68 protein-coding genes and 1 pseudogene (1 of these 69 cut by a window edge) are annotated in these 56,638 nt (G+C 27.3%); 34 read left to right on the top strand and 35 right to left on the bottom strand.

Features of this window, described 5'->3' with window-relative positions:
* The 5 genes in view from D9T19_RS12305 to D9T19_RS12285 are tightly spaced (at most 36 nt apart) and all read left to right on the top strand, a layout consistent with a single transcriptional unit that may run on beyond the window.
* Positions 1-84 carry the final stretch of an alpha/beta fold hydrolase gene (locus D9T19_RS12305; protein ID WP_121628541.1) on the top strand. The gene continues 741 nt to the left of window position 1, outside the view, so only the last 84 of its 825 coding nucleotides appear in the window; the start codon falls outside the window, past its left edge; it ends in the stop codon at positions 82-84.
* Positions 85-120: 36 nt separating this feature from the next.
* Positions 121-1,062, top strand: coding sequence for a ketopantoate reductase family protein (locus D9T19_RS12300; protein ID WP_121628540.1), 942 nt, complete (start codon positions 121-123; stop codon positions 1,060-1,062).
* Between the two features lie 5 nt (positions 1,063-1,067).
* Positions 1,068-1,511: an AEC family transporter gene (locus D9T19_RS12295; RefSeq protein ID WP_121628539.1), complete on the top strand. Its 444-nt coding sequence runs from the start codon at positions 1,068-1,070 to the stop codon at positions 1,509-1,511.
* Positions 1,486-1,941: an AEC family transporter gene (locus tag D9T19_RS12290; RefSeq protein WP_121628538.1), complete on the top strand. Its 456-nt coding sequence runs from the start codon at positions 1,486-1,488 to the stop codon at positions 1,939-1,941. The genes D9T19_RS12295 and D9T19_RS12290 overlap by 26 nt, the downstream gene beginning before the upstream one ends.
* Before the next feature lie 24 nt (positions 1,942-1,965).
* Positions 1,966-2,973: an NADH:flavin oxidoreductase/NADH oxidase gene (locus tag D9T19_RS12285; RefSeq protein WP_121628537.1), complete on the top strand. Its 1,008-nt coding sequence runs from the start codon at positions 1,966-1,968 to the stop codon at positions 2,971-2,973.
* A gap of 158 nt (positions 2,974-3,131) precedes the next feature.
* On the opposite strand, the gene D9T19_RS12280 is transcribed toward D9T19_RS12285, so the two are convergent.
* From D9T19_RS12280 to D9T19_RS12270, 3 genes are all read right to left on the bottom strand, one after another.
* Positions 3,132-4,313: a hypothetical protein gene (locus D9T19_RS12280; RefSeq protein WP_121628536.1), complete on the bottom strand. Its 1,182-nt coding sequence runs from the start codon at positions 4,311-4,313 to the stop codon at positions 3,132-3,134.
* Positions 4,314-4,403: 90 nt separating this feature from the next.
* Positions 4,404-5,468 (bottom strand): 3-isopropylmalate dehydrogenase, encoded by a 1,065-nt coding sequence (gene leuB / locus D9T19_RS12275; RefSeq protein WP_121628535.1) that lies wholly within the window; start codon positions 5,466-5,468, stop codon positions 4,404-4,406.
* Between the two features lie 12 nt (positions 5,469-5,480).
* Complete coding sequence (locus tag D9T19_RS12270; RefSeq protein WP_121628534.1) at positions 5,481-6,278, bottom strand: SDR family NAD(P)-dependent oxidoreductase; 798 nt, start codon at positions 6,276-6,278, stop codon at positions 5,481-5,483.
* Positions 6,279-6,391: 113 nt separating this feature from the next.
* Here D9T19_RS12270 and D9T19_RS14560 point away from each other — a divergent pair, with 113 nt between their 5' ends.
* Complete coding sequence (locus D9T19_RS14560; RefSeq protein ID WP_162984586.1) at positions 6,392-6,556, top strand: hypothetical protein; 165 nt, start codon at positions 6,392-6,394, stop codon at positions 6,554-6,556.
* Here the strand turns inward: D9T19_RS14560 and D9T19_RS12265 are convergent.
* The gene (locus D9T19_RS12265) at positions 6,549-7,307 is read right to left on the bottom strand and encodes a response regulator transcription factor (RefSeq protein WP_121628533.1); all 759 of its coding nucleotides are present in this window, start codon (positions 7,305-7,307) and stop codon (positions 6,549-6,551) included. The genes D9T19_RS14560 and D9T19_RS12265 overlap by 8 nt on opposite strands.
* Positions 7,304-8,608: a sensor histidine kinase gene (locus D9T19_RS12260; RefSeq protein WP_121628532.1), complete on the bottom strand. Its 1,305-nt coding sequence runs from the start codon at positions 8,606-8,608 to the stop codon at positions 7,304-7,306. The genes D9T19_RS12265 and D9T19_RS12260 overlap by 4 nt, the downstream gene beginning before the upstream one ends.
* A 119-nt stretch (positions 8,609-8,727) precedes the next feature.
* Between D9T19_RS12260 and D9T19_RS12255 the strand changes: the two genes are divergently transcribed.
* The 8 genes from D9T19_RS12255 (at position 8,728) to D9T19_RS12220 (ending at position 16,201) form a co-directional block, all read left to right on the top strand.
* Positions 8,728-8,961 (top strand): phenol hydroxylase subunit, encoded by a 234-nt coding sequence (locus D9T19_RS12255; protein WP_121628531.1) that lies wholly within the window; start codon positions 8,728-8,730, stop codon positions 8,959-8,961.
* Between the two features lie 15 nt (positions 8,962-8,976).
* Positions 8,977-9,969 carry a ferritin family protein gene (locus tag D9T19_RS12250; protein ID WP_121628530.1) on the top strand — a complete coding sequence of 331 codons (993 nt, stop codon included), beginning with the start codon at positions 8,977-8,979 and terminating at the stop codon, positions 9,967-9,969.
* 29 nt (positions 9,970-9,998) lie between these two features.
* On the top strand, positions 9,999-10,274 hold the full coding sequence (locus D9T19_RS12245; RefSeq protein ID WP_121628529.1) for an MmoB/DmpM family protein: 276 nt from the start codon (positions 9,999-10,001) through the stop codon (positions 10,272-10,274).
* A gap of 17 nt (positions 10,275-10,291) precedes the next feature.
* Positions 10,292-11,806, top strand: coding sequence for a YHS domain-containing protein (locus D9T19_RS12240; RefSeq protein ID WP_121628528.1), 1,515 nt, complete (start codon positions 10,292-10,294; stop codon positions 11,804-11,806).
* Between the two features lie 15 nt (positions 11,807-11,821).
* Positions 11,822-12,181 carry a phenol hydroxylase subunit P4 gene (locus tag D9T19_RS12235; RefSeq protein ID WP_121628527.1) on the top strand — a complete coding sequence of 120 codons (360 nt, stop codon included), beginning with the start codon at positions 11,822-11,824 and terminating at the stop codon, positions 12,179-12,181.
* Between the two features lies 1 nt (position 12,182).
* Positions 12,183-13,241 carry an NADH:ubiquinone reductase (Na(+)-transporting) subunit F gene (locus tag D9T19_RS12230; RefSeq protein ID WP_121628526.1) on the top strand — a complete coding sequence of 353 codons (1,059 nt, stop codon included), beginning with the start codon at positions 12,183-12,185 and terminating at the stop codon, positions 13,239-13,241.
* 56 nt (positions 13,242-13,297) lie between these two features.
* A complete protein-coding gene (locus D9T19_RS12225; protein WP_121628525.1) occupies positions 13,298-14,071 on the top strand; it encodes a DODA-type extradiol aromatic ring-opening family dioxygenase in 774 nt (257 codons plus the stop codon).
* Between the two features lie 405 nt (positions 14,072-14,476).
* Positions 14,477-16,201: a thiamine pyrophosphate-binding protein gene (locus D9T19_RS12220; RefSeq protein WP_121628524.1), complete on the top strand. Its 1,725-nt coding sequence runs from the start codon at positions 14,477-14,479 to the stop codon at positions 16,199-16,201.
* A 142-nt stretch (positions 16,202-16,343) separates the two neighbouring features.
* Here the strand turns inward: D9T19_RS12220 and D9T19_RS14855 are convergent, their stop codons facing one another.
* A complete protein-coding gene (locus D9T19_RS14855) occupies positions 16,344-16,631 on the bottom strand; it encodes a transposase (RefSeq protein ID WP_121628559.1) in 288 nt (95 codons plus the stop codon).
* 374 nt (positions 16,632-17,005) lie between these two features.
* Positions 17,006-17,944 (bottom strand): hypothetical protein, encoded by a 939-nt coding sequence (locus D9T19_RS12210; protein WP_121628523.1) that lies wholly within the window; start codon positions 17,942-17,944, stop codon positions 17,006-17,008.
* A 236-nt stretch (positions 17,945-18,180) separates the two neighbouring features.
* Between D9T19_RS12210 and D9T19_RS12205 the strand changes: the two genes are divergently transcribed.
* Complete coding sequence (locus tag D9T19_RS12205) at positions 18,181-18,477, top strand: DUF6272 family protein (protein WP_121628522.1); 297 nt, start codon at positions 18,181-18,183, stop codon at positions 18,475-18,477.
* Here the strand turns inward: D9T19_RS12205 and D9T19_RS12200 are convergent.
* Positions 18,434-19,042 (bottom strand): TetR/AcrR family transcriptional regulator, encoded by a 609-nt coding sequence (locus D9T19_RS12200; RefSeq protein ID WP_121628521.1) that lies wholly within the window; start codon positions 19,040-19,042, stop codon positions 18,434-18,436. The genes D9T19_RS12205 and D9T19_RS12200 overlap by 44 nt on opposite strands.
* Before the next feature lie 124 nt (positions 19,043-19,166).
* Between D9T19_RS12200 and D9T19_RS12195 the strand changes: the two genes are divergently transcribed.
* The 8 genes from D9T19_RS12195 to D9T19_RS12160 all read left to right on the top strand — a co-directional run bounded on the left by D9T19_RS12195 (position 19,167) and on the right by D9T19_RS12160 (position 25,933).
* Positions 19,167-19,622 (top strand): (2Fe-2S)-binding protein, encoded by a 456-nt coding sequence (locus D9T19_RS12195; RefSeq protein WP_121628520.1) that lies wholly within the window; start codon positions 19,167-19,169, stop codon positions 19,620-19,622.
* A 1-nt stretch (position 19,623) separates the two neighbouring features.
* The gene (locus D9T19_RS12190; protein ID WP_121628519.1) at positions 19,624-21,756 is read left to right on the top strand and encodes a xanthine dehydrogenase family protein molybdopterin-binding subunit; all 2,133 of its coding nucleotides are present in this window, start codon (positions 19,624-19,626) and stop codon (positions 21,754-21,756) included.
* A gap of 4 nt (positions 21,757-21,760) precedes the next feature.
* Entirely contained in the window at positions 21,761-22,651 is an 891-nt protein-coding gene (locus D9T19_RS12185) for an XdhC family protein (protein WP_121628518.1), read from the top strand.
* On the top strand, positions 22,638-23,219 hold the full coding sequence (locus D9T19_RS12180) for a nucleotidyltransferase family protein (RefSeq protein WP_121628517.1): 582 nt from the start codon (positions 22,638-22,640) through the stop codon (positions 23,217-23,219). Before D9T19_RS12185 ends, D9T19_RS12180 begins: the two co-directional genes overlap by 14 nt.
* Before the next feature lie 128 nt (positions 23,220-23,347).
* A complete protein-coding gene (locus D9T19_RS12175; protein WP_121628516.1) occupies positions 23,348-23,947 on the top strand; it encodes a TetR/AcrR family transcriptional regulator in 600 nt (199 codons plus the stop codon).
* A gap of 192 nt (positions 23,948-24,139) precedes the next feature.
* A complete protein-coding gene (locus D9T19_RS14905) occupies positions 24,140-24,304 on the top strand; it encodes a hypothetical protein (RefSeq protein ID WP_228198006.1) in 165 nt (54 codons plus the stop codon).
* A 7-nt stretch (positions 24,305-24,311) separates the two neighbouring features.
* On the top strand, positions 24,312-25,025 hold the full coding sequence (locus tag D9T19_RS12165) for a DNA alkylation repair protein (protein WP_121628515.1): 714 nt from the start codon (positions 24,312-24,314) through the stop codon (positions 25,023-25,025).
* Between the two features lie 5 nt (positions 25,026-25,030).
* The gene (locus tag D9T19_RS12160; protein ID WP_121628514.1) at positions 25,031-25,933 is read left to right on the top strand and encodes a haloalkane dehalogenase; all 903 of its coding nucleotides are present in this window, start codon (positions 25,031-25,033) and stop codon (positions 25,931-25,933) included.
* Positions 25,934-26,354: 421 nt separating this feature from the next.
* Here D9T19_RS12160 and D9T19_RS12155 read toward each other — a convergent pair whose 3' ends face one another.
* Together D9T19_RS12155 and D9T19_RS12150 are read right to left on the bottom strand one after the other, a co-directional pair.
* The gene (locus D9T19_RS12155; RefSeq protein WP_121628513.1) at positions 26,355-27,635 is read right to left on the bottom strand and encodes a restriction endonuclease; all 1,281 of its coding nucleotides are present in this window, start codon (positions 27,633-27,635) and stop codon (positions 26,355-26,357) included.
* Positions 27,636-27,878: 243 nt separating this feature from the next.
* The gene (locus D9T19_RS12150) at positions 27,879-28,571 is read right to left on the bottom strand and encodes a hypothetical protein (RefSeq protein ID WP_121628512.1); all 693 of its coding nucleotides are present in this window, start codon (positions 28,569-28,571) and stop codon (positions 27,879-27,881) included.
* A 754-nt stretch (positions 28,572-29,325) separates the two neighbouring features.
* On the opposite strand from D9T19_RS12150, the gene D9T19_RS12145 reads away from it, so the two are divergent.
* Positions 29,326-29,952, top strand: coding sequence for a hypothetical protein (locus tag D9T19_RS12145; RefSeq protein WP_121628511.1), 627 nt, complete (start codon positions 29,326-29,328; stop codon positions 29,950-29,952).
* Positions 29,953-30,101: 149 nt separating this feature from the next.
* Here the strand turns inward: D9T19_RS12145 and D9T19_RS12140 are convergent, their stop codons facing one another.
* The 12 genes from D9T19_RS12140 to D9T19_RS12085 all read right to left on the bottom strand — a co-directional run bounded on the left by D9T19_RS12140 (position 30,102) and on the right by D9T19_RS12085 (position 39,860).
* Positions 30,102-30,524 (bottom strand): hypothetical protein, encoded by a 423-nt coding sequence (locus D9T19_RS12140; protein WP_121628510.1) that lies wholly within the window; start codon positions 30,522-30,524, stop codon positions 30,102-30,104.
* Between the two features lie 24 nt (positions 30,525-30,548).
* Positions 30,549-31,313, bottom strand: a complete 765-nt coding sequence (locus D9T19_RS12135) for a hypothetical protein (RefSeq protein WP_121628509.1) — start codon at positions 31,311-31,313, stop codon at positions 30,549-30,551.
* 408 nt (positions 31,314-31,721) lie between these two features.
* Complete coding sequence (locus D9T19_RS12130) at positions 31,722-32,477, bottom strand: nucleotidyl transferase AbiEii/AbiGii toxin family protein (RefSeq protein ID WP_121628508.1); 756 nt, start codon at positions 32,475-32,477, stop codon at positions 31,722-31,724.
* Entirely contained in the window at positions 32,470-32,991 is a 522-nt protein-coding gene (locus tag D9T19_RS12125) for a hypothetical protein (RefSeq protein WP_121628507.1), read from the bottom strand. Before D9T19_RS12125 ends, D9T19_RS12130 begins: the two co-directional genes overlap by 8 nt.
* A 418-nt stretch (positions 32,992-33,409) precedes the next feature.
* A complete protein-coding gene (locus D9T19_RS12120; protein WP_121628506.1) occupies positions 33,410-35,587 on the bottom strand; it encodes a heavy metal translocating P-type ATPase in 2,178 nt (725 codons plus the stop codon).
* A 2-nt stretch (positions 35,588-35,589) separates the two neighbouring features.
* A complete protein-coding gene (locus D9T19_RS12115; RefSeq protein ID WP_121628505.1) occupies positions 35,590-35,946 on the bottom strand; it encodes an ArsR/SmtB family transcription factor in 357 nt (118 codons plus the stop codon).
* Position 35,947: 1 nt separating this feature from the next.
* Positions 35,948-36,154 (bottom strand): heavy-metal-associated domain-containing protein, encoded by a 207-nt coding sequence (locus tag D9T19_RS12110; RefSeq protein ID WP_121628504.1) that lies wholly within the window; start codon positions 36,152-36,154, stop codon positions 35,948-35,950.
* An 80-nt stretch (positions 36,155-36,234) separates the two neighbouring features.
* Complete coding sequence (gene cysE, locus D9T19_RS12105; RefSeq protein WP_121628503.1) at positions 36,235-37,002, bottom strand: serine O-acetyltransferase; 768 nt, start codon at positions 37,000-37,002, stop codon at positions 36,235-36,237.
* Positions 36,993-38,183 (bottom strand): MalY/PatB family protein, encoded by a 1,191-nt coding sequence (locus D9T19_RS12100; RefSeq protein WP_121628502.1) that lies wholly within the window; start codon positions 38,181-38,183, stop codon positions 36,993-36,995. The genes cysE and D9T19_RS12100 overlap by 10 nt, the downstream gene beginning before the upstream one ends.
* 11 nt (positions 38,184-38,194) lie before the next feature.
* A complete protein-coding gene (locus D9T19_RS12095; RefSeq protein ID WP_121628501.1) occupies positions 38,195-38,830 on the bottom strand; it encodes an MFS transporter in 636 nt (211 codons plus the stop codon).
* 69 nt (positions 38,831-38,899) lie between these two features.
* Positions 38,900-39,397, bottom strand: a complete 498-nt coding sequence (locus D9T19_RS12090; RefSeq protein WP_121628500.1) for an MFS transporter — start codon at positions 39,395-39,397, stop codon at positions 38,900-38,902.
* Between the two features lie 115 nt (positions 39,398-39,512).
* Complete coding sequence (locus D9T19_RS12085) at positions 39,513-39,860, bottom strand: ArsR/SmtB family transcription factor (protein ID WP_121628499.1); 348 nt, start codon at positions 39,858-39,860, stop codon at positions 39,513-39,515.
* A 41-nt stretch (positions 39,861-39,901) separates the two neighbouring features.
* Between D9T19_RS12085 and D9T19_RS12080 the strand changes: the two genes are divergently transcribed.
* A complete protein-coding gene (locus D9T19_RS12080; protein WP_121628498.1) occupies positions 39,902-40,174 on the top strand; it encodes an ATP-binding protein in 273 nt (90 codons plus the stop codon).
* 156 nt (positions 40,175-40,330) lie between these two features.
* On the opposite strand, the gene D9T19_RS14735 is transcribed toward D9T19_RS12080, so the two are convergent.
* From D9T19_RS14735 to D9T19_RS12065, 3 genes are all read right to left on the bottom strand, one after another.
* The gene (locus D9T19_RS14735) at positions 40,331-40,762 is read right to left on the bottom strand and encodes a cache domain-containing protein (protein ID WP_121628497.1); all 432 of its coding nucleotides are present in this window, start codon (positions 40,760-40,762) and stop codon (positions 40,331-40,333) included.
* Between the two features lie 8 nt (positions 40,763-40,770).
* On the bottom strand, positions 40,771-41,460 hold the full coding sequence (locus D9T19_RS14730; RefSeq protein WP_121628496.1) for a cache domain-containing protein: 690 nt from the start codon (positions 41,458-41,460) through the stop codon (positions 40,771-40,773).
* Positions 41,461-41,988: 528 nt separating this feature from the next.
* Positions 41,989-43,650 (bottom strand): GGDEF domain-containing protein, encoded by a 1,662-nt coding sequence (locus D9T19_RS12065; RefSeq protein WP_121628495.1) that lies wholly within the window; start codon positions 43,648-43,650, stop codon positions 41,989-41,991.
* A gap of 392 nt (positions 43,651-44,042) precedes the next feature.
* Here D9T19_RS12065 and D9T19_RS12060 point away from each other — a divergent pair, with 392 nt between their 5' ends.
* Positions 44,043-44,603 carry a recombinase family protein gene (locus D9T19_RS12060; RefSeq protein ID WP_121628494.1) on the top strand — a complete coding sequence of 187 codons (561 nt, stop codon included), beginning with the start codon at positions 44,043-44,045 and terminating at the stop codon, positions 44,601-44,603.
* A 133-nt stretch (positions 44,604-44,736) separates the two neighbouring features.
* On the opposite strand, the gene D9T19_RS12055 is transcribed toward D9T19_RS12060, so the two are convergent.
* The gene (locus D9T19_RS12055) at positions 44,737-46,707 is read right to left on the bottom strand and encodes an ATP-binding protein (RefSeq protein WP_162984585.1); all 1,971 of its coding nucleotides are present in this window, start codon (positions 46,705-46,707) and stop codon (positions 44,737-44,739) included.
* A 400-nt stretch (positions 46,708-47,107) separates the two neighbouring features.
* On the opposite strand from D9T19_RS12055, the gene D9T19_RS12050 reads away from it, so the two are divergent.
* Together D9T19_RS12050 and D9T19_RS12045 are read left to right on the top strand one after the other, a co-directional pair.
* Positions 47,108-47,440: an FtsZ/tubulin family protein gene (locus tag D9T19_RS12050; RefSeq protein ID WP_121628492.1), complete on the top strand. Its 333-nt coding sequence runs from the start codon at positions 47,108-47,110 to the stop codon at positions 47,438-47,440.
* Positions 47,441-47,543: 103 nt separating this feature from the next.
* On the top strand, positions 47,544-48,470 hold the full coding sequence (locus D9T19_RS12045; RefSeq protein ID WP_121628491.1) for a helix-turn-helix transcriptional regulator: 927 nt from the start codon (positions 47,544-47,546) through the stop codon (positions 48,468-48,470).
* A gap of 126 nt (positions 48,471-48,596) precedes the next feature.
* On the opposite strand, the gene D9T19_RS12040 is transcribed toward D9T19_RS12045, so the two are convergent.
* On the bottom strand, positions 48,597-49,190 hold the full coding sequence (locus tag D9T19_RS12040; protein ID WP_121628490.1) for a hypothetical protein: 594 nt from the start codon (positions 49,188-49,190) through the stop codon (positions 48,597-48,599).
* A gap of 82 nt (positions 49,191-49,272) precedes the next feature.
* Between D9T19_RS12040 and D9T19_RS12035 the strand changes: the two genes are divergently transcribed.
* From D9T19_RS12035 to D9T19_RS12025, 3 genes are all read left to right on the top strand, one after another.
* The gene (locus D9T19_RS12035) at positions 49,273-49,533 is read left to right on the top strand and encodes a helix-turn-helix domain-containing protein (RefSeq protein ID WP_121628489.1); all 261 of its coding nucleotides are present in this window, start codon (positions 49,273-49,275) and stop codon (positions 49,531-49,533) included.
* Between the two features lie 557 nt (positions 49,534-50,090).
* Positions 50,091-50,540, top strand: coding sequence for a hypothetical protein (locus D9T19_RS12030; RefSeq protein ID WP_121628488.1), 450 nt, complete (start codon positions 50,091-50,093; stop codon positions 50,538-50,540).
* 23 nt (positions 50,541-50,563) lie between these two features.
* Complete coding sequence (locus D9T19_RS12025) at positions 50,564-51,181, top strand: nucleotidyl transferase AbiEii/AbiGii toxin family protein (protein ID WP_121628487.1); 618 nt, start codon at positions 50,564-50,566, stop codon at positions 51,179-51,181.
* A gap of 243 nt (positions 51,182-51,424) precedes the next feature.
* On the opposite strand, the gene D9T19_RS12020 is transcribed toward D9T19_RS12025, so the two are convergent.
* The 3 genes from D9T19_RS12020 to D9T19_RS14550 all read right to left on the bottom strand — a co-directional run bounded on the left by D9T19_RS12020 (position 51,425) and on the right by D9T19_RS14550 (position 52,423).
* Entirely contained in the window at positions 51,425-51,751 is a 327-nt protein-coding gene (locus D9T19_RS12020) for a helix-turn-helix domain-containing protein (protein WP_121628486.1), read from the bottom strand.
* A gap of 16 nt (positions 51,752-51,767) precedes the next feature.
* Complete coding sequence (locus D9T19_RS14555) at positions 51,768-51,932, bottom strand: hypothetical protein (protein WP_162984583.1); 165 nt, start codon at positions 51,930-51,932, stop codon at positions 51,768-51,770.
* Positions 51,933-52,270: 338 nt separating this feature from the next.
* Positions 52,271-52,423, bottom strand: coding sequence for a hypothetical protein (locus D9T19_RS14550; RefSeq protein WP_162984582.1), 153 nt, complete (start codon positions 52,421-52,423; stop codon positions 52,271-52,273).
* Between the two features lie 627 nt (positions 52,424-53,050).
* On the opposite strand from D9T19_RS14550, the gene D9T19_RS12015 reads away from it, so the two are divergent.
* From D9T19_RS12015 to D9T19_RS14685, 3 genes and pseudogenes are all read left to right on the top strand, one after another.
* Positions 53,051-53,440 (top strand): helix-turn-helix domain-containing protein, encoded by a 390-nt coding sequence (locus D9T19_RS12015; RefSeq protein ID WP_121628485.1) that lies wholly within the window; start codon positions 53,051-53,053, stop codon positions 53,438-53,440.
* Positions 53,441-53,443: 3 nt separating this feature from the next.
* On the top strand, positions 53,444-54,679 hold the full coding sequence (locus D9T19_RS12010) for a type II toxin-antitoxin system HipA family toxin (protein WP_121628484.1): 1,236 nt from the start codon (positions 53,444-53,446) through the stop codon (positions 54,677-54,679).
* Positions 54,680-54,829: 150 nt separating this feature from the next.
* Positions 54,830-54,989: pseudogene (locus tag D9T19_RS14685) on the top strand (IS256 family transposase); the annotation flags it as partial.
* 163 nt (positions 54,990-55,152) lie between these two features.
* On the opposite strand, the gene D9T19_RS12005 reads toward D9T19_RS14685, so the two are convergent.
* From D9T19_RS12005 to D9T19_RS14850, 5 genes are all read right to left on the bottom strand, one after another.
* The gene (locus tag D9T19_RS12005; RefSeq protein ID WP_162984581.1) at positions 55,153-55,377 is read right to left on the bottom strand and encodes a hemerythrin domain-containing protein; all 225 of its coding nucleotides are present in this window, start codon (positions 55,375-55,377) and stop codon (positions 55,153-55,155) included.
* A gap of 27 nt (positions 55,378-55,404) precedes the next feature.
* Complete coding sequence (locus D9T19_RS12000) at positions 55,405-55,506, bottom strand: hypothetical protein (RefSeq protein ID WP_121628558.1); 102 nt, start codon at positions 55,504-55,506, stop codon at positions 55,405-55,407.
* A gap of 103 nt (positions 55,507-55,609) precedes the next feature.
* Complete coding sequence (locus tag D9T19_RS11995; RefSeq protein WP_121628482.1) at positions 55,610-55,822, bottom strand: hypothetical protein; 213 nt, start codon at positions 55,820-55,822, stop codon at positions 55,610-55,612.
* Complete coding sequence (locus tag D9T19_RS11990; RefSeq protein ID WP_121628481.1) at positions 55,812-56,468, bottom strand: zeta toxin family protein; 657 nt, start codon at positions 56,466-56,468, stop codon at positions 55,812-55,814. Before D9T19_RS11990 ends, D9T19_RS11995 begins: the two co-directional genes overlap by 11 nt.
* A 65-nt stretch (positions 56,469-56,533) precedes the next feature.
* The coding region (locus D9T19_RS14850; RefSeq protein WP_162984580.1) for a helix-turn-helix domain-containing protein at positions 56,534-56,638 on the bottom strand (105 nt) is incomplete at its 5' end.

The raw sequence follows: 56,638 nt of genomic DNA, 5'->3' as shown, positions 1-56,638 counted from the left end.
GGTGAATGTGGACATTGGACACAAATTGAACATAATAAAAGATTTAATACTCTGTTAATGAATTTTTTTAGTGAAGAAAGTTAATATTATAATCGTTAATTAATTATGTGAAGGATAGGTATGAATTTTTTAATTTTGGGTGCTGGCGGTATAGGTTCTTATTTTGGAACAAGGTTAATTAAAGCAGGACATAATGTAACTTTTGTTGCAAGAGGAAAGCACTTAGAAGCTTTGCAACAAAACAAGTTGAAGTTACAGCATCCAGAATTTGAATTTTTTGATAATGTTTCTTCTCATTCAATTGAAGAAATAAAAAAAATGAAGACTTCTTTATTTGATGCTATTTTAATAACTACAAAATCAACTTCAACTAAAATATTATCTGATGATTTATTTAATTGGCTTGGAAACACAAAAAAACATCCTTATATCATATCACTACAAAATGGTGTAGATAATGAGGAAATTTTGGCCAAAAAATTAAACGATGAATATATAATTGCAGGACTTACTAGAAAAATAGGTGCACACATTGTTCGTCCTGCTGTTGTAACTGCAACGGGGAATGCTGAAACAATTCTAGGGCCAATTTCTAAGACAAAATATAATGAACTTTTTCTAGAAGAAATAAAGAATATTTTTAATAATGCTCAAATTCCAACTATATTATCAGAAAATATAAATTTAGAATTATGGAAGAAATTAATTATAAATAATGGAGTTAATGCTATTTGCGCATTGTTAAGAGAAGAAACTGGAGTAATTATGCATAATCCAAAATTATCTAAAATAGTTTATGGATTAATGAATGAAACTGCAAAAGCAGCGATGAATAAAAATATTAAAATATCACAAAAAGATGTTGAGGAAATGTATGCATTAATCTCAAAATTCGATTCTATAAAACCTTCTATGTTAGTTGATGTGGAACATAATAGAGAGTTGGAATTAGATGAAATTTGTGGAGTTGTTATACAAAATTTAGAAGAACAAAGTTTAGATGCTCCCTATACGAAAACTATTTCTACACTACTTGAGTATACATATTCAAAAGTAAGATAAAATAAATGATATTAAAAATAGTAGAAATCATATTTCCCGTATTAATAATTGCACTTCTAGGATATTTCTACGCTAAAAAAACAAAGATAAATATGGATGTAACAAATAAAATTAATATGGATTTTTTTATTCCAATATTAGTTTTTTATGCAATAAGTGAGAAGTTACCTTCAATAACAGTTTTAGGAACTTTTTCTATAGGCGCCTTGATTGTGATACTTGGTTCGGGACTTATACTTTATCCAGTTAGTAAATTATTGGATATAAATCCTCGTACTTTTTTACCTTCAATGATGTTTTCTAATTCCATAAATTTAGGACTTCCCTTAGCATTATTTGCATTTGGAGAAGAGGCTATGGCAATGATGGTTGCTTTATCTTTAGTGCAAGTAATAGGACAATTCACAATTGCTGTTATGATGTATGGGGGGAGAAGCAAAGCTTCTTAATTTATTTAAAAGTCCTGTTATAATTGCAACAATTTTTGGCTTACTTTTTAATTATTTTAATCTACATTTACCTGCAATACTTTTGACACCTACTCAAATGTTATCCCAAGTATCTATTCCTCTTGTTTTATTTGCTTTGGGTGTAAGACTAACTTTTGTAGATTTTACTCATTGGAAAATAGGACTAATTGGAGCTATACTTTGCCCTCTATCTGGAATTTTAATAGCCTTAGGTGTAATATCAATTTTTGATTATACGCCAATGCAAATTAGTTTACTTATTCTTTTTGGTAGCTTACCTCCTGCTGTTGTTAATGCAATTATGGCAGAACAATATGGTCATGATTCTAGTGTCGTAGCTTCTATTGTTGCAGTGGGAACATTATTTAGTATTGTATCAATTCCTGCTGTGTTATATTTTTTATTATAAAATAAAATTAAAAAAAGGAATAGCATGTTATTTAAGAAAAATAAAATTAGAGATTTAGAACTTAAAAATAGAGTTATTATGGCACCTATGTGTATGTATAGCGCTAAAGAAGATGGTATAGTTGCACCTTTTCATATTGAACATTATATTACAAGAGCTGTAGGTGGAGTAGGACTTATTATTACTGAAGCTACAGCAATTTCACCAGAGGGAAGAATAAGTAATAAGGATTTAGGTATTTGGAATGATAAACAGGTAAAAGAGTTTAAAAATTTAATTACTAGAGTTCACTCATATGATGCAAAAATTGGTATTCAAATTGCACATGCTGGGAGAAAAGCAGAAGATTGCGATGAACCTTTAGCTCCTAGCCAACTTAAGTTTAGTGAAAAATATAAAACACCTAAAAAACTTAGCACCCAAGATATTATTGATATTAGAAATGAGTTTTTAGAGGCTATTAAAAGATCAATAGAAGCAGGCTTTGATATGATAGAAATTCATGCTGCACACGGTTATTTTATTAACCAGATGTTATCACCTTTTTCAAATAAAAGAGATGATATTTATGGTGGTAGTTTTGAAAATAGAAATAGATTTTTACTTGAAGTAGTAAAGGAAGCTAGAAAGTTTTACAAAGGTGTTGTCTTTGTAAGGTTATCAGCTGTTGATTATGAAGAGACAGGATTCACTCTTGATGATTGTATTAAATTGTGTAAAGAATTAAAAAAACTTGATGTGGATGTAATTGATGTTAGTACTGGTGGAAATTCTACAAATTATACTAATGCAATTTATCCTGGATACCAAATAGAATATGCAAAAGCAATAAAAGAAAAAGCAGAAATTAGTACATCAGCTGTAGGTATGATAAATACTTATGAAATGGCTAAACATACATTAATTAGAGGTGATACGGATTATGTCCTTTTAGGAAGAGAATTATTAAGAAATCCATATTGGGTTGTTAATAATGCTAAGAAATATGAGAATATTGATTTTATAAATAAAAATTATGTTAGAGCTTATTGATTTAAAAAATCTAATTTTATAATGGTAAATATAAATTGTGATTTTCATTCTGAGGTCTTTTATAATAAAAAGTAAAATGATTATATTTAAATTTTCCAGAAAAAATGAAAAAAGTGCTCTTTTCTTTAAAAATTAGTAAGAGCACAAGTTTCGATTTTTTAGAATTTATAAGATAAATATATTCTAGATACATCAGTATCTTTATTAAATATATTTTCAGTTTCTACGTGTTCATATTTTGCTTTTAATAAAAAGTCTTTATTAATTGGATAAATTGCTATTGCACCCATTGCTGTTACATCCCCAAGTCCTGCATCTCTAGCTGAATGTCCTGCATAAGCAATCCCTGTTACAGTTGAAATTGGAATAATAATTCCACCCACTAAAGTATCTGTATTAGCACGCGTTGGAACACCACCTCCATTAACTGGAATTGAAGTAAATGCTGTATCAGTAGTACCTGCTCCTGCACCACTATAAACTGCTCCATCTTTTGTATTTGTGTTATATGAAACAATATATCCTAATTTTCCAATACCTATAGGTCCAGTTGCTTTTAATCCAAAAATTTCTCCATCTTCTAGTCCTTCACCTGCTGTTTTATCTGTTGTATTTATATATTGAACAGATAGATTATGCCCTGAAAGATTATAATCTGCTTGAAAATATAAAGCATCCTTATCTGAAGCTGATGTTTGTCCCTTTTCATTTAAATATTGTGCTTGTAATGTTAAATTTTCAATTGATGTATTTTTTGCATATATAGTATATGCACCATCTTGAAATTTATTAAAATCACTTGTATCTCCAAATCCATCTGTTTTAGCTTGATACTTACTTATATATCCAGCAACTATAGTAGTATTAGGAATATCAGTATTTGTTAAAATATATGCTTCGAAAGAATCTTTTAAAACAGATTCAGAAGATTTACCATCTAATGCTGTACTTACTAATGGAGTATAAATATATTGTCTACCTATTTTAAAGTTGGTATTAGAGATTGTATAATCTATGTATGCTTCAGATAATACTGCTCCTGATGCATCAACATCATTCTTGAATACTGAATTATTATTATCTTCAGTAAAGATTGATGATGTTTGAAATGTGACACCTGTTTTAAATCCATAATAATCACCTGTAACAAAATTTAAATTACCACCAATTGCTCCTATATCATCTGACTGAGCATTTCCTAAAAAATTGGAATTTGAATATAGTGCTTTAATTTCACCTTTTATTTTTCCATTTGTAAATGCTTCAGAAATAGTATCTGCAGATAATGGTGTTATAATTATTGCAGATGTAAGTAAACCTAGATTTATGATTTTTCTCATATTTTTTTCCTTGTGTTTAATTTAATGATATCTCTATGATTTCAAATAAAAATATAGTTAAATGGAATCGCAGTTTTATCGCTTTTTCATTTATTTCGTATTATTAGAAATAATATCGCCCATTTCTGAAGTAGAAACAACTTTTTTAGCATCAAATGCTGCTAAATCTTTTGTTCTGTATCCGTCTTTTAGGGCTTTTTTTATTGCATAATTTATTTTATTGGCAGCTTCAATTTCTCCAAGAGAATATCTCAACATCATTCCAGCAGATTCAATAGTTGCAATTGGGTTGGCAATTCCCATCCCTGCAATATCAGGAGCTGATCCATGAATTGGTTCATATACAGCTATTTTATTACCTATTGAAGCAGAGGGAAGAAGTCCAATAGAACCCACAACCATAGATGCAGTATCAGATAGAATATCTCCAAATATATTTCCTGTAACTATTACATCAAACTGTTTTGGATTTCTTACAAGTTGCATTGCAGCATTATCAACGTACATATGTGAGAGTTTAACTTCTGGATAGTCTAACGATAATTCTTCCATAGTACTTCTCCATAATTGAGAAACCTCAAGTACATTTGCCTTATCAACAGAGCAAAGTCTTTTATCTCTTTCCATAGCTAATTCAAATGCTTTTTTACCAATTCTTATAATCTCTGGTTTAGTGTAAGCCATTGTATTAAATGCTTTTGTTCCATCATTTTCTCTTGGTTGTCCAAAATAAATACATCCAAGAAGTTCACGTACAATCATAATGTCAACACCTTCAATTACTTCAGGCTTTAATGTTGAAGCATTTACTAATTCATCATAAATAAGTACAGGTCGTAAGTTAGCATAAACATCCATCTCTTCTCTAAATTTAAGAAGACCACGTTCAGGCTTTAATTCATTTGGTAAATTATCCCATTTCTCTCCACCAATTGCGCCTAATAAACAAGCATCTGAATTTAATACTCCTTTTACTGTTTTATTAGGTAAAGGAATACCTGTTTTATCAATTGCAATTCCTCCCATTAAATACTCTTTATATTCTAAAGAAAAACCACAAGTTTTAGAAACAGTATTTAGAACTTTTATAGCTTCATTCACAATTTCTGGACCAATTCCATCACCTTTAATAATAGAGATAATATATTTTTTCATTAATTTACCTTTTTAATTAAATGCAGAATTAATAATTCCACCGTCAGCTCTTAACATGGCACCATTTGTAGTAGAAGATAAACTGCTAGCTGCATAGACGATCATATTTGCTGTCTCTTCAACTTCTGCGAATCTTTTTGTAAGTGAAGTTGGTCTATGTATTTCAAAAAATTCTTTTTCAAGCTCTTTAAATGTTTTATTTTCTTCTTTTCCTATTTCATCCAAAAATTTCATTACTCCTTCAGATTTTGAAGGTCCAACTATAATAGAATTTGAAGTTACATTTGTTCCTTGAGTAAGTTGAGCTATCCCATGAGCTATAGACACTTGAGCAGTCTTAGTCATACCATAATGAATCATTTCTTTTGGAATATTAAGTGCAGATTCACTTGAAACAAAAATGATTCTTCCCCAGTTTTGTTCAAGCATTTTTGATAAATAATGTTGAGAAAGTCTAACTCCACTCATTACATTTACGTTAAACATTTGAAGCCATTCTTCTTCTGTGATCTCTTCAAAACTTTTTGCTTCGAACATTCCTAAATTATTAATTAAAATATCAATATGTGGAATTTTAGATATTAAATAATTACAACCTTCATTATCTTTTAAATCAGCTACAATACTAGCGATTTTTGCATTGGGGACATCTTTTTTAATTTTATTTATCGCATTATCTAACTTTTCTTTATTTCTTCCATTGATTATTACATTCGCTTTTTCTTCACAAAGTTTTTTAGCAGTTGCAAATCCTATACCTTGTGTTGCTCCTGTAACTAATGCTATTTTATTTTCTATTTTCAAGTCCATTATTACTCCTTTAATAAAATAATAGTGAAAAAAAATCGTGAAATTATCGCATTTTTTTACGATAAAAAAGCGAAGAGTTTTTGTTAAGATATCAAAATTAAAAAGGAGTTAAAATGTTTATAGAGTATATTTTTATTAGTATTTTTTTATGTATATTATTATGTATGATGATTGGATTTATTTTTATTTCTTTTAGAAGAGGAGGTGCAGAATTCCTTAAAGAACTCGAAGAGATAGAAAGAAATTCTGCAAAAAATAAAAATAATCTTTTTAAATAATCTCTATTTTATAACCTGTATTACTTTGAGTTGTAATTAGATCTTTATGTAACTTATTTCTTAGTCTAAAAAGAATTGATCTAAATGCTGCATATCCAGCTGGTTCATCTTGCCAGATTGCATATTCTAATTGTTCTTGAGATACATAAAACCCAGCACTATTACAAAGTATTTTTATAATTTGTGATTCTTTTTTTGTTAGTTTTATAGGTAAATCTCCATAATACAAAATTTCTTTTTCTTTATCAAATAGATAACCATACTTTAATTTGACTGTTCTTGATTTTTGTTCTCTAGTGATTTCTAATTGATGAGTAAGAGTTTTATTAATATTTTCAATTGCATTTAATTCATTACTTTTTTTATTGTCATTTTTTGATTTTTCTAGGGCAACTTCTATTGTTGCATGTAAATGACTTTTTTTATAAGGTTTTAGTATATAACCATAAGCTAATGTTTCTGAAGCTTTTTTTATTGTAGCCACCTCTGAATTTGCAGTAAGAAATACTACAGGGACATGAGGGAGTATAACTTTTAATTCTTTTGCTATCTCAATTCCTGTTGTGGGACCTTTTAAATAAATATCCATTAATATTAAATCTGGTAAAACACCTCTTTCAAGAATCTTTATTGTCTTACATCTATTAGGAGCTATTCCACAAGATTCATATCCCAATTCTAATAATGTCTCTTTTAAGTTCATTGCAATTATAGATTCATCTTCAACTATTAAAATTTTTGTTTTATTCATTCTTCTTCCTTTAATGGAAAAAAGATATTACACTCTAATCCGTTATTATTTTTAAATTTTATTTCCCCATCTAATTGGTCTTCTACAATGGAGTGAATTAGTTGCATTCCAATAGAATCAGTTTTATATAATGAGTGCATATCATCTAGGCCTTTTCCATTGTCTCTAATTTTAAGATGAATCATTTCAGTAGATTTTTTTATATGAATACAAAGTAGATTATCTCTATTTTTATTAAATGCATATTTTAGTGAATTTACACAAAGTTCATGTAATACCATTCCCACTTGAATACATCTATTTGTAGAAAATATAAGTTTATCTATATTTAAATCTACTTCTAGATAAGTATTGTTTGAAATATAAAGTTCTCTTATATCTTCAATTAGTCTTTCTATATAATCTTCAATATTTATATAAGCTAAATTTTCTCCTAGGTATAAAAATTCATGAACTAATGCCATAGTGTTGATTCTACTACGACTTTGTTTTAAAATATATTTTATTTCTTCATCGTGTACTCTTCTATATTGCATTGTTAATAAAGATGAAATGATTTCCATATTATTTTTAACTCTATGATGAATTTCTTTAAGAAGAATTTCTTTTTCATCTACTGATTTCTGTAACTTTTGGTTCATATCAGTAATTTTTTTTCTATATGCAATTCTAGGTGTAATATCTCTTCCAAAGGCACAAATAAAAACTTCTCCTCCATGCCTAAATCCATGTCCTGAAACCTCTATATTAATGATATTCCCATCTTTTTTTCTCTGCATTGTTTCTATTGACCAGTTTTTACAATTCTTTATTTGCAGCATTGTATTTTGGGCTGTATTTCTATTAAAAGTTGGATCCATATCTTCTAAATACATATTAAGCATTTCTTCTTTCGTATAACCAAGCATAGTACAAGCTGCGTTATTTACATATACAAATTTACTATCTAAAGTAAACCAATAAATTGCATCAACTGAGTTATCTAGTGCAAACTCATAAGGAAGTAATCTATCCTTATCTTTTCTTTTTAACTCTTTGTATGAGGTTTCTATTCTTTTGATTACTTTTTGCATATGATTAATCATTAAATAAAGAATTGTAGCTGTTGATATAACAAATAAAATACCAAAAGTTAAAGGTCCTTGCTGTGAAAAACTATTATATTCAAAAAAAATTCTAATTAGTTTATCAAGAAATACTGCTCCTAAGACTCCAATTATTACATAAGTCAAAGAGAATCTTTTTGCTAATTTATTTTTATTAAGTATTTTATTTTTAAAGTTTTTTAATAATTCAATCATGTATTTGTCCCCTTATTTGGAAATTATATCAGAAATTATATCTATAAAAAAAGATTGCGATAATTTAGCGATATTTTTGATTTAAGATTCACTTGTTTAAATTAAAAGGGAGTTTACGTATGCATGAATTAATGCCAGACCAAAAAAAATTTGTACAAATCATAGAATTAAGAAATGATGGATTTGTAGAATTTAATTTTGCAGTAGGTGAAGCGGTAATGAATGTTGAATTACTTTTACCATACAAAGCTTTTATTGAATTTTGTCAAAATAATAGAGTATCTTTTTTTACTAAAGAACAAGAAGATGAGATATTAATAGATGACAAAAATTGGAAATACGGATTAAATTAAAATTAAGGAGAAAATATGGAATTAAATATAGCAAGTGTTGAAATTGAACCAAAGAGACATACTTTTAATCATGTCGCTAAAAGGTTAGGAGAAGATAGACCAGCTTCAAGATATGAAGAAGCTATGTATGATGCACAACCAACAGAGAATTTTCATTATAGACCACAATGGGAACCAGAGTTTGAGATTTATGATAAAAATAGAACTGAAATAAAAATGAATGATTGGTATGATTTATTGGATCCAAGAAAATTTCATTATATGTCTTATGTGTCGACTCGAGCTACACAAAATGCAGCTAATGATCAAAGTCTTGAATTTATTGATAAACGAGGTTTAGTTAATTTTATAAAAAAAGAAAATTTACAAAAAGTATTTGATTTTTTAACACCCCTTAGACATTATGAATATGGTGGGAATATGAATAATCTAACGATTGTTGATAGAGTTTATGGTACAGCAATGGCTTCGGCTTGTTTATTTCATGCTGAAGATAGATTAGGGATGGCTCAACATATAACTAAAATCATTTTACTATTAGGAAATAATGATGTTAAAAAATTAGATGAAGGTAAAGATGCTTGGTTAAACGATCCTAAATGGCAAGCATTAAGAAAAGCTGTTGAAGATTCTCTAGTTGTAAAAGATCCAATTAGATTATTTGTAAAACAAAATATTGTTTTCGATGGTTTTGTAATCCCTTTAATGATCAATGAATTTTCAAAATATATGGCTGAACATGAAGAAATGGTACTTCCAATGTTGAGTGAGTTTATTACATCATGGTATGAAGAAACAGCTAAATGGCTGAATAATATTATAAAAATAATGGCTCTTGAATCTACTGAAAATAAGGAACTATTAACACAATGGGTAAAAGAAGATATTGAGATTATGGAGAATTCAATGAAAACATTGGTTTCATTTTCTGATAATTCAGAAGAATTAATTAATTCTTCTAAAACAGAATTAGTTGAAAGATTGAATAATTCTGGATTGAATTTATAAAATAAAAAATAAATATTAAAGGAAACCAAATGTCAGAAAGCATAGCGTTATTAAATATTCAAGCTACAGAAGATGGAAGAGCAATTGCAGAAGCAATTAGAGAAGATAATGAGGGGGTAGTAATTACAAATAAACCCGCAATGATACAAATTGAAAGACCTGAACGTATTACAGTAAAAGCTTCAACTGTATCAGAAGTATTAGGAAGAGATTGGGATCCTGAAGAACTACAATTAGTTCTTATATCTATAGGTGGTCAGATTGATGAAACAGATGATGAATTTATAATTTATTGGAATAATTAATAATAAAAGGAAATATTATGAGTGCAAACCAAAGAAAAAAGAGATTAAATAAAAAAGAATCATATAAATATATGACTAGACTTGGATGGGATCCAACATATCAAAAAGAAGAAGATGTCTTCCCATATTTAGAAATGGAAGGTATTAAAATTCATGATTGGGAAGATTGGGAAGATCCATTTAGAATGACTATGGATTCATACTGGAAATTACAAGCAGAAAAAGATAAAAAACTTTATTCGATTATTGATGCTTTCGCACAAAATAATGGACAAAAAAATATTTCTGATGGAAGATATGTTAATGCACTAAAGTTATTTATAACTGGTATTACTCCATTGGAGTATAAGGTTGTTCAAGGATTCTCTCATGCCGCAAGAGCATTTAAAGGAGAGGGTGCTTCAATTGCTTGTCAAATGCAGGCCATAGATGAATTAAGACACTTCCAAACTCAAGTTCATACAATGAGTCATTATAATAAATATTTTGATGGATTTCATGATTATAGTACTGCACATGATAGAGTTTGGTATTTATCAGTTCCTAAGTCATTTGGTGATGATGCAAGTACAGCAGGACCTTTTGAATATTTAACTGCTATTTCATTTTCTTTTGAATTTGTACTTACAAGTTTATTATTTGTACCATTTATGAGTGGAGCTGCTTATAATGGCGATATGGCTACTGTAACATTTGGGTTCTCTGCACAAAGTGATGAAGCTAGACATATGACATTAGGTCTTTCTGCTATTAAATTTATGTTAGAACAAGATGCTGGTAATGTACCAATTGTTCAAAAATGGATGGATAAATGGTTATGGAGAGGATATCGATTATTAGGTTTAGTATCTATGATGATGGATTATATGTTACCAAATTCTCCAACTTCATGGGGCGAATCAGTTGAATTATATATTGAACAAAACTGTATGGCTTTATACAAAGATTTAGAGAAATATGGAATTAAAGTTCCACAAGAATTTATTGATACAATTGTTGCAGAAAAAGGACACTTATCTCATCAAGTATGGAATATTTTTTATAATCATACTAATGCATCTGCATTCCATACATGGATGCCAGATGAAACTAAAATGAACTGGTTAAGTGAAAAATATCCTGATACATTTGATAAATATTATAGACCAATGTTTGAAAGATATATTGAATTAGAAAAAAAAGGTGAAAGATTTTATTCTGAAGTATTACCTTTAGTATGTCAGACTTGTCAAATTCCTTTAGGATTTACGGATATTGAGGGTGGACATCCAGAAGTTTATACTCATGAAACAAGTGAATATAAGGGACAAAAATTCCATACTTGTTCTAAAGGGTGTAAACATATATTTGAAGAGCAACCTGAAAAATATATTCAAGCATGGTTACCTCCTCATCAAATTTTCCAAGGAAATTGTGGCGGTGCTACAATCCCAGAAGTATTAAAATGGTACAAGCTTGAAGATGGGGTAGATAATATGGATTATGTAGGTTCACCTGATGAAACTATGTGGAATAAATTAAAAAATAAATAATAAAGGAGAATAGATATGGCAATTCAATCAATTGGAGAATATCCAAATATAATGAAAGATAGTTTAGATAAATTTCATGGAAATCAGTTAGTTTACATATATTGGTATGGGCATAGAGTTGTTTGCTCTCCCAGAGCATTTCCTTTTCCACCAGATATGCTTTTTGGGGCCTTAATATCAGATATTATTCCTTTAACTTATAAAATAGAACCTGATTTTGCTGACTTAGATTTTGATAAAACAGAAGTGATTTGGGAAATTGATGGAAAAGTTGTGAACCCTGACTTTTCTAAAAGTTTAAAAGAAAATGGTGTTGGACATAAGTCCTTTATAACATTTACAACACCTTCATTAACGGGAAGAGTAGGAGCATAAAATGAGTTGTAAATTAGAAATTGAACCAACAGGTGATATTGTAGATGTTCAAGAAGGGCAAAGCCTTCTTGATGCTGCATTACGTCAAGGAGTTTACCTTCCTCATGCTTGTAATCATGGACTTTGTGGCACTTGTAAAGTTGAAGTTTTAGAAGGTGAAGTTGATTTAGGTGATGCCTCAAATTTTGCGTTAATGGAAAGCGAGAGAGAGGATGGATATTGTTTAGCTTGTACAGCAACAATAATTGAAGACGTTGTTATTGAAGCTGATATTGATGTCGATGTTGATGCAAGAACAATACCTGTAAAAGATGTTATGGGGACAGTTATAAAAAGAGAAATGTTAACACCTAGAATACTTGGACTTTGGATAGAACTTGATGAAGAATTAGATTTTCAAGCTGGACAATATATTAACTATCATGTTCCTGGTTTTAAAGAACCACGAGCATTTTCATTGGCAAACCAACCAAGTACAGGAAAAATTATTGAATTAAATATTGGTATTATTCCAGATGGTGAAGCAACACCATGGATTCATAATAATGTAAAAGTTGGAGATAGAAGAAAAATAACAGGTCCTTTTGGAAGATTCTTTGTAAAAAAGAGTGCTCAAAAACCAATGATATTCTTTGCTGGAGGTTCAGGACTTTCAAGCCCAAAATCTATGATTTTAGATGAATTAGAGAATGGATGTACTTTACCAATCACATTATTTCATGGGGCAAGAAATGAAGAAGAACTTTATTATGCTGATTTATTTAAAGATTTAGAAACAAAATATAAAAACTTCAAGTATGTTCCTGTTTTATCTAATAATAAAAATGAAAAATGGGCAGGAGAAATCGGCTTTACAAATGATGTTGCAAAAAAATTATATGATAATCAATTTGCAGGTAATAAAGCATATCTTTGTGGACCACCAATGATGAGTGACGCTTGTATTACAGCACTTATGCAAGGTAGATTATTTGAAAAAGATATTCATACAGAGAAATTTTTTTCAAAGGCAGATTTGCATGAAGATAATATACGAAGTCCACTTTTTAAGTCAATATAATATATAAAGAAGATGAAGATTTAATTCTTTAAATTTTCATCTTGAAAAGGATTTAAATGTTACCCTCAATATATATATCTCATGGCTCACCAGCTCTTTGTCTTAGTAAATATAAATCAGCAACTTTTTTGAAAGAGCTACCAGAATTATTTGAAAGACCAAAATACATAATTATAATTTCAGCACATTGGATAACAAAAGAATTAAGAATTTTAACCAATCCAAATCCAAATATAATTTATGATTTTTATGGTTTCCCAAAAAAATTGTATGATAAAAAGTATCCTATTAAAAATAATTTAGGAAAAGTTAATGAGATTGTAAAAAAGTTTAATAAAAGAAATATTTCAATATTAAAAGATGATAAACATGAAGGATATGATCATGGTATTTGGGCTCCATTATCTTTAATGTATCCAGAGGCAAACATCGCTGTTATACAAATTTCATTACCAATTTACTATAGTGCAAAAGAATTAATAAATATTGGAGAGGTATTACAGGAATTCAGAAATGAAGCATTAGTAATTGGTAGTGGGACTCTTACTCATAATTTAAGAGCTTCTCTACGTGAAGTAGATGCTCCAGTTGAAATTTATGCTAAAAAATTTAGAGATTGGATTGTTTCAAAAGTTGAAGAAGGCGATACTGCTTCACTCTCAAACTACTTAGTAAATGCACCAGAAGTTTATAATAATCATCCTACTTTAGAACATTTATTACCTTTTTTTATAACTTTAGGTTCCTCAAAAAGTAGAAAAGCTAAAGTATTAAATAATGAATTTATGTATGGAAATCAAGCTATGGATTGTATTCTTTTTAACGATTAATAGAATTATAATAATTCTATTTTTAATCTAAAAAAAGTGATTTATTCATATTTATACTTTGAATCTAAATAATATTATATTTGGATTCAAAAAGGATTACAATAAATATTAGAGTGCTCAAGATATTTTTAATTAATCAAAGGCGAAAATATGAAAGAAATAAAATAATTAATGACAAAGAAAGTCTTAATTACAGTTCTAGAAAATAAAGATAAAGTTCTTAGTATATTAAACATTGGAAATTTTCATGTTTATTTTTTTATAAAACAGCAATTTAATGAAACTAAAATGTAATATAACATGATTGATCAAACATTATCTGAAAATAAAGTTCTTGGAATTATTTCTATTTCAAAAGAAAACTTATCAATTAAACATATTGAACAATTTTAAGAAGGAATTATTATGAAATTAAATGGCGCACAAGTTATATTAAGAATGTTAGAACTTCATGGTGTTGAACATGTTTTTGGACTTCCAGGTGAAACTACTATTGGATGGTATAAACATTGGAGAGAAGAATCAAATATTAAATATGTATTAACAAGAGACGAAAGAACAGCTTCTTATGCAGCAGAAGCTTATGCAAAAGTTACAGGGAAGCCTTGTGTTTTAGAAGCTCCAAGTCCTGGTGTTACTCACTGTACTCCTGGGATTACTGAAGCATATTTAAGTTCTGTTCCAATTATTTATTTTTCTTCTGATATTCCAATTAACCAAGATAAAAAACATGGTTTAACGGGAATTGATCAAACAGCTTTGTATGAAAGTATCTCAAAAGAGTCTTTTGTTTTAACTAATGTTAAAGATATTCCTTTTCTTTTAAGAAGAGCTTTCAGAGTTGCAACTTCAGGAAGACCAGCCCCTGTACATATTAGAGTACCTATTAATATTTTTCATGATGAAGCTGAAATTGATGATTTATATGCGGAAGAAGAATACTCTTCTTATCCAGCACATAGACCAGTTGCTGATCATAAAAAAATTAGAGAGACAATTAAATTATTATTAGAAGCAACAAACCCAGTTATTGTTTGTGGACAAGGTGGATTAATTTCAAAAGCGTCAGAAGAGCTTTTAGAATTAGCGGAACTGTTACAAATTCCAGTGGGAACAACAACTCCAGGAAAGGGAACAATTCCAGAAAATCATCCATTAGCTTTAAGAGTAATTGGTGCTAGAGGTGGAATGGAATATTCTAATAACTATGTATCAAGTGCTGATACAGTATTTTTTATTGGAACAAATACAGATTCTTGTTCTACTGATGCTTGGAAATTATATGGTGATCCAAAATCTAAAACATTTATTCATTTAGACATTGCAGAAGCTCATGTTGGGAATAATTTTCCTACAAAAATATCACTAGTTGGTGATGCAAGAGCTAGTTTAGAGTATATGATAGAAATTATCAAAAGTGATTACCCTAAGTTAGAAAGAACAAAAATAGATTTAAATCCAATTAAAAAAGCTGCTTTAGATGCTGTCTTTAATTCAAACATTAAAATGCCAGAAGGTGTTACTAATCCAGTAAAACTTTCTCAAGCTCTAGATAAAATCATGCCTGATAATGCAATAATTACTGCAGAACCAGGAGTTAGTGCTATTTATCCATCTGCTTTATTAACATTTAATAAACCAGGAAGAAGATATTTAACAAACTATTCTATGGGTGCGTTAGGGTATTCAGTTCCTGCAGCAATTGGTGCTTCATATGCAAGTGAAAAAGAAAATGCACCTATCATCTCATTTACAGGAGATGGTTCTTTTGGATTTGTAATAGGTGATATGGAAACTATTAAAAGATCAGAGAAAAATGTCACAGTTATTTTGACTAGAAATGACACTTTTGGTTGGATTAGAGGTGAAGCTATTTTACTTGATGATGTAGATGAACCAATGACAACAGAGTTTGGTCCAGTTGATTATGGGAAAGTAGCTGAAGGTTTTGGCTTTGAAGTAGATAGAATTACAACAGAAGACGAAATTGAAGAAATTTTACAAAAAGCGATTAATCACCAAGGGGCATCATTTATTGAAATAATAGTTCCTTCTCAAGATAAAATTGTTCCCTTTGTACCAGTATGGGTAGCTGCAGCTAAAGCAAAAAACATACCTTATTTTTATTAAGTTTAAAAAAAGTCTGGAATAAACAAGTTATTAACAAAAGGCTATGCAATAATTATATATTAAATATAATAAACTTTAAACAATATTCGCGATACCTTTCCAACTTGATAATCCGAAACTTAGTCAAAGCTAAATTTAGAGGTTATGGCACGGCAATCTTGTGGGGTTTGAGTTTTATACAAATCAAAATATTATATTTTTCTATAATTTCGCTGAAAAATATGCAAAGTTGAGGGTACATCTCACTCCAATTTCTAACCTTCGAATTTTTCCATTTATTCTGAACCTCCTGAATTGATAGATATAAAACTTTAAATGCTGAATCTATAGTAGGAAATGAATCTTTAGATTTTGTTTTTCTTTTGATTGTTGAATTTAATGATTCAATTGGATTTGTTGTATAAATTAGCTTTTTATAGCTTCTGGATATTTATAAAAAGTTGATAATTTATTCCAATGATTTAACCAAGATTGTTTAATATGTGGATATTTATTTCCCTAAATATCATGAAACTCATTTGGTTTTCTAAGGTTTGTTCTTCTGAGATAGATGTATAAACTGATTTTAAATCTTTTGCTATTTTTTATTATATGAGGGCATTTCTTTCAGGGCACATCCATAAAGATTATTGGATACATTATCACTCCTAAAGTTCTTTTTAGAAGTGTAGTTTAATATGGAGAATATCTCAACCTTAACTGAAACTTACGTATCACTTTTTTATCTAAAGTGTTCGAATTAAAAGTGATACGGTGTTCAGATATGAGTGATTTTTGCACTCATCATTAACATCCTAATTTTTACTATTTAACTTGATACTTGAATAATATAAGATTATCCAAAACAAGATTACTTGACCAAATAAAAGAAGAACCTTTACCTGTAAATTGTTCTTGAAAATTCATATATGCTTTTTTATTACTAACTCCAATTTCATCTTCCGTATATTCTACAGCATTTGGCCAAGATTTATATATATCATTTGATTGCCAATCTAACGGAATATCCCAATGAAGTGAATAAGTTTCTTCATATTTATCAGAACCATTTACATCACAATCTTTTGTTATACGTTGATTTCCTTTTTCTTCTACACAACTTAAATCATAAATTGGAGAAGTATAAAAAGTTTGAGCTTTCCAATTTGAATTTGTAGTAGTACCATCAGAGAAACTAGCAATTAACCCACCATCACCTGGATGAAATTGTTTCCCTCTATTGTTTTCACTACCTAATCCAGAATTTTCTTCCCAATCAACAACTTTAATTGCAATTTCGTATGGTTTTTTAACTTTAAATTTAACAATATTAGAGTTAAAAGGTGTAAAAGGAACAGAATCAACACCCACTAATTTACCATTTATATATAGCTCAAAATAATTATCTGCAAAGATATATCCTGTAATAACTTCTCCATCTTTGTCTATTTCCACAATAGGTACAGATGATAAATCAACTTCAGCTAAAGACTGAGGTTCTATATTTGAACATTCATTATATAAATCGCTTGCAAATTTTTTTGTCTCATATTGAACTTCTGCTGGTACTATAAATTCTTTCCCATTAATAGTTTGAATGCCAATAGGTGACACTCTTGAACGACCATTTTCACAGCTGAATAAATTTTTTATTTGTATTTGTGCTTTCCCTTTCGCTATTTGTGCTGTGCCTGAATATTCAGCAAAAGCAATTGAGCATGTTAAACACAATATTGATGCTAATAATAGTAGTTTTGTTGGCATTTTAATCTCCTAAATTTTTATATATTATAATTTAGTTTTATTAATCTTATATTAATGATTTATAATTTAATATTGATGATTTATAATTTAATATTGATGATCTAGCTACAAAAAAAATGATAAATAAATTGTTCAAAAGTTGAATTATAAAAATATTTATAAACTGTTCAACAACCTGTAAGATATGGCATATAAAGTGGCATATCTTCTATTAAGTCGAACTTACTCAAAACATAATGAACTACACAAAATCACATGACTTACATTTTAAAGACATTAGACCTGCTGGTTCTAAAAAAGTAACTCAAGATAAAGAGAAGATAGAATCAAGAATGTCTGATATAAAAGAACTTGATGTAGCTGGGATTAAAAAAAGATATATAGAGTTTAGACGTATTGGGAGAGATACTCAGGATAAAGGTGCTGGAATTGGTCTTTATAAGATAGCTCCAAATATCCAATGTGAGTTCAAAGCTATAAATAAATATACTATTTACCATAAGTGCTTGTTATCATATGAACAGCAGCTTTAATTACTTCTTCACCTTCTTTTTTAGACAGTATTGGTGCGCCATAAAGTTGGGGATAAAAAGCAAAAGATTTTATCATTCCTATAAATTGTGTTGATAAAAAAGAGCTGCTTTCAAAATCTAACTTATTATCTTTTTTAGCTTCTTCAAACCATTGTGATGCCATTAACATACAGTTTTCGCTCATTTGAGATAAAAGTTTTTCTCCAACATCATTTTTTTGAATCATTACAACGGTTACAATTTGTATTAAGGTGATATTTTCTTCGCAGGATAAAAAATCTAACTCTTTTCTAGCCATATCCATAAGTTGGTTATCAATATTCTGATTTTTATCGTAAGAATATGTAAAACTCTCATCCATTCTGAGCTTTAATATATTGGCTATTTCTAAAAATAGTTCTTCTTTATTTTTAAAATGATTGTATACAGTTGCTTTGGAAACATTGGCTTCTTTTGATATGTTATCCATACTTGAGCCTTCAAATCCATTTTTATAAAACTCTTGTATTGAAGCTTTTAAGATAGCTTTTCTTTTCTCTAGATTAAGGGGTCTGTTTCTTTTCATAAATCATTGTATCAAAAGTGAACTAATTTATAACTAAACTAAGTAGTGTAGTTTAATAAAAACACAAGCTTTCTTCTACTAGACTTATCAGTATAGTTTAAGAGTATTAATACAAGGAAATAAAATGTCTACAAAAATAACTATTGATAAAAAAAGTTATGATTTAACTATTAACCCAGAGACTCCATTGCTTTGGGCTTTAAGAGATCATTTAAATTTGACAGGAACAAAGTTTGGCTGTGGTGTTGGACAATGTGGAGCATGTACAGTACTTGTAGATGGCGTTGCCACTAGAAGTTGTATCACACCAATTAACACGATTAACAATAAAAAAATTACAACAATTGCAACAAATAGCGATAAAACAGTTCAAAAATTACAGAAGTTCTGGGTTCAAGAAGATGTAGTTCAATGTGGATATTGTCAATCAGGACAAATCATGAATGCTTCAGGTCTTTTAAAAGCAAACAGTAAACCAAGTGATGATGAAATCATATCAGCAATGAATGGTAATATTTGTAGATGTGGAACATATAACAAAATTAAAACAGCTATTAAAGCTGCAACAGTAGAGGTGTAAGATGGAAAGAAGAGAATTTTTAAAAACAAGTTCAGTTGCAGCTTCAGCTTTTGTTATTGGATTTTATATTCCAACTAAAACTAGAGCCTCTGATGCAAAAGCTAAAGAAAAAGTTTTACAACCAAACTCTTTTGTTGAAATTAGTTCTGATAATACAATTAATTTTATTATGGGACAAGTTGAAATGGGACAAGGTACATATACAACACTAGCTATGTGTATTGCAGAAGAGTTAAATGTAGATTGGGAAGAAATAAATATAAAAGCTGCTCCTGTAGCTCCTGTATACAATCACGTATGGGGACCTCTTATGATTACAGGTGGTTCTTCTTCTATTTGGGCAAAACAATTAGAGATGAGAAAGATTGGTGCAGCATTAAATATTATGATAAAAGAAGTAGCTTCAAAAAAATGGAAAGTAAGAACTTACGATGTTGAAACAAAAAACTCAAAAGTTATCAATAAAAAAACAAAAGAAGAATTTACTTTTGGAGAATTAATAGCTGATTTAGCCTCTATAAAGGTTCCAAATGACCCTAAAATAAAAGATTTAAAAGATTGTAAAATTGTAGGAAAAGCTCACTCTAGACACCCAAAAGAGGCTTGGGCAAAAGTTACTGGAAAAGCTGAATTTGGATTAGATGTTAGAGTTGAAGGTATGAAATACGCAGCAGTTTTACACCCAAGTGTTTTTGGCTCAAAAGTTAAAAGTTTTGATGCAAAGAAAGCAGAGAAAAGAGATGGAGTAATTAAAGTAAAACAAATACCCTCAGGAATAGCAGTTATTGCGGATACATGGTTTGTTGCAAAAGAAGCACTGAAAGATATAACAGTTGAATGGGACTTAGGAGAATTTGCAAAAGTAAGTACTTCTGATATGGATAAAGAATATGCTTTAGCCATGGAAAAAGATGGGGCATCTATGAGAAAAGATGGAGATAGTGTAAAAGCATTTAAAGAAGCTAAAAATACTATAGAACTAGATTATGATTTTCCATTCTTAGCACATGCTGCAATGGAACCTTTAGATTTTGTAGCACATCATGATAAAAATAAAGCAACTGTTTGGTCAACTGCTCAGTCACAAACACTTGCCTTTGGTGCAATAATGAAAGTATTAGGTACCAAACCAGAAAATATTACTTATCACACGCCATTTTTAGGTGGTGCATTTGGAAGACGTGGTGCTATTAATCTTGACTTTGTTTTAGAAGGGCTTTTTGTAGCTAAAGATGAGGGTTATCCTATCATGACTTTATGGACAAGAGAAGATGATATTAAACTTGGAAGTTATAGACCAAAATATAAAAATAAAGTTAAATTATCACTTGACGATAATGGAGATATTACTGCATTTGATGCAAAAGTTGTTAGCCAATCTATTTTTAAAGGTTCACCTTTTGCATTTGCTTATGCAAATGGTGTTGATGGAGCACAAAAAGAAGGTTTAGTAGATCATCCTTATAGTATAGACAACCACGATATGCAAGCATATATTATGGAATCTCCAATTCCTGTTCTTTGGTGGAGATCAGTTGGACATACCCAATCAGCACAAACATTAGAGTGTAGTATTGATCAAGCAGCACATATAGCTAAAAAAGATCCAATCGAATATAGAAAGAGTATGTTAACAGATAAAAGGTTTATTAATTTACTTGATGATGTAGCTTCTAAAGCTGATTGGAAAAATAGAAAGATAGAGAAAAATGTAGGTTATGGTGTAGCCATAGTTAAATCATTTGGTTCTATCTGTGCTCAAATTGCAAAAGTACGTGTTACAAAAAATGACTATAAAGTTGAAAAAGTTTGGTGTTCTATTGATTGTGGATTTGCATTTAACCCTCAAAATGTTGAAAATCAAATGATTAGTGGGATTAACTTTGGTTTAGCCACTCTTTTAAGTAGTGAGATTACTATAAAAGATGGTGCAACAGTTCAAAGTAACTTCTATGATTATACAGTAACAAGAATTTCGGATGTTCCTGATATTGAAGTAAGCATTATAAATTCTGGTGAGAAAATTGGTGGTATTGGTGAACCTGGAACTCCTCCAATCTTAGCAGCAGTTCCAAATGCTATATTTGATGCTACTGGAAAACTATACACATCAATGCCAATAAAAATGGTATAAACTTGTGTTTTGTAATAAAGAGTATTTAAAATTTATTGAAAGTAGTAGACAAAAAGGTTTAGATATTGTGGGTGCGAGTGTTATTCAAACACTTGGATCTACTTATTCAAAAGCTGGAAATATGATACTTATAAATTCAAATGAAGAATTTATAGGTGTCTTAGGAAGTCCTTCTTTACATAATAAGATTTATGCTTTTGGTAAAGAAGTTTTACAATCACGTGAGTCTCTACATTTTGAAAATACACCTAAAGATAAGAAATCAGGCCATGGTATTAGTAGATATTTGATTCAGCCTTTTTTTTACGCTGAGAATTATGGTGCCTTAGGTATTTCTCTTGATAATATAGGAAAGACTTTAAGTAGGTCGATTAAAGACTTTAGTTTTGAAATTATTGATGAGAGCATTGAAACAAAACTTGAAAATGAAAGATTTTATCAAACAATTCAAAAGCCATACTCTTTATTGATTTTTGGTTCAGGTTCTCATGTAACATCTTTGATTTCTATGGCAAATTTAATGGCATGGGAAACTACGGTTATTGATAGGGAAATTAAAGAAGAGTATGTAAATGAAGCAGATAATTTAATTAAACTTGAAAATCTTAAAGATATTTTATCCTATGATTTGAGTTCATATAATGCCGCAGTTATTTTAAGTCATTGTCCAAATACCGATGATACCTATTTAGAAGCATTGCTTGATTCAAATGTTGAATATATTGGCATCTTAGGAAATAAAAAGAACATGCAAAAAAAACGAGAACAATTTAATCTTCAGGATGATAAGAGATATTTTGCTCCAGTTGGTTTTGATATTGGTGGTAATACGCACCAATCAATAGCTTTATCAATATGTGCACAAATAGAAGCAAGAAAAAATGGAAAAATCTAATAATCTAGCCGTACTTATTTTAGCTGCTGGTACTTCTTCACGTTTAGGAGAACCTAAACAGTTATTAAAAGTAGGGAATGAAACATTAATTCAAATAGCTGTAAAAAAAGCATTGAAAATAAGCTCTAACGTAAAAGTTGTATTAGGGCATAAAAATGATGAGATTAAAAATGAAATAATTGATTTCCCTATATCAATAATGGTTAACTCAAATTATAAAGAAGGGATGGGAAGTTCTATCTCTTATTGTATACCTTACTTCCTTGAATTTGAAAAGGTACTAATTATGTTATGCGACCAACCCTTAATTCCTTTAAATCATTATCAAAAATTGATTAAGAAATCATCAGAAAATAAAAATTTAATTATATGTTCAAAATATCAAAATAGATTTGCCGTTCCCTCAATATTTCCTAAAATATATTTTAAAATGTTAGAAAATTTAAAAGGCGATAAAGGTGCAAAAAAGTTTCTTGAAGAAAATCCTTTAGATTTTGTATTGTTAGAAGATAAATATTCTATTGATATAGATACAAAAAAAGATTATCTTAATTTTTTAAATACTTAAAGATGGAGTGGTAACATAAATTCATACTTAGAATTTAAAACTATTTAAGTAAAAAAATAGTTTGACTTAATGAATATTAAAGTACCATATGGTACTATAAGACCATAAAACTCAAAAAGGCATATATCATGAGTATAGAAGAAAGTAAACGTTCAAGAGGACGACCAAAAACATTAAATAGAGAGCATATCTTAGATATAAGTATGAAAGCATACTGGGAAGAAGGTATTGAAGTAATATCTCTTAATGAGATATGTAAAAGGGCAAATGTATCTAAGCCTGGGATTTATAGAGAATTTGGAAATGATGATGGCCTATTAAAAGCTGTATTAGAACATTATGAGAAGAATGTAATAACTGAAGTTCAAAAGTTATTTATAGAAGATCTTCCCTTCTGTGATACTTTAGATAAGTTTGTATCAAGGTTAACAGTTAAAAGTACTAATCATGATGGATGTTTATTTATAAAATTGCGTGATTCAAATTATCCTTTAGGTGATGAAACTAAAAAAGAAATTGAGCGTATTCACAAACAATATGTTGAAACATATGAAAAATGGATTCAAAGATCAAAAGAAAATGCTGACTTTACTAAAGACATCTCCTCAAAGCTGGCAGCAAATTATATTGATACCCAAGTAAGTATGGCAATGAACAGAATATCTAATGGTTATGATGTGAAAACTATGAAAGAAATTCTAACTTTATCTTTCTCTATCTTTAAATAAAACCTATCACAAAGAAGAAAAAGATTAGCTCTTTCTCTTCTTTTAAAACCTAAAAACAATAAAATTCAAATAACTCCAAATTAAATAAACAATAAATCTTACAATTAAAGTACTATATGGTATTTTAATTAAGGATATATTAAAGTACCAGGTGGTATCATTCTAAATATAGATAATCAAAAAGGAAAAATTATGAAAAATGTTGAAGGTAAAGTAGTAGTAATTACAGGTGGAAGTAGTGGATTAGGAGAAACTACAGCTATTTCTATAGCTAAAGCAGTAGCGTATGCTATCGAGCAACCAGATGATGTAGATATTAATGAATTAGTAATTCGTCCAACAGTACAAGATTTTTAGAACAGAAATGAAAAACTATCTTCAAGAAATAGAAAAAATCACTTCTAAAGCAGGTGAAACCGTTCCTTTACAAAGGAAATCTTTTAAAAGAGGTTTTTCTTTTAAGCAAATGTCTTTTAATGAACAATTAGAGATATGGAGTTATATATGGACGAACACAAAAGTGTATAGAGCAGAAATGTTTTGTTTGTATTTCTTGGAGGAGCATATTAAAAACAAAGAAAAAATGCTTTCCTCTTGGTCAACGATTAAATTATGGCAAGACAAAATTAATCGTTGGGAAACAAGCGATAGTATTTCAAAAATATATGCTCAGTTAGTAGAATATGATGCAGAACTAATTTTGCCAACGTATAAAAAATGGAATACTTCTAAAAACCCATGGCATAGAAGACAAAGCATAGTGGGTTTACTTTATTATAGCGCACAGAGAAAACACTATTTGCCTTTCCAGGTACTTATAGATTTGGTAGCACCTTTAATTTCTGACAACGCTTATTATGTGGAGAAAGGCGTGGGTTGGACTCTTAGAGAAATAGGAAATATATACCCTAAAGAACAGGAAGAATTTCTATTTAAAAATGCAACTAAAATTTGTGCTTATGGATATAGTGCAGGTACAGAAAAGTGGGATAAAACAAAACGAGAAAAACTGAAGGAAGTTAGAAAAGTAGCAAGATTTCTAAACCGCAAAAATTCAATTTCAAAATTAAAAAGGTAAAAAATATGAAAAACAACAAACAAATATCAGCAGCGTTTCCTTTTGAATCTAAATTTCAAGAAGTATTAGGTTCTAAAATGCATTATGTAGATGAAGGAGATAAAAATTCAAAAGACACTTTTTTACTAATACACGGAAATCCTACTTCAAGTTATTTATGGAGAAATATCATTCCGCATGTAAGTCCATTAGGTCGAGTAGTTGTTCCAGATCTTATTGGAATGGGTAAGTCTGACAAGCCCGATATAGATTATACGTTTGAAGACCATATTACATATTTAGATGCGTTTATTGAAAAATTAGCTTTAAAAAATATCATTCTTATAATACAAGATTGGGGTTCTGCTTTAGGTTTTAACTATGCCAATCAGCACAGAGAAAATGTAAAAGGGATTGTTTTTTTTGAAGCTATGTCTCAAGTTTCTTATTGGAAAAATACAACTAAAGAGACCGAAACATTATTTAAAAAATTTCGTGACCCAATAGAAGGACATGAAATGATCGTTAAAAACAACTTCTTTATTGAAGCTATGCTACCTATGATGGCGGGCAGAGAATTAACTAAAGAAGAAATGGATCATTACCGAGCTCCTTATTTGGAAGAAAAGAGCCGTAAACCACTATTAGTTTGGCCTGGCCAAATTTCGTTTGATGGCGTTCCAAAATTTACCACTGACATTGTTAATTCATATACTGAATACCACAAAAATTCAGATGTTCCTAAGTTGTTGTTTTATGCAGAACCAGGACTAATAATTAATCGAGAATTAGGTGAGCATATAGCTGAAACTTGGGAAAATATTACTGCAGTAGATTTAGGTGAAGGAAAGCATTATCTACAAGAATCACATCCACACGAAATTGGGGAAGGTATTGTAGATTGGTATAAAAAAATATTAAATAAATAAAAAGATGCAATTCCTGCTGTTTCTATAGCTAAAACAGTAGGGTATGCAATAGAACAATCAGGTGATGTTGGAAAGGTAACTTAAATTCATACTCGTGATTAAAAGTATATAAGTTAAAACAAGAAGTTCAAGAACCTGTACTTATTGAACATGCTCCAAATTTCAAGTCTTTTTGGAACAAGCTCAAAAGTAGTTAAAACTGTTCCAAAAATAAGAGGTTGAGGAAGAGACTGATCAAAATTTAATGTCCTAATTTCAATTACCACTCCAGGTTTTGGTGTATCAATTATTTATGACATATTAGTAGGTATTACTTCTATCTTTTTTTAGTAATTAAAAAAACATTAACTTATTATAGTAAATGTGATTGAAAAACACAACTTTTCAACAATTCCAAAATACAAATAGTTACATATCTTTACTATGAATCAACAATTTGTGAAAATGAAATATCATTAGATAAAAATTGCATCAATCTAAAATTATCCCACAATTCAATGTCATTACTATCAGCTAGTTTTATTGCACTATTTAAAAAAGTACTATTGGTAATGACAATACCTAAATCACCATTATAGTGTGCCAAAGCACCTACAACTTCTTGAATAGCTTTTAAATTCACCTTGCTTTTGAATCTTTTACATTGGATAATAAACCTTGTTTCATCTTGCGTTTCAATAATAATATCTGCACCATAATCACCAGTAATAGGGGTAGCTATTGTTTTAAAACCTAACTCTTTAAATTTGTTTATTAATAATATTTCAAATTCTTGTCCAGTTAATTTATTTATATTTTCTATATCTATATTATCAGCAGTCAACTTATTAATCATAAATATCTTTTGAATTTCATTTAACCCCAATTTAATGAATGGATATGTTGGTTCAATTTTTGTAATATTATTTATAATTAGTGTTGCATTATCAGAATCTTTAATTTTTATATAATATTCTGCTAAAAGTACTAAGAATTCTATATTATCATTTGCTAATTCTAATTCATCATAATACTTAGCAAGTATATCTATTCTTTCTAATGAAACAAAAGCTTTAATATAATTATTAATTATTAAATCATAATCAGAGTTATTATCACCACATCCACCAAAATAATTCAATAAATATAGTGACATAATCGGCTTATTTTGCTTAATTAATTTTTCTATATACTTATTAAATTTAATATAGTTATCATTTTTCAAAATATGTTTTGATTCTGTAAATTCAGGCTTTGTTTGAAAATCAAAATTTTTATAATCTTTTAAAATTTGAGAAGTTTCAAATATTAAAATTACTATATTTATTATCTTTGATACACTGTTCTCATCTGTATTGATTAAAATTTTCATTGACTTATAATCTAACTGTTCAATAAAAATAAGTAGAATCTTTCTTATCTGAGAAAAATATAGTTTATCTAATATTTTCAGTAGTTCTAATTTTGTCTTTTCTTTAATTAATAGTTTTAATATTTCAACAATCTTTTCTTTGGGAAATTCGGGGTAGCAATAAAAATCAAAATGACTTAGAAAATATTCTATAATGTAAGAATCATTATTCCTAAATTCCTTGTTTTTATATAATTCTAACAGAAGAAAGTCATATTTCCAATAATACCCACCACTAATGCTATTTAGTCTAGAACACAAAGGATTTTTCTTAAAATTATTTTCTAAAAAAAGTTCGAATTCATTTTTCATCTATTTCCCATTCTTATTAATTTAATAACCAAATATAACTCATTAATCCTTAACTAAAAGTTATATATTCTATAGTTAAACAAACTGTCTTAAGTTACTTCTGATTTTTTAAACTTTTTATAAAGTTAATAAAATTCTCTACATCTTCAACTATTGATTTATCGTATTCTTCATCACGAATAATTTTGATTCAAAAATAGACACATTAATTTTGCATTTTTTGATTTGAATTAGTATTTCACTTTATAAATACTGATTCATTTCTGTAATGATTTTAGCTTGTAAGCTCGAACACATATTTTTTAGTACAGATGCTTCGAATTTTGCATTTTCTTTATACATTGGATAATCTTGTCCTCTTACACTAGTGGAAGAAGGTATTAGTATGTTACCTTTCTCATCACTAAATACATTTTTTCGTGAATCGTCAATTCTATTTTGAAATTTTTCAAAATCAGGTAATAATTTTGGTGTATAAATTGTACATAATAATTTTATATGTTGGAGACTTCTAGAATCTAGTTCTCGTTTTTCTATAATTTCTTGATTTATATTCTCAAAAACTTTATGAAGCTCTAATGAGATTATTTCTAGTTTTCCTAAATATGTTTGTTTTTTTGCATTTTCATTTGTATTTTCTATATTTGCAATAACAGAGAATGATGCTAACAAAGCCGATATTAAAACACCTATTGGCGTTAATGCTTTCATAATATCAGTATATTCGCCATTAACTATGCTGATAAAAATTGAATAAAGCATAACTAGAAATAAAAAGTAGCCTATACCTCTAAATAGCTTTAATTTTTGAGTTGTTGATGGGGTCTGTTCATTAAATAAATCGTCAAACCATTCTATTTTTTGTTTATGTGAAATTATAAAATACATTAATCCTATAAAGATAACAAGCCAAAAAATAAAACTTATAAAACTCATACTATTTCCTTGATTTAAATTTGATAATCTAAGAATATCATTTTTTCTCATAATATCATATAATAACTATTTTATTATTATTTTATAATTGTTGTGACATATATCAAACAGCATATAGATTATCAATTCACTCAAAGTCTTTTCTGATTTATAGAATATTAAATGTAAAAAAGTGGTGTACTTTTTCTTTGTACATATGAGAATTATAAATTTTATTTTAATTGCTAGTTAAAGTTGATAAATAGAATGTAATAATATTTAATCTTAAAAACTGCTCTATATTTGTATGAGGATTGATTTTTATTATTTATATCTAGAAAATGGTTTTAGGGTAAGTATAGGGTAGTTTTTTTTGAAAGAGCAGTTTATGTTTTTTACATCTCAGAATCTTTTAATTCTGAGATAAAACAATAAGTCCCACAATCTGTACTTATTGAACATGCTCCAAATTTCAAGTCTTTTTGGAACAAGCTCAAAAGTAGTAAAAACTGTTCCGAAAGTTAGAGTTTGTTGAACCATTGACTTCAGAATTTTTTGTCCTATAAACTGTAGCCTGATCATTTTTATCTGGTACTATTAATTCTATTACTAATATATGAAATTAAAGTTATATTTGTTGATTATAGAGTTCTCATCTAATTAAAAAGATGGAAGCTCTACCATCAAAAAAAACTTCTAAAACTTCTTAATAAAAAATAGGATTAATATTTAAAATTTATATATAATCAAAAAAAAACAAAGGAGAATATTTATAATGAAACTTTTTAAAGACTTAGAACAAGAACAAGCCATGGCAGATATCTTTATACTTATTAGTGGTGTATTTTTTACTGGATTTACATATGCTACATATACTAAATCCTACAACTTTTTTTATTTTTTTATATCGGTTATTTTTATTACTAGTGCTATTGCAGCTTATATTATATATTTTAAAATAGATAAAAAGGATGTGGAAACTAGAAAGAAATATCTAACAATAAATAGACTACACTTTATAAGTGAAGTTCTTATCTCATATGGTTTTGCATTAATATTAATTAGTCTTTTTTTCTTTTATCAAAACGAAAATAAAAAAAATGAAATAGTAAATTCATATGAAAAATCAAATATACGTAGTATTAATTATATGAAAAATAAACAAGAAGAATTTACTAATAAACATTTTTCAATTGATGATCTAAAAGAAGATGATTATCTAATTATACGAAAGAGTTCTAATAAAATTTATTTATTAAAAACTACAAAAAATGAAATTCTTGAAATGCAATTTAACCAATTTAAAGAAGATAGATATTACTACTTCTTTATATTCATATTAGGATTAATTTTTATATCTGCAGCATTTGTAATAAATTCTATAAAAGAAAAAAAGAAGTAGATTCCAATTAGTATTTATATTGTACCACTTGGAGTTTGTTCAACAATTCAAGTCTTTTTGGAACAAATTTTTCATTAGTAAAAACTGCTCCAAAAGTAAGAGGTTGTGGAACGTTTGACTTGAGAAATAGTTTTGCTCGGGAGGGTAAACTATTTCTCTCCAAGTGCTTCTTTTCTTTTCGTTAAAGTTTCTTTAGCACTATTAATAGCTTTAGTAACTTCACCATTTGGTTTTTCTCTTAATTTTTGTTCTGCTTCAAGAGCAGATATAAAATTTGATATGTATTTTTCATTTTCTAATTCAAATAAGACTTTAAACATAGCTTTTGCATTTGTTCCAGCAACTTTCATATAACCTGGTTTAGCATGAAGCAATCTAGCTCTGGTTGCTTTAACATAACGATTAATTCCTTTGCTAACATTTTCTAGACCATTTTCATTATATTTTTTTATACCATCATTAATACTCTTTTTATTTAAGGCACAAGCAATTTCTACCTCGGCAATAATTTTATGTTGTTCTGGTGTATTTTGCATATTTGTCCTTATATCTTCTTTTAATTTTGTACTCATTAATCATTCCATATGGTAATTTAATTATTCTAAAATATACTTATTATTTTGAAATACATATAATCGTTTACTATAAAACTTTTTCAAATCTTTAAGTCCTTTTTTTTCAATTAATAAATCATAGTGTTTTTTATTCTTATTAATTATAGATAAAGTCCCTTGCCAGTTATTATGTTCTTCATTCTCTTCATAAACACCTGTATCATCAAAAGCAAAATCTTCTTGAAGTATTTCTGAGAATTTATCATTTTTAAATGATTCTATTAGTAGCTTTGTTTCAGTATATCCATTTTGACTATAACTAAAAATATATTTAAATGCTATATCATTTTTACCTATTTTAATTAACTCAGGAATTGGGAAACTTCCCCATGTACCTAGAGTAAAATCTCTATTAAGTATTTTACTTTGAATTGTCCATTTATCGTTTTCTTCTTTTAAATGAAACCAATTCATTTTTGGGATACAAATATGACAATCAAAGTCTTCTAATGAAGAAGAAATTAGAAAAAGAAGTTCATTTTTATTTATTTCATATCTTTTTTGTAATTTATGAATAATTTCACTATTATCCTTATTTTCAAAATAAGATTTATTTTCCCCATATTTTTCAAGTTCAAGTATGATAATCTTTTCAAATAGGGAATCTTTTTCTTTTTCTGCTTGTTCTTGTTCAATCATTACTTTTAATTGTTTATCGTTTGGTATTAGTTCCTCAATACTTTTCATTTTTTCATTTCCAAATAAGAAACAAGCAGTTATGAGTATGACTATTGTTAATTTAAGCATTTATTATCCTATTTAATATTTAAATAATGATATATCATCATTTTCTTTTTTATAATATTTACTATTAGTATTATAATACAAATGAATCCACTATACAATTTTTGATACATATTTTGTAGTATCATTTATTAAATCTGTATTTATAATTTCTTTATTTTGCAAGTACCTAATAGCTCCTAAACATATTGTGGAGAGGTAACTAAAATTCATACTAAGAATTTAAAAGATTCTGAGATAAAACAAGAAGTCCCACAACCTGTACTTTTTGAGTTTGTTCAAAAATTCAACTATTTTTGTAACAGGCTTTCCATTTGTAAAAACTGCTCCAACTTTTTGTCCGCATCCCCGACTGTTCAGTATTTTGTGTCCTATCTCTTATTGATAGAGAAACCTTTATTATACCCTCTATTAAGTTAATGAAGTATAGACATATTTTTCTATCTCAATATACTCTTCACTTGATAATTCATAAGGTATGTCATAAGCTCCACAGATATTTTCAAGTAAGTCATACAGATATTCAATAGTATTATTAGATAAAAACTTATACACACTATTTGGATTCATTTGTTGTATCTCTTCTAGGTATAAATCTTTTAATGATTGGTTATTAAAGATATTTGATACAGTTTCAAAAAGAGTAATGACTTTGTCTTTTGTTAGAAGTGTTTTTGTTAAAATATCAGGCTCTTTGTTAAATGCAATTGCAATATCAAATAAATCTCTTGAATTACCTTTATCAGCTCTATAATAAATCTTCTTAGCAATAATCTCTTCTACCGTATCAATTAAAAGTTCATGTCCCCATAGCTTAACTTTTTGACATGGATTATGTGATTTCTTTATAACATCAAAGATCTGAATCTTACAATCTTCATCAATAACTATTTCAGAGTAAATAGGATGGCTTCTAAAATTACCTTCATATCCAATTGCTTTCATTGCAGTTTTTACTTCTTCACTCCAATTAGATTCTTTGAGTAGATGTTTTTTATCTTCTTCATCATATATAAAAATATCAATATCCGTTGAGTATCTATGATTCCAATAATAAGAAGCCAATGCAGTACCACCACCAAGTGTTGATACTTTATTTAAGTTATTCTCTTCCAAAAGTAGAAGTATTGTATCAAGCATAGCTTTTTGTTTAGAAAAATCATACATGAGTTAAGTTTCTTCTATCTAGAATATTTTGTAAAGCAGATGGTATAGTTTTTTTATTCTCTATATTTGAATCAATATGTTTTAGTCTAAATCTGCTATCCCAAGTTTTCGCAATACCTTTTAAAGTTCTAAAAGGTGAAGAAGTATATATACTTTTTATATTTCTTTTTGATACATTAAAAATTTTGATAAATTCATCTAACTCACTTGCTTCAAGTTCTTTAAAAAATTTTGCATATATACTTTGTTCTCTAATTGTTGCTTTATGATAATCTTTTTTATCAAAAGCTTTTCTAATATCATATTCTGTAAATTTTGAGGTTTTATCAATATTTCTGTTTAGGATGTGAAAGAATCTATGATTAGTTTTTTTACTTAGTTTACTTTGCACTTCTTTTTCATCAAGATTGATAAGAAGCTGATATAGTTTGTTTCTATTACTATCCTCTTTTTTCCAATCATTAAGTGTTGTAAATGGTATATCTAAATATTTACTAATTTGTACCTGAGTCATTTTTTATCCTTTATATAACTACATTATATATGAATATCGTGATTTTGTCAATTACTATGACACTTCAAGTTTATACTGATCTGTTAAAAGAAGATAGTACAAGAAAAGATGAGTTATTAAAATAGGTTCAACAACCTGTACTTATTGAACATGCTCAAAATTTCAAGTCTTTTTGGAACAAGCTCAAAAGTAGTAAAAACTGTTCCAAAAATAAGAGTTTGAGGAAGAGACTGTTCATAATTCTCGTATAATAAAATATTGAAAATATGATACTGTCTCCTGTTTAACGTTAATAGATCATGATCATGAACAATGTGGGTTTAAAAAAGATTACGAGGGATCTATACCTTATATTTTCAGTATATTTTAACTGGGTCATAATCTTTTTTTAGGTGATACAATTAATATATCTTTTTACTTATAAAGTTTTTAGTTTTAATCTTAACGAGTTTAATACAACTGTTACAGAGCTAAAACTCATAGCAATCCCTGCATACATTGGTGTCAGAATAATTCCAAAAAAAGGAAATAAAACTCCTGCAGCAATAGGTATACCTACTGTATTATAAGCAAATGCCCAGAATAGATTTTGTTTTACTATTTTCATAGTTTCTACTGATAAATTAATACTTTTTATTACAGATTTTAGTTCATTGTTAATAAGAACAATATCTCCAGCATCTTTACTTATATCAGAACCTGAATTTAATGTTATTCCAATATTTGCTTGTTTTATAGAAGGGGCATCATTTATTCCATCTCCTATAAACATAACTTTTGATTTTTCTTGAAGTCTTTTTATTACCTCATATTTTTCTGTGGGTATTACTTGTGCATAAACTTCATCTATTTGAAGTTTTTTTGCAATTTTAGAAGCTGTAATTTTATTATCACCTGTTAATAATACAGGTTTAATCCCCATTGATTTTAAATCTTTTATAACTTCAATTGCATCATCCCTAAGTTCATCTTCTAAAGAAAAAGAGCCAACAGTTTTTTTATCAATTGAAACTAATATAACTCCATTTGACTTGTTTAACTCTTGTTCATAAAAACTCAAATGTTCTTTTGAAATCAAGGCTTCATTATCATCTAATAATTTTTTATTTCCTAATAAATATTCTACATTATCAATTATTACTTTTATTCCTTGACCAGGTATTATATCTATGTCTTCAATTTTATTACTACAAGATATATTTTTATTTTCTATAAATGAAACAATAGCTTTAGAAATTGGATGTTCACTATATTTTTCGATTGAACCAATTATTTTAAAATATTTTTCATCTATATCTGTATTTGAAACAGAAATTTCACCTTTTGTTAAAGTTCCAGTTTTATCAAATACTGCATATTCTATCTCTTTTATTTGTTCAAGAATTTCAGGATTTTTTATTAATATTCCTTCTTTTGCTCCACGGCTAACCGAACTTACTATTGCAATTGGAGTTGCTAATCCCAAAGCACAAGGACAAGAGATAATAAGAACAGAAATACTTGCAATTATTGCATTTTGGAAATCACCTAAAACTACTCCCCAAACTAAAAAAGTCAAAATAGAGATGATTATTACAGACGGTACAAATATATTTGCAATTTTATCTGCAAATCTACTTATAGGTATTTGTTTGCTTTGAGCAGATTTTAAAAGAGTAATTATTTTAGATAAAGTTGTATCTGATGATTCTTTTATAACTTGTATTGTAATGACACCATTAGTATTCAGAGTTCCAGCTAAAACTTCGTCTCCCATCTGTTTAAAAACGGGTAAAGATTCCCCTGTAATCATCGCAGTATTTATATCTGCACTTCCTTCAATAATCAATCCATCTACTGGTATTTTTTCACCTGTTTTAACTAAGACTTTATTTTCTAGTTTTAGTTCTTTTACGGGAATTACTTTTATTTGATGATTTTTATCTAATAAATTTGCATTTTCAGGAGCAAGTTTCATAAGGTTTTTTAAAAAATCACTAGCTTTTTGTTTTGAATTTTCTTCTAAAAATCTTCCAAGTATTACAAAACTTATAATAACAGCCGCACCATCAAAATACATAAACCTTAGATGTTCAGGGAAAAGTGAAGGGAGGAAGACCACAAAAGAAGAATAAAAATATGCAGCACTAGTTCCTAGAGCTACAAGTACATTCATGTCATAATTTCTATTTCTAACTGCTTTATAAGCTAGTTTATAAAATCTTGCTCCACAATAGAACTGTACAATTGAAGCTAGTATAAATATTAAGTATGTATTTAAAGGAGTTTCAAAAATATTAGAAAAGGCTAAAATAAAAATTGCAATTGTAATAGAAATAGAAGTAATAAAAAGATTTTTTAATTCTTTGAAACTTTTCATTTGTTCTGCTTCAAGCGCTTTTGTATCTTCTTCAACTTTGTATCCAAGTTTTTCAATTTGTGAAATTAATTTTTCTTTTGAGTAAAGCTTTGAATCAATTTGAAACTCACCCTCACTAGAAGCAAAACTTACATGTGTTTCTAAAATACCTTTTTGTCTACTTAAAAACTTTTCAATACCATTGGAACAGTTAACACAAGTCATTCCTGAGATATTGAGGTTTATTTTCTTTGTCATTTTTACTCCTTATTTTCTTTGAGTAATACTTTTAATAATTCTTTTATATATTCATCTTTAATGTAATAAAAAGACATCTTTTTATCTTTTTTAAAATCTACAATTCCATATTTTTTCAAAACTCTTAATTGATGGGAGACGTACGATTGCTCTAATTCTAATACATTAACCATTTCACCTACACAAATTTCATAGTCTAATAGTGCATATAGAATTTTTATTCTAGTTGAATCACCTAATGCCTTAAATATATTTGATATTCCAGAAAGTTCCTTTTCATTTGGTAAATTATCTTGTATATCACCAAGATAACTTACCCCTTCACAACAAGAACGAATTAGTTTTTCTGATTTATTCATATTAAGCTTCAATGATTTCAAATCCAAGTTCTGTCATCTCTTTTTTAAATTCTGTTTCTTGTGTATCATCTTTTATTTCAACAGTAACTTCTTTTGGAGTTGTTTCTAAATTTACTTCAATCTCTCCAAAAATATCTTCTAATGAGACTTTTATCAAGTTTGCACAACTTGAACAAGCTATATTATTTGCTTTAAATGTTTTTTTCATATTTAACCTTAGTATGTAATATTATTCATATGATAATTATATCATATGAATATCATACTTGTCAAATATAATTCTATTTCTTAGCTTGCTTTTCTGCTTTCAATAGTTTGATTTGAATCTTTCATATCATAGATGAAATTTTTATAGATTGATTCCAAATTATTATTCTCTTTTTCTAAATCAATACATTCTTGTTTCTTAAGTGAATGTTCTACTAAAGCAACTTTTTTTATTAAAAAATCAAACATCTCTTTATTAAAATCAGGCAGGTCAGCGTGATTTAGTTTTTCACTACTATCTTTTCTCTTGATTACTTTTGCAGGTATTCCAACTGCTGTTGAATTTTCTGGTACATCTCTTACTACAACTGAATTTGCTCCAATCTTACTATTTTTACCTACGGTAATATTTCCTAATACTTTTGCACCGCTTCCTATTACGGAATTTGTTTTAATAGTTGGATGACGTTTTCCTTTATTTAAACTAGTTCCTCCAAGAGTTACACCTTGATAAATAAGAACATCATCTTCAATAATTGTGGTTTCTCCAATAACAACGCCAATTCCATGGTCTATAAAAACCCTTCTTCCAATTGTCGCTGCTGGGTGAATATCCATTTTACAAAAGAACTGTGATATACCCATTATGATTCTTGCTGTTAATTTAAAATTGCGTTTATAAAATCTATTTGCAAATCTATGATTAATAATTGCCCAAACTCCTGGATAATTAAATAATAACTCAATAGAGGAGTTTAAAGCTGGGTCATTTTTTTTGGGAACACCAAAGTCTTCTTTTATTTGTTTCCATAAGCTTAATGGTTTATTCTCTTTATTAGTTAACAACATCTTGCTGGTTCTTTAGTAGTTACAAGATTAACTGCTTTTCTTAATTTTTCTAAACCTTCTTCAATCACATCTTTAGTTGTTGCAATATTCATTCTTAAAAAACTACTACCAGCCTCTCCAAACCAAAAACCAGGATTTAATGCAATTCCTTCATCAACTAAAAGCTGATTAAATTCTTTTTCATCAACATTCAGTTCTCTAAAATCAAGCCATACTAAATACATGCCTTCAGAGTCAATCATTTTGATTTGTGGAATATTCTTCTTTATATATTCACCGATAAAATCAACACTTTGCTCAACATGAACTAAAAGAGAATTTAACCATTCATCTCCCGTATTATATGCTGTTTGCATTGCAATAGCTTCTAGTGCACTTGTTTTATCCAAATACATATTCATCATATACTTATCAAATTTCTCTAAAACTTCTTTATTTGTGGAATATAAAAAACTACTACTATTTGATGGTAAATTAAATGTTTTAGCCGGTGATAATAAAGAGATAGACATTTCAGATAGTTCTTCTGATATAGAACCATAAGGAACAAAAGAATGCCCTTTAAAGATAATATCACTATGAATTTCATCAGAAATAATATACATATCATTTTCTTTAGCAATTTTACCAATTTTATTTAATTCATCCCTCGTCCATACTCTACCAACTGGATTATGAGGATTACATAGAATAAATACTTTTGATTCTTTTGCTTTTTTCTCAAAATCTTCAAAATCAATTTTATATCTATTGTTTTCTAGCTTTAATTCACTTATTATTAGTTTTCTATCATTGTTTGGAACAATATGTAAAAATTTTGGAAAAGAGGGTGTTAAAACTAAAACTCCATCGTCTTCTTTAGTTAATAGGTTAATTAAGATACTAATAGAAGCCATAATACTTGGACTTGTTCTTAAATACTTACTATCCATTTCCCAATTATGTCTTCTTTTAAACCAAGAAATTATTGATTGTTTAAGTCCATCAATACTTTTTTCATATCCAAAAATACCAGCATCAACTCTTTCATGTAAAGCTTGTTTTACCTCTTGAGTTGTTTCAAAATCCATATCTGCTACCCAAAATGGCAATAAATCTCTTGTTCCAAAATAGTTCTGCTGGAAATTCTCGTCTCTTTTTACTAAATTTACTTTTGTGTGGTCTGCTATTTGATTAAACATTTTTTATCCTTTTATATATTTTTATTAGTTAATAAACTAATATCATTTGTTTTTTGTTTTATAATTAATATTAAAAGCGTAATTATCATGACAATAATTAGACTAGCCCCCAAATTAAATAAAAATTCCTGTACTCCGACTTCTTTTGTAATATTAAAAAATATTATTGGAGAGGCAAATTGTCCTAAAAAGAGAGAACTTGTAAAATATCCAGAACTCTTTACTCTATTTTGTGATGTAGTAAACTTTAGAAACCAAGTTGTAATATTCGTCATCATGATTCCAGCCCCAAGTCCTGCAATATGAGCAGGTATAAAAAATAGATTTAAACTTGAAATACTTCCATAGCTCATAAATCCAATTCCAAAAATAAAAAGACCAATAAGAAAAATAGTTCTATGAGAAAGATATTTTTTTAACTTTGCAAAAACAAATCCACCTAATGCATTTGATAATAAAAATGTTGAGATAACTAAACCTGCAAATTGACCAGAGGCCTCATATTTGTTTATTAACATAAAAGGAACTTGCGTTGGCATTACAAAGAAAACAGTCATATATAAAAAAGCTAATATATAAATAAAAACAATATTACCTTTTAATATAGAATTAGAATCTTCTACTATTCTTGCATCATCTGTTTTCATTTCATTTATTTGTGTTAGTGCTAATGGTAAAATTAAAATACCTAATAAATAAATACCAAATGTATATCTCTAAGATATATCAGCTAAAGCACCACCTCCTGTTACTAAGATTATTCCTCCAAATGCTGCAAAAGCATTTTGTAAACTCATATATTTAGGTCTCATCTGCACTGGAAAATAATCCCCAACTAACGAAGTAGCAACAATCATCAATGATGCAACAGCAACCCCAAATAAAGCTCTTGAAGCTAATAATAATTCAATTTTATCAAGGTATAATCCTGAGCTTCCAGCAATTACAAATATCAATATGGCAAGTACAGAAGATCTTTTTTTACCAAATTTGAAAATTAAATGCCCTAAAAATGGAGCAAGTAGTCCAATTGCTAAAGAGGGTAAAGTTATCATTAGTCTTGAGTAAAATTCTATATTTGCTACATCTTTAAAATATTCTTTTAAAGATGGTACTGCTGTTATAATGGCTACATTTGACATTGTTGAAAGCATGGCTAATAGTAATAGTGTAAAAATTGACAGTTTGTTAATATTAGTAAATGTATTATTCATAAAAGTCCCTTATTTCTATTTCGACTATTGTCGAAATAGAAGTTTAGAACCTTTTTGCTTAAAATAAACTTTTATATTTCTAGAATAATAGAAATATAAAGATTTTTTTAATAGATTATTGTTTTATTATATTAGAACACTTAGTATTTTCTTCTGCAATATCTTGTTCATAAGAGTCACTATCAACACAACATTGACTTTTTAATTCAAAGATTACATCACTTAATAATTCATAGTTTGCAATACATTTTAATACTGTACCTTCTCTTACTTGCGTTACTAAACCTAGATTAGCAAGTTTTGAAATATGATGAGAAAGTGTAGATGCTGGGATTTTTAATTCTTCTTGAACTGTTCCAACATTTAATCCTTTTTTTCCAGCTTTTATCAATAATCTATAAATTCTTAATCTTGTAATATTCCCTAATTGTGCTAAACATTTTACTAATAGTTCTTCATTCATTTATTTACCTTAGTTTTATTATTCTAGAATTATAGCATTTTATGCAAAATATAGAAGAATGCCGAATATCATCAATACAAAATGGATTAATCCAAGTTTTAATAAATATTCTAAATAATTCAAGAGATGTATTACTTCCAATTGAAATCAAAGAAGATATTATAGATAAAATTTTTGAACCATACTTTATAATAAAACATAAATTTGGAGGAACAAGTATTGGTTTGTATATGAGTAAAGAAATTGTTGAAAAACATTTAAATGGACGATTACATATTACTAATGATATTTATATATTTGAAAAGGAAGAATGATCCGGCTACACTTATTCATACTTAGAACATTAAAAGATTCTAAGTTAAAATAACAAGTTCAACAATTCAAGTCTTTTTGGACAAGATCCCCCTTAGTAATAACTGCTCCAAAAATAAGACTTTGAGGAAGAGACTACTCAAAATTCTGGGTCCTATTTAATGTTGACATTCTAAAACTCTAGAAAAAAAGATAGAGAGCATTAAAAAAACAAGTGTAGAAATACCAGCCCAAAATAAAATAGTATTCATTTTTTCATGATATATTTTTTTTAATGCTTGTTGTTCATTTTCTATGTTCACATTTAATTTATCTAGATTAAATCCTGTGGCGATAATCCAGTTGAGATTTTCTACTTTTAAAAGGTATGAAATTTTTGAATAGATTTTTGAGTCTTTTTGATGTGAATACTCTAAATAGGTACTCCTTTGTGAAGAGTTGATAAATGATTTTAGTTTAGGAACAAAATGGATTACATTATATTTTTGATCCTCTTTTTTTGTTTGTGATACTAATATTTTCGCATTTTCATCTATTACAAAAAGGTATCCATTATCCAGATATTTAAGTGTAGAAAAATGTCTTAACATCTCTTTTTTTAAACTTTTTTTAAACTTTTTTTAAAATCCTCTTTAAAAATTGCTGTAGTGATGATAAGATTATAAGGTGCAAACTTTTTTACGATTCCAAATTTTTTATATATTTTTGATGTGTCATTTGGTTTATAATAATCCCAAGTAAAAAAACCCTTATCTTGAGTTTTGGCTATTTTAATAGCTTCTTGAACAGGATAGTGTCCCATACTATCTTTTCTATTAAGTACTGATGTTCCTTTTAAATACCTAAATGCTGGATTTAAAATATTTATTCCATCCATTGTGTGTATAGAAAAATAACCGCTCCCCTCATCGAATCGCATAGGTTCAATCGCATATTTTATACGTTCAATAATCTCTTTTTTTGATAATCTATTTTTATTTTTATTATAAATATTTAAAGCTATATTATGTGCTACATTTATTTTTTCATTTAGCTCTTTTTTAAGTTGTACCTCAGAATCGTTAAGTTGTTGTTGGATATATCTATTTAATACATCAATATGTAATTTAATCCGCTCTTTATTTGAAGTCAAATACTCTTTTTCTATTTTTAATTTTTTAATTTTTAAATCATTATTATGTTGTATAGAGATATAAGTAGTTGCCGATATAATTAATAGTACCATAAGTGACGATGGTAGATATTTTATAATTTGTAGTATGGCATTTTCTTTTGCGATTGTATTCATGTACACCCCATCCTAGAGTAAATCTTAATGCAGTATATATGATAACATATTTACAATATATTTGAATCAAATTGCAGAACTATCTGATTAAGTTTAAAAAAACCAAGTAAATATTAAGGATAAAATCATTAAAGAAATGGAAATACAAATGCAAAAGCGGTTCAAGGATAGATCATCAAGCCCTGTAAATGATCCATTTACTATTTGTTTTTTTAATTCTTCGTTATTAATCAAACTCATGTGTAAATCCTATTATATTTTCATATAAATTTAATTGTTAGGGTTGAGAAACTTCTTTTTACACTCTCACAAAAGTTCAATAACTTGTACGTATTAAACATACTCCAAATTTCAACTCTTTTTGGAACAAGCTATACGTTAGTAAAAACTGTTCCAAATCTAAGAAGTTTTGGAAGAGAGTGTTCAGAATTTATATCCTATGTCTTAATGATAGATTATTTTATTTCAGAATCTTTTAATTTTGAGTATGAATTTATGTTCCCACTCCAGTGTAATAAATTTTAAAAACTAGATACTTTCAACTCTATTTTTACCTTTTGATTTAGAAAGATACATAGCATTATCTGCTTTTAATAAAAGTTCTTTTAATGAACTGTTTTCCACATATGTAGAAATACCAAAACTTGCAGTTATATTTCCCAAATATTTGAAATCATAGGTTGATATTTTATTTCTTAATTTCTCAGCAAGAACTAATGCCTCATCTTTATTTGTTTTTGGACAAATAATTATGAATTCTTCACCACCCCATCTTCCCACAGCATCTACTTCTCGAGTAAACTCAGTTAATATATTTGAAATACCCACCAAGACTTCATCTCCAGATAAATGTCCATATTTATCATTTATTTTTTTAAAATCATCAATATCTAATAAAATTATAGAAAAATCATCTTTATATCTTTTAAATTTTTTTTCATTCTCTTCTAAAACTGAATCTATTTTTTTTCTATTATTTAATTTTGTTAAATAATCAGTCGATGACAATATTATTAATTCTTCTTTTGCTTCTTCTAACTCTTTAGTATAATTTAAGTTATCAACAATTGAATATGTCAAAAGTAATAAGCATATAAAAATAGCAATATCACTAGGATACTCTTCCCATTGCACTAAACCATGAGCAATTAAAGATGAGTAAACCCAATAAAGCGATATGATAAAAAAACTAAAAGTTACAATTTTAGTTTGTCTATCTCCTTTAAAAAAGAAATAAACCATAAATATTGTCAATATTGGTAATGTTATAAAATTATAAAAAATATCAAAATATTCATATGTTGAAGCTATACTATAAAAACCAAGAAGTGAACCGAAAACTGCTCCCAAAAGATATATTAAATGAAATTGCCATATTCTTTTTATAATATTAAAAGGTACTTTATAGGTAATTATTTTATCCATAAACATAGCCATTCCAATGGGAAAAAAGAAAAATACAATTAATAAAATATACTGCTTTAATAATGGATAAAATAGAAAAATATCTAGTATTTTTGCCGAAAAAAATACATTTAATCCTTGAGTTAAAAATAATAAACCTAAAATAAGCAACTCTATTTTTTTACGTCTAGATAAAAAAGATATTAAAAAAAGTACAGCAACAAATATAGAAATGGAACCTATAGTTATTTTTGGTATATCATGTTCTAAAAGTTTTTCATAAATATTACCTTTTGAATCTATTAAGATTTCACCCCATAAACCAATATCAATATAATTTGAATATATTCTAAAATACAAATACTCATTTTCACTAAAAGAAGGAAGTGAAATCATATGCCAAGGCCAGCCTTTAAACTCTCCTTTAGCATTTTCATCAAACTCTCCAAAATCATATATTAATTTATTTTTTAAATAGACTTGTACAATAAAATCTATACTAAAAATATATAGATTGGGATCAGCAGGTAGATGCTCAGGCAGTTTTACTCTATACCATACATTTTTAAGATCACCTCTATCTAAAGGGTTGCTTGGGTAGATAATTTCTTTCCATTTAGAATTAGGAGAATCAATAGTCCACAAAGGAATATCGTTTTCAAAAGGTGAATCACCTAATCTGTATTCCCATTTAAATTTCGATAAATCTACTTTATTAGATTCATTTGCAGACGAAAAAAGAAAAGAAGGCATAATTAATAATAAAATAATTAATAATTTCTTCATTAACACTCCATTGATTTTATTGTTTTTAATATAGAGTCACTTGCAAATTTCTACAAACAACCCATAATTTAAGTAATAATTTTTTACCACAAAACACTATAACAAAGGCTTTTATATGACTATCATACCAAACATTTATTTTAAAAAAACTTCAATAGGTTTATCTAAAATATTGAATAGAATTTTAAATCTTGAAAATTCACTCTTCCTTACTATAAATATCAAATATATCTTTTAAACCTAAAACTGTATTAGAGTGCTAATATAAATTTATACTTAGAATTTAAAAGTATAAATAAGTTCAACAACCTGTTCTTTTAGAGAAATAGACATTACTTTACAATTCTTCTAATATATGAGATAAATAATAAGTTCAAAACAAAGGATTTATTATGAATGTAGGTTATGCAAGAGTTTCAACTGCTGGTCAAAATCTTGAGAATCAAATTGATCAACTCAAGAGTGTTGATTGCAAAAAGATCTTCTCAGAAAAAAGGTCAGGAAAGAATGAATCAGATAGAGAACAGTTTAAGATTATGATGGACTTTGTAAGAGAAGGTGATGTACTTTATATTACAAAACTTGATAGATTAGCAAGGTCTGTAATAGACCTTCATAATACTGCAAAATTCTTACAAAATAAAGATGTACATCTCAAAGTATTACATCAGAATATAGATACAACATCTCCAGCAGGTAGACTGTTGTTTACAATGTTAGGTGCTATTGCAGAATTTGAACGTGATTTAATCAATGAACGTGTTAGAGAAGGAATTGAAGCTGCAAAGAAAAAAGGCGTTCAGTTTGGTAGAAAAGCTATTCTGGGTACTAAAGAGAAAAAACTTATATACTTGCAACATGAAAAAGGAAAGTCTGTTGAATGGTTATCTAAGTCCTTTCATGTAGCACGTAATACTATCTATAGAGCAATTAAAGATGTAGCTAAAAAGTAGTAGTCAATTTAACTACTTCAAGATGTTCTAAAATTCAACTCTTTTTGGAGCAAGCTTACAAGTAGTAAAAACTGCTCCAAATATAAGAGGTTTAGGAAAGATTACTCTCAGGTTAAGTAAATCGGTTACAGAATTAATCTATACTTATTCCAATTGTAAACTTAGCCCCAGTATAATCAACACCCTTATAAGAATAATCGGAATTAGTAACCGTAAGACTACCATTTAAATGTATTCGTACAATTTCTTCACTCATATACAATCCAATACCAGTACCTTGGGAACAATGCTTTGTTGTAAAATATGGTTCAAATACGCTATCTATTATATCTACAGGTATTCCTCCTGCATTATCTTTTATCTCTAGAAGAAGTTTACTTTCCTTTTTGTATACATCAATAAAGATATATCTTTTTTTGCCTTTTAACGTAAGTAGTGCATCTCTTGAATTATTCAGTATATTAGCAAGAACTTGAATAAATTCATTTTCAATGGAAACTATAGAAATATCTTCAATATTTTTAACAATTTCTATATCTTTTGCTATAAATTGAGCAGTTATAAGATTTAATGTTTTAGTAATTACTCCTGAAATCAAGAATCTTGAAGTTTTAGTATCAGAAGGATTAAAGAAACTTCTAAAATCATCAATAGTTTTAGAAAGATATTGTGCAGAATCATTAATCATAGTTAATAATGTATTTAATTCTTCATCAGATAAAGAATTCATTTCTTTTTGTAATTTTGCACCAGTAGCTGAAGTTGAAATAGTTGAAAGTGGTTGTCTCCATTGATGAGCTATATTATTAAGCATTTCTCCTATTGCAGCCATTTTAGATTGTTGGAAAAGTATTTTTTCTTTATTTTTTAATTCAGTTATATCCATGGCAGATGTTATAACAGTACGTTTACCGTTAATTAATCCTAAAGGGGAAGAAGAAAATTGCCAGGTCAATAACTTTTTATTTTTGTTAAAAAAAGTAAACTCACCTTCTTCTACAGTTTCAGTAATTTCATAAAGAGAATCAACATGTTTTTTTGCATTACTTTTATTTTCTTTAGCATATACACTATTAATCCAATCATCAATTGTTGGGATATCTTCTATTATAAATCCAGAAGATTTAGTCCATGCTTTATTAATCATAATAATCTCTCCACCTTCTTTATGTAAAATCATAGGATGAGGATTTTCTTGAATAATAGTTTCAAGTTCTTTATTTTTATACTCTAATTCCAATAAGGTTTTATCAATATCACTTTCAAGTTTAATTTGTCTATTTAAGAGTATATAAATTATAAAGGAACTTAATATTGATATGAAAAAAATTGCGATATTTATAAGTAAGAGTGTCATTGAATCCAAAGATTCTTTTTTGCTTGCTAATAATGAAAGGTTTTGATTTGCTATTTTTAAAGAGATACTTTGATGAGGATTATTTAGTATATTTTTAGATCCAAAGATATATCTCTTATCTTGAAATATTGAAATATTTAAGTGATTGTTATTTTCAGTAATACCAGCTTTTTCAAGAATATAACCCATATCTAAAACAATAACAACAAAACCCCAAAATTTACCATTATGTCTTATACTTTGTCTTGCTACTAACCCCAGACCACCTTGCCTTAATTCATAAGGGGCATTTGTAATAATTTTTGTAGAGTTTATTGTTACTTCTAACATTTTTATTACTTCAACTCTTTTATCCTTAAATAAGTTTTTATTGAGTGCTTTTTCATTTCCTTTTATTGGATATGTAAACGCATGAATACCATTTGGAGAAACTTGTAAAGCTTTAATTCCTTCAACTGAATTAAATAGTGTTTTTGCATATTTGTTAAGTTCAATGTTATTTTGGTCAATTATATTTTCTGCATTAATATTTTGTGAAATATAACTTTTAAGTAAGTTAAGAATTAGGAAACGTTTATTAATACTCTCTTCTATTGAAGTTGAATGTGCTTTTAACTCAGAGATGATGGCTTTATTTTCTTCCATTTGTAACTTATTTTTATACCAATTTGAAAGAAGATTTAATGTAGAAAAAAGTGATATAAATATAATAACAGGTAATAAAAATTTGATTTTTTGTACTAACATATTTACACCTCTCATAATATTATAACTTAATTCTAAATATTACTTCAATGATATATTTTAGAAGCTGTCTATATTAGAGTTATTAACTACTGGAGAGGTAACATTAATTCATACTTAGAATTTAAAAGATTCTTAGATAAAATAATAAGATCAACAACCTGTACTTTTTGGAATAATCTTTCCATTAGTGAAAACTACTCTTAAAGTGAGAAGTTAATGATGCGACTGTTCAAATTCTATGTCCTATTTAATAGTGACAAATTATTAAGTAAATACATCACTAAATCTCTATATATTTACTATAAAATCATACTTGAAGTTAATAATAAAGATCAAATCCCCAAGCTAAGTAATTCACTTAGTTTATAATTTCACTATATAAACAATAGGGGAGAATAAAATGAATTTAGAGACTATAAATACTGACTTACAAGATTTACAAACAATCTTGTCTAAAATAGGAAAAGTTGCTGGGTATGTTAAAATTTTTAATGTTGATGATGTTACAACTGATTTAAAAAATGAATTTTCTAATGAATTAAAAGCTGCAAAAGGTATTTGGGTTGAATTTGAGATTTTACCAAATAGTTCTTTATTTATCGTAAATGATATTATGGGTTTTATAAATGATAATTGTAATAACAATTGTGAGATAATCTTTGGAACAGCTATTAATGAAGATTTAGTTGAAAATAGCATTAAATGTAAAATATTGTTTACAGGATTAGTGTAGAAATATTAAATTATTAAAAATCCTCTTGAATTTAAATAAAAAAGAGTCATTTAAGAGTTATTTTCTAGATATAATAATTAATAAATTATTATTAAAGAATAAAATGAATTTTGATATTAGAATAAATAGATTATCTATAATATTAGAACTGTTAAATAAAGGTTATGATTTATCAACACCAAATCTTGTTGAAAGATTAGGAGTAAGTAAAAAAATCATTCAAACAGATTTTAAAGATTATATCTTGCCTTTATTTATAGATGATAAAATCTATTATGATTACTCTTCAAAAACTTATAAAGCAAAAAACAACTTTTTAACAAAAACTTTGTTTTCTTCTGATGAATTAGCAATCATTGCAATACTTAAAAATAAATCAAAAGATAAATATAGTGATGAAGATTTATCTCTAAAAGTAGATAGTTTATTTCTAAAATTTGAAGATGAATTAACTAATAAACTTTATCAAACAAATTCTATTGAGAAAATTGATAACTTTAAAAATGAAATAATCCAAATTAAAAATGCTGTTGAAACAAAATCAATTATCAAATGCCTTTATAATAAGAAAAATAGAGAGATATATCCTCTAAAAATCCTAAACCTTGAAGGATTTTGGTATCTAATAGTTTTTGAACCAATAGATAATAAAATAAAAACTTTTCATTTATATACTATAAAAAATATAGAAATATTAAATACTCATTTTTCATTTGATGAAGAAAAAATAAAAACCTTTGATAATGCAATAAGTGCCTATTATAAGCCAGAAAATGAACCTATGATAGTTCAACTATTTATAGATTCAAAAGTGTCACGATATTTCCAACGCAAACCACTAAACAAAACCCAAAGAGTTTTAAAAGTTTATGATGATGAATCTTGTGATATCGAATTAACAATTACAGACTATATGGAGATAATTCCAACAATTCAAAGATATATTCCTCATGTTGGTGTGATTGAGCCTGATGATCTGAAAATAAAAGTAAATGAGAATGTTGAAATCTATTTGAAAAGGTTTGGGTGATGGAGTTAGATGATTATACGAGTGTTGACAGATCATAATTTAGATATCTCAGAATCTTTTAATTCCGAGTATGAATTCATGTTACCTTTCCATACTCCTTATCATTAAAAAACTGCTGTAGATGGATTAAAGATTTGTGTAACTAGATTTAATATTATTGATATCTTTAAGTGTAAATTTAGGGGAAAATAAGAAAACTACATTATTTATAATATATCTTTCAAAAACTTTTAAATCAAGATATTTTAATTCATCATGTATTACTAAATCATCTATTTTATATGCTATTAATATATGACTTTCATCATCCTTCTTCTTGCCTATATAAAACTCTGTTCCATTTAAATAACTTTCAATTTCTTTTTTCTGTACTACATCTACAACTTCATCGAGTGAATATATAAAAAACATTTCAATAAAATCATCTAATACAAGATCGAGAGTATCATCGATATTGTTTAACTGATAGGCATTTTTAATTTCAAATAATTTTGATATATCTGCTGTCTTTGCTTTGAAATTTATATACTTACTATCATCATTAAGAATATCCTTTATTTCTTTTTTATTTATAGTAATTTCATCATTGAGTTCATTTAATAAGGTATTGATTTTTTCATAGCCTTTAGTATTAGAATTGATTCCTTTTATTGTTTCTAAAAGTCTATCTTTGAATTCTATTAAGTATTCTTCTTTTGTATTTAATTGTACTAATTCCATTATTTCCCCCTAACTATAGATAGTTGATAAAGTATTCTATACAAAATATACTTAGAATAAACTAACTATAGGTATGTATTTAATGAAGAACTGTACAATTTCAAAAAATGAGATGAAGAATATTTATAAAATAATTGGACGAAATGTTAAGAAGGCTAGAGAGAAGAAGGGTGTTTCTCAATTAAAATTATCGTTAATGATTGGACACAAAGCAGTTGGTGTTATTTCAAATGCAGAGCTTTGTATCCAAGATAAACATTTCAATATAGAACATTTAATAAAAATAGCTAATGTCTTAGAAGTAGATTTGAATGATTTTTTCGATGGTGTATCCATAGATTAAGTAAGTATGAAATTTTAACTATAGATTTTCTTGTTTCCTAATTTTAGTTTTATATTTACTATTGATAGATTTAGAATAATATATTTAGTTATTTTAAATCTATCAAAATCTTAAACAAGTATAATCAATACGATTAATAAAAACTATTTATACTAGTCAAAAAATAGATATATATGTGTGATGGAGAGGCGACTAAATGGATATTTATAATTAAAAGTATCTAAGTTAAAATAACAAGGTCAGCAACCTATATTTTTTGGATTCTTCTCTATTGTCAAGTGCAATCCAGAAATGCACCACTTTGTAACACTTATTTATTAGCAATATCTAATAAAACAATAATCTCATTATCTTTTTTCGTATAGTAATGTTGTAAGTCTAAGTTCACTTATCTGAGTATGATTTCATATTATCCTTTCAGATATTTCAACCAATTCGTAAAAATTTAATTAATAAACCTATCTCAGGTTAAAGCTTTAGTTTATCTAAGTATGAACTTTCAATATTGACGAATAGGCGATATTCGCCTATAATAATAAAATTAGAAAGGTATAACTATGACTCAACAACAAATTAGTAAACTATTAGATGTACCAGATAGAACGCTTAGGGATTGGAAAAAAAGTAGACAAAGATTATATACTCTTTTGGAGTCCTTAGAATACGATGAAGCAAAAAAAAAGATAAATGCAGTAGATATTGATGATATAATAATATTTGATCCTAGTGCTTACTCTCATAATCTTTTTTGGCAAACAAATGAACAAAGTGAACAAAATGTTTATACTATCATCTCAAACTATTTATCGAGTATGAATGAACAAGATATCCAAAAATTATGTGAACAGTTTGGTAAAAATATGGTTAAAAATGTATTGGTAGATAAGTATAAAAAGATCTACTCTAAGGGATATATATCAACTAGTGGTATGGATATACCTATAAATGGTACGTATAATCAAAATGAGATGTATAGAAGACTAAATGGTATAATAAATGACTGTTAATGTAAAAAAAAGCATTAGATAAGATAAGTGATAATGAAGTATTTAACAATGAGTTGTACTTCGTAGGAGGTACAGCTTTGGCTTATTATTTAAGTCATAGAATATCAGAAGATATAGATATCGTATCTTCTAAAACTTTGCCATATAGAAAAATCATTTCATCTATTTCAGCATTAGAAGCTATAAAACTTCAAGATGAAAATGTAACTGCACTTAGAATGGCTGGATTATTTCCTGATGAGTATATGATAAAGTTTGTACTAGATAAGGTAAAAATAGAATTCTTTCAAGCTAATAGACCCATTCAAAAAGAAATATTATCTCAAGCTTCATTTAACAGTTTCGAGAATACAAAATTAAAAATACTTGATTTAAAGTCAATTGCTAAATTAAAAATAGTTGCATTAATCATGAGAGACAAATCAAGAGATTTATTTGATTTTGGAGCTATTTTAGAAAATAAGATATTACACAAAGATGAGATAGTCAATCTATTTTCTAAAGTTAATAGTAAAGTAAATTCAGTTGATGATATTATAAATTTTATAAAATTAAAAAAAGAGCCTATATATCTAAGTGAAACTAATAGAATAGATTTAAATTTTGAAGAGATTAAAAATAGGGTAATAAACAAATTATAAGAAATCATCTGAAACTTGAAAATATTCTTATGTTCAACTTTTTTATCTATACAGAACTAGTTCTTTCAGAGTCTCTGTACCTTATTGAGTATATTCCAAATTACAAGTCCTTTTAGAACAAGCTTACCATTAGTAAAAGCTGCTCTATATTTGTACGAGGATTGTTTTTTATTTTAAAAGACTTATTATTCTATATAAAAAACAATTCTAGAGTAAATATGAAAAGGGAAATTTTTATTGATTCTATTTCTTTTGCACTTTCATATTTTTTAATGTTCTATAAATAGTACTTCTTTCTACATTATATTCTTTTGCTAGGGCTATTACTGAAATATTGTTTTGTTTCTTTTTATAAATCTCTTTAGCCTCTTCTATAGATAATTTTCTTTGTCCACATGATGCACATGATTTAGTATTCCCAGTAACTATATTAATATATGAAACATATACTGCTTTATGACATTTTAAACATTTACATTTCCATATAGCATGAGTATTTTTATTTTCAATAAACCTCAGAGGTAAAATACTATTATATATAACACCTCTTATATCTATTCTTTTACTCATTTTAATCCTTTGAGTATTAAATTAAGTCATATTCCATAGTAAATTCTAATTCTCTAAATATCTCTTTGATTGCAGTTTCATCATCTTTAGGAACTATTAAACGAGGTTCTTCTTCATCTAAAATCAATTCTATTCTTGAACCATTTTCATTATCATTTTTAATTGCAGTTGCTAAACTCATAAAATTATCAATACCATATTTTTCAAAGCAAATTAAAACATTTTCTAAACAATCATAAGTATATTCATTTTCTCCTATAAAATAAAAAGCATCATCTCTTGTTGTGTATTCATTAGTATCTTTTAATTGTAAATATTCTGTTATTACAGATTTTATATAAAATCTTGATACTTCATTATTTAAAAGTACTAATACTTTATCAGCATCACTCTTTTTAGTGGCTTTTACTTGTTCTACTGCTTTTAATACTACATTAAAAATAGTATTTTCTTTTGTGTCTTTTCCAGATAAATCACTATTAATATTTATCTCATGTATATACTCTTTAAAAAGTACTCTTATATAATTGATATTCCATAATCTTGAAGTGCTAGCACAGTATCATCAATACTATGTGTATTCTTTACATCATTTTTTGTAAATTCTCTCATAACAATCTTATAAATTCCATTTTCATTAATTGCTTGAGCTTTTGATTCTTCTAATTCCATAAATGTATATTCTCCTGTTTATTTCTTTATTATGCTTTGTTTTATCTTTTATATAAATTATAATTCTTTTAAAGTATTATATTAATATACATATTAATTTATAGTTGATAGTGATATTTTTTTAAATATTCACTTTATTGATAAAATTAAATATTTTAACTTTCGATATATCATAATGAGAGTTTGATAATATGATATTTTGTCAACCTTCTTTTATGTCAAGAGGTTCACAATATGTTTCTTACAGTCTTTGTTAAAAGCAAGCTAAAAAAGTCATAGTTATTCAGGAAATTTATCACCTGTTAAATTTGAAGAGAAACAAAAAATAAGAAGCTCTATAACACCAAATATATTTAAAGAAGATAAATAAGTGCTTCGAGGTTTACTAGAAAGTATGGATTTGTATATGAATTTCTTTCTTTACAGAATACTCCAAATAAATTTTAACTTACAATATTAACCTAATAGTTGTATATATAGATATTAGGTTTAATTAAAGATTATAATAGCCGCTAATCTAATTATTAAAAATTGATGGTATAATTAATCATATAAAAGTTATAAATACAACTATAAGCTTAATTAAATATATTTTATAGTTGTATATATAACTATTAAGGAATATATATGTTGGAATTTAAAACATCTAGAGAAATTGAAGATATTATAGCAAAAAGAATTAAAAGTGAAAGACTTAGACAAAATATTACTCAATCTTTAATGGCAAAAAAAACAGGAATGGCACTTAGTACATATAAAAAATTTGAGCATGAAGGGAAGGGTACTTTTGATAATTTCATAAGAATATTAATGGGATTAGGAAGGATAACAGAAATAGATAATTTTCTAAAAGAACCAGAGTTCTCTCCAAAAGTACAAATCAAATCTAATAGACTCAATAAAAAAGTAAGAGTAAGAGCTAGTTCAGAACCAAAAGTAGTTGCTAGTAATAAGAATGATACATTTCAAGGAATGAGTCCATTTCAAGCAATAATAGCAAAAGCAAAAAAAGAGTAATAAATGGAATTAGAAGTAAAAATATATGGAGAGACATTAGGGTATTTAGCAGAAGATAAGAACAAGAATATTAGCTTTGAATATGATGATGATTTTTTAAAAAACAATTTAGAAATATCTCCAATAAAACTAAAGAAATCAACTACTGGTATTTATCATAATAGTGATGATACTTATTTTGGTGGATTAGCAGGAGTATTTCATGACTCTTTACCAGATAAGTTTGGTAATGCAATTATTGAACAATACTTTGCAGATAAAGGTGTTGAAAGAAATGAATTATCATTACTTCAAAAGTTAGCTTATGTAGGTGTAAATTCAATGGGAGCATTAGAATATATACCAAGTGAAGAAACAGAAGAGATTAAAGTAGCACTTGAGATTAGAGAACTTGTTGATGCTGCAAGAGAAGTAATTAATGGAACTGCTAAACATGTAATACCAGAACTAATGGAATCAGGATCTTCTGCAGGTGGTGCGAGATCTAAAGCTATTATTGCATGGAATAAAAAAACTGGAGAGATTAGGTCAGGACGAGAAATTATAAAGAAAGATTTTGAACATTATATCTTTAAATTTGATGGTACTAATGATAATAGAAAAGCAGAAGAGTATACAAGAATAGAGTATATTTATATGAAGATTGCAAAAACTTGTGGATTGAATGTATCTGAAGTTGAACTATTTAAAGACAGAGAATATAACCATCTAGCAGTAAAAAGGTTTGATAGATTAGGACAAAAGAAAGTTCATCTTCACTCATTATGTGGAATAGCACATATAGATTTTAATAAACCAGGTATATTCTCATATGAAGATTATTTAAGAACAGTACAAGCAGTTACTAATAGTGAAGAGCAAATACAATTAGCAATAATGCATATGATATTTAATATAATAAGTAGAAATCAAGATGATCATGCAAAGAACTTTAGTTTCTTAATGGATGAGCATGGCAATTGGGTAAATTCTCCAGTTTATGATTTAACTTATAGTAATGGTTCAGGATATACTAGTTCTCATCAATTATCATTAAATGGTAAGAGAAAAAATATTAAAAGAGCTGATATATTAAAAGTATGCGAACTATTCGGTCATAAAGAAGAAGTAATTGATATAATAATTGATTCAATGGTAAAAACATTTTCAAATAGATTTGTAGATTATTGTGCGAAGCTAAATATAAGTGATGAGAGAAGAGATAAAATTCTAAGAGAAATGAATAAATTAGAGAAGTAATTATATGTACACTTAAGTGAACTTCTATTTAAAGAGAAAAAAAAGAATATAAAATAACTCCTCTTCTTGAAGGGAGTATTCAGAATTTTATGTCAAATAGATATGATATGGACAAGGTATTTGAACTAATAAAATAAGATTCCAGAATTGATAGAATCAGTCCATAGAGACTTCAGAGAAATTACTAAAACAAAAGGTACTTTTCCAAATGCAAGTAAAAAGTGGACAATGCCTATTTGGAACTAGTTTAAAACTTTCTCAATTGGTTATATTTTTTGAGGGAAAATTGGAAGAAGCTTTAAATATATAATTTAAAAGCTCACTTTTTTTGTTCCATAATCCCTTAAGTCTTGCGGAACTTTGTAGTTTTTACTTTTTGAACACTTTGAGGAACACGGAAAACTAATATGAGTGCTTCGTGTTCCAAAAGTAAAAAGTTGAGGAAGAGACTGCATAGAGTATTTAGAACATTATTAAACCACTTTATTATTTTTCAATAAAAGGTTTTTATCTGTAACCATAATATGGTGTACTATCCATTCCCTTAGAAAGTTAAATAATTCTGTCATCATTTCAATACCATAGTTATTTTTTATTGATTTATCATTCTTTATTTTTTGATAAAGACCATTAACTTTATCAATAAAATCTTGGTGCTCTTTTTTATGTCTTTTAATATCATCTTTATGATATAGCAACCCTAAACAGGACAATAGAATAATTATCTATGCAGCCATTTCGATTTGTAACATTTTCTCCTCAAATTTACTTGGTGACAAGTAATTATTATAGGAATGTCTTCGCTTCCTATTATAAAAAATCTCTATATATTCAAATTGATCTGGTTACACTTTTTAGGACATAGAATACAAAGCTATTCTAAGTTAAAATAAACAATAAGTCCCACAACCTCTAAATTTAGAGGTTCACCTAGCTTTTGAAAAAATTATCTGTAATTTGTTTTTCTTGCATATGAATTTTTTTAGACATTGCTCTTATTTTTTCATCTTCTTCATAGAGTTTTATTTTTTGTTTTACAAAATCTTCTGCACCATCAATAGCTTTTGATTTTTCAATTACTTCATTTTGTAATTGATTTATTCTATTAAGTGCGGCTTTCATAGTTTGATCATTAAGATTCAAAATCTTCTCCTATTTTATCTTTTATAAAATTATTATCAATATCTTTATAGAAAGAGTCATCTCTTTTGTCTATAAGATGTAAATTAATACTATCTTTAAATATTGATTTTATCTCTAAAACTGTGTTGTAAGAATTTATATTGCTTTTAACGAATACTTCTTTAGGAACTTTTCTATGAGTTACTACTTCTCTTCTTGTTGCATATTCAAAACAAACTTTGGGATAATTATAGAGATAATATATATCAACATTGTAGCCTCTTTTTAATAATCTTTCAATATTTTGAGTAGCTAAGTTAATATTAGAGAGATTAGAATCCAAAATAATAGAATATTTTTGTTTTAAAGCATAGTTAAAAAGTTCATTAAAACCTCTACTTGCAACTTTCTGGAAAGAATTTGAATTCTGACCATCATAACCAACAGGTTTAAAAAATTCTCTAATATTATCTGTATCAATATGAAGAATACCAGAATTATTTTCTTTAAAAAAAATACCTAATTCTGTTTTACCAACACCACTCATCCCAGCTGTAAATATTGCTATTTTTTCAGCTAAGGGTTTTACTTTGTTTGTATATTCACTTAAAAACTTTTTTTTATTTTTATTAAGATAATCTATTGCTACTTTTTCTAGTTCATCCAACTAAAATCCTTTTTTATGTAGTTTATATTATAACAGTTTTTAAAATTTTTTGATATTTTTTAATCTCACCCAGCAGGAATCCACCGATAAAGCGTAGCCAATGAAACACCTAAATCTTTAGCAACAATTTTTGGATGAATACCACTATTTAATAGTTTTTTTGCTGATGC

The sequence above is a fragment of the Poseidonibacter antarcticus genome, assembly GCF_003667345.1.
Lineage (GTDB): Bacteria > Campylobacterota > Campylobacteria > Campylobacterales > Arcobacteraceae > Poseidonibacter > Poseidonibacter antarcticus.
The sequence above is the reverse complement of the archived record's forward strand: the minus strand, read 5'-3'. Positions and strand labels throughout refer to the sequence as shown.

What these genes read in the sequence shown, in the direction of transcription:
- D9T19_RS12205 (WP_121628522.1), top strand. Translation starts at nt 18,181, where the DNA reads ATGAACTACACAAAATCACATGACTTACATTTTAAAGACATTAGACCT.
- D9T19_RS14555 (WP_162984583.1), bottom strand. Translation starts at nt 51,932, where the DNA reads ATGAGTTTAGCAACTGCAATTAAAAATGATAATGAAAATGGTTCAAGA.
- D9T19_RS12135 (WP_121628509.1), bottom strand. Translation starts at nt 31,313, where the DNA reads ATGCTTAAATTAACAATAGTCATACTCATAACTGCTTGTTTCTTATTT.
- D9T19_RS12055 (WP_162984585.1), bottom strand. Translation starts at nt 46,707, where the DNA reads ATGTTAGTACAAAAAATCAAATTTTTATTACCTGTTATTATATTTATA.
- D9T19_RS12165 (WP_121628515.1), top strand. Translation starts at nt 24,312, where the DNA reads ATGAAAAACTATCTTCAAGAAATAGAAAAAATCACTTCTAAAGCAGGT.
- D9T19_RS12155 (WP_121628513.1), bottom strand. Translation starts at nt 27,635, where the DNA reads ATGAAAAATGAATTCGAACTTTTTTTAGAAAATAATTTTAAGAAAAAT.
- D9T19_RS12140 (WP_121628510.1), bottom strand. Translation starts at nt 30,524, where the DNA reads ATGAGTACAAAATTAAAAGAAGATATAAGGACAAATATGCAAAATACA.
- D9T19_RS12180 (WP_121628517.1), top strand. Translation starts at nt 22,638, where the DNA reads ATGGAAAAATCTAATAATCTAGCCGTACTTATTTTAGCTGCTGGTACT.
- D9T19_RS12295 (WP_121628539.1), top strand. Translation starts at nt 1,068, where the DNA reads ATGATATTAAAAATAGTAGAAATCATATTTCCCGTATTAATAATTGCA.
- D9T19_RS12245 (WP_121628529.1), top strand. Translation starts at nt 9,999, where the DNA reads ATGTCAGAAAGCATAGCGTTATTAAATATTCAAGCTACAGAAGATGGA.
- D9T19_RS12290 (WP_121628538.1), top strand. Translation starts at nt 1,486, where the DNA reads ATGGGGGGAGAAGCAAAGCTTCTTAATTTATTTAAAAGTCCTGTTATA.
- D9T19_RS12175 (WP_121628516.1), top strand. Translation starts at nt 23,348, where the DNA reads ATGAGTATAGAAGAAAGTAAACGTTCAAGAGGACGACCAAAAACATTA.
- D9T19_RS12270 (WP_121628534.1), bottom strand. Translation starts at nt 6,278, where the DNA reads ATGGACTTGAAAATAGAAAATAAAATAGCATTAGTTACAGGAGCAACA.
- D9T19_RS12190 (WP_121628519.1), top strand. Translation starts at nt 19,624, where the DNA reads ATGGAAAGAAGAGAATTTTTAAAAACAAGTTCAGTTGCAGCTTCAGCT.
- D9T19_RS12045 (WP_121628491.1), top strand. Translation starts at nt 47,544, where the DNA reads ATGAATTTTGATATTAGAATAAATAGATTATCTATAATATTAGAACTG.
- D9T19_RS12095 (WP_121628501.1), bottom strand. Translation starts at nt 38,830, where the DNA reads ATGAAAACAGATGATGCAAGAATAGTAGAAGATTCTAATTCTATATTA.
- D9T19_RS12200 (WP_121628521.1), bottom strand. Translation starts at nt 19,042, where the DNA reads ATGAAAAGAAACAGACCCCTTAATCTAGAGAAAAGAAAAGCTATCTTA.
- D9T19_RS14735 (WP_121628497.1), bottom strand. Translation starts at nt 40,762, where the DNA reads ATGTTAAGACATTTTTCTACACTTAAATATCTGGATAATGGATACCTT.
- cysE (WP_121628503.1), bottom strand. Translation starts at nt 37,002, where the DNA reads ATGTTGTTAACTAATAAAGAGAATAAACCATTAAGCTTATGGAAACAA.
- D9T19_RS12080 (WP_121628498.1), top strand. Translation starts at nt 39,902, where the DNA reads ATGCAAAATATAGAAGAATGCCGAATATCATCAATACAAAATGGATTA.
- D9T19_RS12210 (WP_121628523.1), bottom strand. Translation starts at nt 17,944, where the DNA reads ATGCCAACAAAACTACTATTATTAGCATCAATATTGTGTTTAACATGC.
- D9T19_RS12120 (WP_121628506.1), bottom strand. Translation starts at nt 35,587, where the DNA reads ATGACAAAGAAAATAAACCTCAATATCTCAGGAATGACTTGTGTTAAC.
- D9T19_RS12300 (WP_121628540.1), top strand. Translation starts at nt 121, where the DNA reads ATGAATTTTTTAATTTTGGGTGCTGGCGGTATAGGTTCTTATTTTGGA.
- D9T19_RS12015 (WP_121628485.1), top strand. Translation starts at nt 53,051, where the DNA reads ATGTTGGAATTTAAAACATCTAGAGAAATTGAAGATATTATAGCAAAA.
- D9T19_RS12195 (WP_121628520.1), top strand. Translation starts at nt 19,167, where the DNA reads ATGTCTACAAAAATAACTATTGATAAAAAAAGTTATGATTTAACTATT.
- D9T19_RS12285 (WP_121628537.1), top strand. Translation starts at nt 1,966, where the DNA reads ATGTTATTTAAGAAAAATAAAATTAGAGATTTAGAACTTAAAAATAGA.
- D9T19_RS12230 (WP_121628526.1), top strand. Translation starts at nt 12,183, where the DNA reads ATGAGTTGTAAATTAGAAATTGAACCAACAGGTGATATTGTAGATGTT.
- D9T19_RS14560 (WP_162984586.1), top strand. Translation starts at nt 6,392, where the DNA reads ATGTTTATAGAGTATATTTTTATTAGTATTTTTTTATGTATATTATTA.
- D9T19_RS12060 (WP_121628494.1), top strand. Translation starts at nt 44,043, where the DNA reads ATGAATGTAGGTTATGCAAGAGTTTCAACTGCTGGTCAAAATCTTGAG.
- D9T19_RS14550 (WP_162984582.1), bottom strand. Translation starts at nt 52,423, where the DNA reads ATGGAATTAGAAGAATCAAAAGCTCAAGCAATTAATGAAAATGGAATT.
- D9T19_RS12065 (WP_121628495.1), bottom strand. Translation starts at nt 43,650, where the DNA reads ATGAAGAAATTATTAATTATTTTATTATTAATTATGCCTTCTTTTCTT.
- D9T19_RS12220 (WP_121628524.1), top strand. Translation starts at nt 14,477, where the DNA reads ATGAAATTAAATGGCGCACAAGTTATATTAAGAATGTTAGAACTTCAT.
- D9T19_RS12100 (WP_121628502.1), bottom strand. Translation starts at nt 38,183, where the DNA reads ATGTTTAATCAAATAGCAGACCACACAAAAGTAAATTTAGTAAAAAGA.
- D9T19_RS12130 (WP_121628508.1), bottom strand. Translation starts at nt 32,477, where the DNA reads ATGTATGATTTTTCTAAACAAAAAGCTATGCTTGATACAATACTTCTA.
- D9T19_RS12040 (WP_121628490.1), bottom strand. Translation starts at nt 49,190, where the DNA reads ATGGAATTAGTACAATTAAATACAAAAGAAGAATACTTAATAGAATTC.
- D9T19_RS12050 (WP_121628492.1), top strand. Translation starts at nt 47,108, where the DNA reads ATGAATTTAGAGACTATAAATACTGACTTACAAGATTTACAAACAATC.
- leuB (WP_121628535.1), bottom strand. Translation starts at nt 5,468, where the DNA reads ATGAAAAAATATATTATCTCTATTATTAAAGGTGATGGAATTGGTCCA.
- D9T19_RS12235 (WP_121628527.1), top strand. Translation starts at nt 11,822, where the DNA reads ATGGCAATTCAATCAATTGGAGAATATCCAAATATAATGAAAGATAGT.
- D9T19_RS12250 (WP_121628530.1), top strand. Translation starts at nt 8,977, where the DNA reads ATGGAATTAAATATAGCAAGTGTTGAAATTGAACCAAAGAGACATACT.
- D9T19_RS12150 (WP_121628512.1), bottom strand. Translation starts at nt 28,571, where the DNA reads ATGAGTTTTATAAGTTTTATTTTTTGGCTTGTTATCTTTATAGGATTA.
- D9T19_RS12145 (WP_121628511.1), top strand. Translation starts at nt 29,326, where the DNA reads ATGAAACTTTTTAAAGACTTAGAACAAGAACAAGCCATGGCAGATATC.
- D9T19_RS12225 (WP_121628525.1), top strand. Translation starts at nt 13,298, where the DNA reads ATGTTACCCTCAATATATATATCTCATGGCTCACCAGCTCTTTGTCTT.
- D9T19_RS12085 (WP_121628499.1), bottom strand. Translation starts at nt 39,860, where the DNA reads ATGAATGAAGAACTATTAGTAAAATGTTTAGCACAATTAGGGAATATT.
- D9T19_RS12255 (WP_121628531.1), top strand. Translation starts at nt 8,728, where the DNA reads ATGCATGAATTAATGCCAGACCAAAAAAAATTTGTACAAATCATAGAA.
- D9T19_RS12030 (WP_121628488.1), top strand. Translation starts at nt 50,091, where the DNA reads ATGACTCAACAACAAATTAGTAAACTATTAGATGTACCAGATAGAACG.
- D9T19_RS12160 (WP_121628514.1), top strand. Translation starts at nt 25,031, where the DNA reads ATGAAAAACAACAAACAAATATCAGCAGCGTTTCCTTTTGAATCTAAA.
- D9T19_RS12260 (WP_121628532.1), bottom strand. Translation starts at nt 8,608, where the DNA reads ATGATTGAATTATTAAAAAACTTTAAAAATAAAATACTTAATAAAAAT.
- D9T19_RS12115 (WP_121628505.1), bottom strand. Translation starts at nt 35,946, where the DNA reads ATGAATAAATCAGAAAAACTAATTCGTTCTTGTTGTGAAGGGGTAAGT.
- D9T19_RS12280 (WP_121628536.1), bottom strand. Translation starts at nt 4,313, where the DNA reads ATGAGAAAAATCATAAATCTAGGTTTACTTACATCTGCAATAATTATA.
- D9T19_RS14905 (WP_228198006.1), top strand. Translation starts at nt 24,140, where the DNA reads ATGAAAAATGTTGAAGGTAAAGTAGTAGTAATTACAGGTGGAAGTAGT.
- D9T19_RS14730 (WP_121628496.1), bottom strand. Translation starts at nt 41,460, where the DNA reads ATGAATACAATCGCAAAAGAAAATGCCATACTACAAATTATAAAATAT.
- D9T19_RS12265 (WP_121628533.1), bottom strand. Translation starts at nt 7,307, where the DNA reads ATGAATAAAACAAAAATTTTAATAGTTGAAGATGAATCTATAATTGCA.
- D9T19_RS12125 (WP_121628507.1), bottom strand. Translation starts at nt 32,991, where the DNA reads ATGACTCAGGTACAAATTAGTAAATATTTAGATATACCATTTACAACA.
- D9T19_RS12240 (WP_121628528.1), top strand. Translation starts at nt 10,292, where the DNA reads ATGAGTGCAAACCAAAGAAAAAAGAGATTAAATAAAAAAGAATCATAT.
- D9T19_RS12020 (WP_121628486.1), bottom strand. Translation starts at nt 51,751, where the DNA reads ATGAGTAAAAGAATAGATATAAGAGGTGTTATATATAATAGTATTTTA.
- D9T19_RS12090 (WP_121628500.1), bottom strand. Translation starts at nt 39,397, where the DNA reads ATGAATAATACATTTACTAATATTAACAAACTGTCAATTTTTACACTA.
- D9T19_RS12035 (WP_121628489.1), top strand. Translation starts at nt 49,273, where the DNA reads ATGAAGAACTGTACAATTTCAAAAAATGAGATGAAGAATATTTATAAA.
- D9T19_RS12110 (WP_121628504.1), bottom strand. Translation starts at nt 36,154, where the DNA reads ATGAAAAAAACATTTAAAGCAAATAATATAGCTTGTTCAAGTTGTGCA.
- D9T19_RS12010 (WP_121628484.1), top strand. Translation starts at nt 53,444, where the DNA reads ATGGAATTAGAAGTAAAAATATATGGAGAGACATTAGGGTATTTAGCA.